Source organism: Herbaspirillum sp. VT-16-41 (genome assembly GCF_001994935.1).
Lineage (GTDB): Bacteria > Pseudomonadota > Gammaproteobacteria > Burkholderiales > Burkholderiaceae_D > Herbaspirillum > Herbaspirillum frisingense.
The window spans coordinates 1-54,512 of the sequence record NZ_MUXB01000151.1; the positions used below are offsets into that span (position 1 = coordinate 1).

General features: G+C 63.2%; 59 protein-coding genes. 21 read left to right on the plus strand and 38 right to left on the minus strand.

The features are described 5' to 3' along the window. Positions 1-158: 158 nt before the first annotated feature. On the minus strand, positions 159-650 hold the full coding sequence (gene ilvN / locus BTM36_RS23675) for an acetolactate synthase small subunit (RefSeq protein ID WP_006712888.1): 492 nt from the start codon (positions 648-650) through the stop codon (positions 159-161). A gap of 2 nt (positions 651-652) precedes the next feature. Further along, the gene (locus BTM36_RS23680; protein ID WP_077238202.1) at positions 653-2,371 is read right to left on the minus strand and encodes an acetolactate synthase 3 catalytic subunit; all 1,719 of its coding nucleotides are present in this window, start codon (positions 2,369-2,371) and stop codon (positions 653-655) included. Between the two features lie 556 nt (positions 2,372-2,927). Between BTM36_RS23680 and BTM36_RS23685 the strand changes: the two genes are divergently transcribed. The 5 genes from BTM36_RS23685 to BTM36_RS23705 all read left to right on the plus strand — a co-directional run bounded on the left by BTM36_RS23685 (position 2,928) and on the right by BTM36_RS23705 (position 6,632). Beyond that, positions 2,928-3,506 carry an RNA polymerase sigma factor gene (locus tag BTM36_RS23685; protein WP_006712884.1) on the plus strand — a complete coding sequence of 193 codons (579 nt, stop codon included), beginning with the start codon at positions 2,928-2,930 and terminating at the stop codon, positions 3,504-3,506. After that, the gene (locus tag BTM36_RS23690; protein ID WP_006712883.1) at positions 3,503-3,910 is read left to right on the plus strand and encodes a DUF3619 family protein; all 408 of its coding nucleotides are present in this window, start codon (positions 3,503-3,505) and stop codon (positions 3,908-3,910) included. Before BTM36_RS23685 ends, BTM36_RS23690 begins: the two co-directional genes overlap by 4 nt. Before the next feature lie 4 nt (positions 3,911-3,914). Continuing rightward, entirely contained in the window at positions 3,915-4,796 is an 882-nt protein-coding gene (locus BTM36_RS23695) for a DUF3106 domain-containing protein (protein WP_077238203.1), read from the plus strand. Positions 4,797-5,081: 285 nt separating this feature from the next. After that, positions 5,082-5,606, plus strand: a complete 525-nt coding sequence (locus BTM36_RS23700) for an RDD family protein (protein WP_077238204.1) — start codon at positions 5,082-5,084, stop codon at positions 5,604-5,606. Between the two features lie 96 nt (positions 5,607-5,702). After that, entirely contained in the window at positions 5,703-6,632 is a 930-nt protein-coding gene (locus BTM36_RS23705) for a triacylglycerol lipase (protein WP_077238205.1), read from the plus strand. A gap of 121 nt (positions 6,633-6,753) precedes the next feature. Here BTM36_RS23705 and BTM36_RS23710 read toward each other — a convergent pair whose 3' ends face one another. Both BTM36_RS23710 and BTM36_RS23715 read right to left on the minus strand, forming a co-directional pair. Next, positions 6,754-7,101, minus strand: a complete 348-nt coding sequence (locus BTM36_RS23710; RefSeq protein ID WP_077238241.1) for a hypothetical protein — start codon at positions 7,099-7,101, stop codon at positions 6,754-6,756. Between the two features lie 124 nt (positions 7,102-7,225). Next, positions 7,226-8,071 carry a ferritin-like domain-containing protein gene (locus BTM36_RS23715; RefSeq protein ID WP_077238206.1) on the minus strand — a complete coding sequence of 282 codons (846 nt, stop codon included), beginning with the start codon at positions 8,069-8,071 and terminating at the stop codon, positions 7,226-7,228. A gap of 128 nt (positions 8,072-8,199) precedes the next feature. Here BTM36_RS23715 and BTM36_RS23720 point away from each other — a divergent pair, with 128 nt between their 5' ends. From BTM36_RS23720 to BTM36_RS23735, 4 genes are all read left to right on the plus strand, one after another. Next, positions 8,200-8,724, plus strand: coding sequence for a gamma carbonic anhydrase family protein (locus BTM36_RS23720; RefSeq protein WP_006712877.1), 525 nt, complete (start codon positions 8,200-8,202; stop codon positions 8,722-8,724). Positions 8,725-8,744: 20 nt separating this feature from the next. Next, positions 8,745-9,674 carry an Hsp33 family molecular chaperone HslO gene (gene hslO, locus BTM36_RS23725; RefSeq protein WP_077238207.1) on the plus strand — a complete coding sequence of 310 codons (930 nt, stop codon included), beginning with the start codon at positions 8,745-8,747 and terminating at the stop codon, positions 9,672-9,674. Between the two features lie 98 nt (positions 9,675-9,772). Beyond that, on the plus strand, positions 9,773-10,009 hold the full coding sequence (locus BTM36_RS23730; RefSeq protein WP_139347264.1) for a hypothetical protein: 237 nt from the start codon (positions 9,773-9,775) through the stop codon (positions 10,007-10,009). Positions 10,010-10,029: 20 nt separating this feature from the next. After that, positions 10,030-10,344, plus strand: a complete 315-nt coding sequence (locus tag BTM36_RS23735; RefSeq protein WP_077238209.1) for a type II toxin-antitoxin system RelE/ParE family toxin — start codon at positions 10,030-10,032, stop codon at positions 10,342-10,344. Between the two features lie 29 nt (positions 10,345-10,373). Here the strand turns inward: BTM36_RS23735 and BTM36_RS23740 are convergent, their stop codons facing one another. Together BTM36_RS23740 and BTM36_RS23745 are read right to left on the minus strand one after the other, a co-directional pair. Beyond that, positions 10,374-11,096, minus strand: a complete 723-nt coding sequence (locus tag BTM36_RS23740; RefSeq protein WP_077238210.1) for a pseudouridine synthase — start codon at positions 11,094-11,096, stop codon at positions 10,374-10,376. A 1-nt stretch (position 11,097) separates the two neighbouring features. Next, positions 11,098-11,925 (minus strand): RNA methyltransferase, encoded by an 828-nt coding sequence (locus tag BTM36_RS23745; RefSeq protein ID WP_077238211.1) that lies wholly within the window; start codon positions 11,923-11,925, stop codon positions 11,098-11,100. Positions 11,926-12,232: 307 nt separating this feature from the next. Here BTM36_RS23745 and BTM36_RS23755 point away from each other — a divergent pair, with 307 nt between their 5' ends. The 5 genes from BTM36_RS23755 to BTM36_RS23775 all read left to right on the plus strand — a co-directional run bounded on the left by BTM36_RS23755 (position 12,233) and on the right by BTM36_RS23775 (position 16,699). Further along, on the plus strand, positions 12,233-13,030 hold the full coding sequence (locus BTM36_RS23755; protein WP_034334500.1) for an inositol monophosphatase family protein: 798 nt from the start codon (positions 12,233-12,235) through the stop codon (positions 13,028-13,030). Positions 13,031-13,129: 99 nt separating this feature from the next. Then, entirely contained in the window at positions 13,130-13,663 is a 534-nt protein-coding gene (locus BTM36_RS23760; RefSeq protein WP_077238212.1) for a VOC family protein, read from the plus strand. Positions 13,664-13,693: 30 nt separating this feature from the next. Further along, positions 13,694-14,449, plus strand: a complete 756-nt coding sequence (locus BTM36_RS23765; RefSeq protein ID WP_077238213.1) for an alpha/beta fold hydrolase — start codon at positions 13,694-13,696, stop codon at positions 14,447-14,449. Positions 14,450-14,620: 171 nt separating this feature from the next. Further along, complete coding sequence (locus BTM36_RS23770; RefSeq protein WP_077238214.1) at positions 14,621-16,171, plus strand: DEAD/DEAH box helicase; 1,551 nt, start codon at positions 14,621-14,623, stop codon at positions 16,169-16,171. A 42-nt stretch (positions 16,172-16,213) separates the two neighbouring features. Further along, the gene (locus tag BTM36_RS23775; protein ID WP_077238215.1) at positions 16,214-16,699 is read left to right on the plus strand and encodes an N-acetyltransferase; all 486 of its coding nucleotides are present in this window, start codon (positions 16,214-16,216) and stop codon (positions 16,697-16,699) included. Between the two features lie 94 nt (positions 16,700-16,793). On the opposite strand, the gene BTM36_RS23780 is transcribed toward BTM36_RS23775, so the two are convergent. The 6 genes from BTM36_RS23780 to speB all read right to left on the minus strand — a co-directional run bounded on the left by BTM36_RS23780 (position 16,794) and on the right by speB (position 22,600). Next, positions 16,794-17,603, minus strand: a complete 810-nt coding sequence (locus tag BTM36_RS23780; RefSeq protein WP_254427081.1) for a class II aldolase/adducin family protein — start codon at positions 17,601-17,603, stop codon at positions 16,794-16,796. 3 nt (positions 17,604-17,606) lie between these two features. Further along, positions 17,607-18,449: an ABC transporter substrate-binding protein gene (locus BTM36_RS23785; protein WP_006464565.1), complete on the minus strand. Its 843-nt coding sequence runs from the start codon at positions 18,447-18,449 to the stop codon at positions 17,607-17,609. 37 nt (positions 18,450-18,486) lie between these two features. Beyond that, a complete protein-coding gene (locus BTM36_RS23790) occupies positions 18,487-19,254 on the minus strand; it encodes an amino acid ABC transporter ATP-binding protein (RefSeq protein ID WP_077238216.1) in 768 nt (255 codons plus the stop codon). Next, complete coding sequence (locus tag BTM36_RS23795; RefSeq protein WP_077238217.1) at positions 19,251-20,126, minus strand: amino acid ABC transporter permease; 876 nt, start codon at positions 20,124-20,126, stop codon at positions 19,251-19,253. The genes BTM36_RS23790 and BTM36_RS23795 overlap by 4 nt, the downstream gene beginning before the upstream one ends. Next, complete coding sequence (argH, locus tag BTM36_RS23800; RefSeq protein WP_077238218.1) at positions 20,123-21,571, minus strand: argininosuccinate lyase; 1,449 nt, start codon at positions 21,569-21,571, stop codon at positions 20,123-20,125. The genes BTM36_RS23795 and argH overlap by 4 nt, the downstream gene beginning before the upstream one ends. Before the next feature lie 75 nt (positions 21,572-21,646). Continuing rightward, entirely contained in the window at positions 21,647-22,600 is a 954-nt protein-coding gene (gene speB, locus BTM36_RS23805; RefSeq protein ID WP_006464558.1) for an agmatinase, read from the minus strand. A gap of 168 nt (positions 22,601-22,768) precedes the next feature. Here speB and BTM36_RS23810 point away from each other — a divergent pair, with 168 nt between their 5' ends. Beyond that, positions 22,769-23,662 carry a LysR family transcriptional regulator gene (locus BTM36_RS23810; protein WP_006464556.1) on the plus strand — a complete coding sequence of 298 codons (894 nt, stop codon included), beginning with the start codon at positions 22,769-22,771 and terminating at the stop codon, positions 23,660-23,662. Positions 23,663-23,991: 329 nt separating this feature from the next. Here the strand turns inward: BTM36_RS23810 and BTM36_RS23815 are convergent, their stop codons facing one another. The 7 genes from BTM36_RS23815 to BTM36_RS23840 form a co-directional block, all read right to left on the minus strand. After that, entirely contained in the window at positions 23,992-25,125 is a 1,134-nt protein-coding gene (locus BTM36_RS23815) for an ABC transporter ATP-binding protein (protein ID WP_006464555.1), read from the minus strand. Next, a complete protein-coding gene (locus BTM36_RS23820) occupies positions 25,122-25,772 on the minus strand; it encodes an ABC transporter permease (RefSeq protein ID WP_006464554.1) in 651 nt (216 codons plus the stop codon). The genes BTM36_RS23815 and BTM36_RS23820 overlap by 4 nt, the downstream gene beginning before the upstream one ends. Positions 25,773-25,782: 10 nt before the next feature. After that, the gene (locus tag BTM36_RS23825; protein WP_077238219.1) at positions 25,783-26,697 is read right to left on the minus strand and encodes a glycine betaine ABC transporter substrate-binding protein; all 915 of its coding nucleotides are present in this window, start codon (positions 26,695-26,697) and stop codon (positions 25,783-25,785) included. 74 nt (positions 26,698-26,771) lie between these two features. Beyond that, complete coding sequence (locus tag BTM36_RS23830; protein ID WP_077238220.1) at positions 26,772-27,485, minus strand: ABC transporter permease; 714 nt, start codon at positions 27,483-27,485, stop codon at positions 26,772-26,774. A 386-nt stretch (positions 27,486-27,871) separates the two neighbouring features. After that, positions 27,872-28,036, minus strand: coding sequence for a hypothetical protein (locus BTM36_RS28450; RefSeq protein ID WP_168189832.1), 165 nt, complete (start codon positions 28,034-28,036; stop codon positions 27,872-27,874). Positions 28,037-28,090: 54 nt separating this feature from the next. Continuing rightward, positions 28,091-28,789 (minus strand): DUF4197 domain-containing protein, encoded by a 699-nt coding sequence (locus BTM36_RS23835; protein WP_077238221.1) that lies wholly within the window; start codon positions 28,787-28,789, stop codon positions 28,091-28,093. A 61-nt stretch (positions 28,790-28,850) separates the two neighbouring features. Then, positions 28,851-30,185, minus strand: a complete 1,335-nt coding sequence (locus BTM36_RS23840) for an MFS transporter (protein ID WP_077238243.1) — start codon at positions 30,183-30,185, stop codon at positions 28,851-28,853. A gap of 288 nt (positions 30,186-30,473) precedes the next feature. Between BTM36_RS23840 and BTM36_RS23845 the strand changes: the two genes are divergently transcribed. Further along, positions 30,474-30,872, plus strand: a complete 399-nt coding sequence (locus tag BTM36_RS23845) for a TM2 domain-containing protein (RefSeq protein ID WP_077238222.1) — start codon at positions 30,474-30,476, stop codon at positions 30,870-30,872. 24 nt (positions 30,873-30,896) lie between these two features. Here BTM36_RS23845 and BTM36_RS23850 read toward each other — a convergent pair whose 3' ends face one another. The 9 genes from BTM36_RS23850 to BTM36_RS23890 all read right to left on the minus strand — a co-directional run bounded on the left by BTM36_RS23850 (position 30,897) and on the right by BTM36_RS23890 (position 40,875). Continuing rightward, the gene (locus tag BTM36_RS23850; protein ID WP_077238244.1) at positions 30,897-31,073 is read right to left on the minus strand and encodes a DUF1289 domain-containing protein; all 177 of its coding nucleotides are present in this window, start codon (positions 31,071-31,073) and stop codon (positions 30,897-30,899) included. A 317-nt stretch (positions 31,074-31,390) separates the two neighbouring features. Continuing rightward, positions 31,391-32,749, minus strand: coding sequence for a hemolysin family protein (locus tag BTM36_RS23855; protein WP_077238223.1), 1,359 nt, complete (start codon positions 32,747-32,749; stop codon positions 31,391-31,393). A gap of 138 nt (positions 32,750-32,887) precedes the next feature. Then, positions 32,888-34,432, minus strand: coding sequence for a sulfite reductase subunit alpha (locus BTM36_RS23860; RefSeq protein ID WP_174616909.1), 1,545 nt, complete (start codon positions 34,430-34,432; stop codon positions 32,888-32,890). A gap of 2 nt (positions 34,433-34,434) precedes the next feature. Next, on the minus strand, positions 34,435-35,442 hold the full coding sequence (locus BTM36_RS23865) for an FAD:protein FMN transferase (RefSeq protein WP_077238225.1): 1,008 nt from the start codon (positions 35,440-35,442) through the stop codon (positions 34,435-34,437). Positions 35,443-35,526: 84 nt separating this feature from the next. Next, on the minus strand, positions 35,527-36,357 hold the full coding sequence (locus BTM36_RS23870; protein WP_006464544.1) for a DUF4198 domain-containing protein: 831 nt from the start codon (positions 36,355-36,357) through the stop codon (positions 35,527-35,529). Between the two features lie 53 nt (positions 36,358-36,410). After that, positions 36,411-36,956, minus strand: coding sequence for a DUF2271 domain-containing protein (locus BTM36_RS23875; protein WP_077238226.1), 546 nt, complete (start codon positions 36,954-36,956; stop codon positions 36,411-36,413). Between the two features lie 76 nt (positions 36,957-37,032). Continuing rightward, positions 37,033-37,710 (minus strand): PepSY-associated TM helix domain-containing protein, encoded by a 678-nt coding sequence (locus BTM36_RS23880; RefSeq protein WP_077238227.1) that lies wholly within the window; start codon positions 37,708-37,710, stop codon positions 37,033-37,035. A gap of 151 nt (positions 37,711-37,861) precedes the next feature. Next, a complete protein-coding gene (locus BTM36_RS23885; protein WP_077238228.1) occupies positions 37,862-38,806 on the minus strand; it encodes an alpha/beta hydrolase in 945 nt (314 codons plus the stop codon). Then, on the minus strand, positions 38,806-40,875 hold the full coding sequence (locus BTM36_RS23890; protein WP_077238229.1) for a TonB-dependent receptor: 2,070 nt from the start codon (positions 40,873-40,875) through the stop codon (positions 38,806-38,808). Before BTM36_RS23890 ends, BTM36_RS23885 begins: the two co-directional genes overlap by 1 nt. A gap of 233 nt (positions 40,876-41,108) precedes the next feature. On the opposite strand from BTM36_RS23890, the gene BTM36_RS23895 reads away from it, so the two are divergent. Together BTM36_RS23895 and BTM36_RS23900 are read left to right on the plus strand one after the other, a co-directional pair. After that, positions 41,109-41,852: a response regulator gene (locus BTM36_RS23895; protein WP_077238230.1), complete on the plus strand. Its 744-nt coding sequence runs from the start codon at positions 41,109-41,111 to the stop codon at positions 41,850-41,852. After that, a complete protein-coding gene (locus BTM36_RS23900) occupies positions 41,849-43,156 on the plus strand; it encodes an ATP-binding protein (protein ID WP_254427082.1) in 1,308 nt (435 codons plus the stop codon). Before BTM36_RS23895 ends, BTM36_RS23900 begins: the two co-directional genes overlap by 4 nt. An 18-nt stretch (positions 43,157-43,174) precedes the next feature. Here the strand turns inward: BTM36_RS23900 and BTM36_RS23905 are convergent, their stop codons facing one another. Beyond that, positions 43,175-43,846 (minus strand): glutathione S-transferase family protein, encoded by a 672-nt coding sequence (locus tag BTM36_RS23905; protein WP_077238232.1) that lies wholly within the window; start codon positions 43,844-43,846, stop codon positions 43,175-43,177. A gap of 69 nt (positions 43,847-43,915) precedes the next feature. On the opposite strand from BTM36_RS23905, the gene BTM36_RS23910 reads away from it, so the two are divergent. Then, positions 43,916-45,355 (plus strand): PLP-dependent aminotransferase family protein, encoded by a 1,440-nt coding sequence (locus BTM36_RS23910; RefSeq protein WP_039876111.1) that lies wholly within the window; start codon positions 43,916-43,918, stop codon positions 45,353-45,355. A gap of 53 nt (positions 45,356-45,408) precedes the next feature. On the opposite strand, the gene BTM36_RS23915 is transcribed toward BTM36_RS23910, so the two are convergent. From BTM36_RS23915 to BTM36_RS23925, 3 genes are all read right to left on the minus strand, one after another. Further along, positions 45,409-45,708, minus strand: a complete 300-nt coding sequence (locus BTM36_RS23915) for a helix-turn-helix domain-containing protein (protein WP_077238233.1) — start codon at positions 45,706-45,708, stop codon at positions 45,409-45,411. Positions 45,709-45,714: 6 nt separating this feature from the next. Beyond that, on the minus strand, positions 45,715-48,042 hold the full coding sequence (locus BTM36_RS23920) for an FdhF/YdeP family oxidoreductase (protein ID WP_077238234.1): 2,328 nt from the start codon (positions 48,040-48,042) through the stop codon (positions 45,715-45,717). A 184-nt stretch (positions 48,043-48,226) separates the two neighbouring features. Then, positions 48,227-48,715, minus strand: coding sequence for an Lrp/AsnC ligand binding domain-containing protein (locus BTM36_RS23925; RefSeq protein WP_006464533.1), 489 nt, complete (start codon positions 48,713-48,715; stop codon positions 48,227-48,229). Positions 48,716-48,867: 152 nt separating this feature from the next. Here BTM36_RS23925 and BTM36_RS23930 point away from each other — a divergent pair, with 152 nt between their 5' ends. Next, on the plus strand, positions 48,868-50,169 hold the full coding sequence (locus BTM36_RS23930) for a D-amino acid dehydrogenase (protein ID WP_077238235.1): 1,302 nt from the start codon (positions 48,868-48,870) through the stop codon (positions 50,167-50,169). Positions 50,170-50,283: 114 nt separating this feature from the next. Here the strand turns inward: BTM36_RS23930 and BTM36_RS23935 are convergent, their stop codons facing one another. After that, a complete protein-coding gene (locus tag BTM36_RS23935) occupies positions 50,284-51,096 on the minus strand; it encodes a helix-turn-helix domain-containing protein (protein ID WP_006464531.1) in 813 nt (270 codons plus the stop codon). A gap of 117 nt (positions 51,097-51,213) precedes the next feature. On the opposite strand from BTM36_RS23935, the gene BTM36_RS23940 reads away from it, so the two are divergent. Next, entirely contained in the window at positions 51,214-52,086 is an 873-nt protein-coding gene (locus BTM36_RS23940) for a DMT family transporter (protein ID WP_077238236.1), read from the plus strand. A gap of 92 nt (positions 52,087-52,178) precedes the next feature. Here the strand turns inward: BTM36_RS23940 and BTM36_RS23945 are convergent, their stop codons facing one another. The 5 genes from BTM36_RS23945 to BTM36_RS29855 all read right to left on the minus strand — a co-directional run bounded on the left by BTM36_RS23945 (position 52,179) and on the right by BTM36_RS29855 (position 54,451). Continuing rightward, the gene (locus BTM36_RS23945) at positions 52,179-52,415 is read right to left on the minus strand and encodes a hypothetical protein (protein ID WP_139347265.1); all 237 of its coding nucleotides are present in this window, start codon (positions 52,413-52,415) and stop codon (positions 52,179-52,181) included. Between the two features lie 322 nt (positions 52,416-52,737). Beyond that, a complete protein-coding gene (locus tag BTM36_RS23950; protein WP_077238238.1) occupies positions 52,738-53,157 on the minus strand; it encodes an SMI1/KNR4 family protein in 420 nt (139 codons plus the stop codon). Positions 53,158-53,221: 64 nt separating this feature from the next. Further along, entirely contained in the window at positions 53,222-53,512 is a 291-nt protein-coding gene (locus BTM36_RS23955) for a hypothetical protein (RefSeq protein ID WP_174616910.1), read from the minus strand. 50 nt (positions 53,513-53,562) lie between these two features. Then, on the minus strand, positions 53,563-53,970 hold the full coding sequence (locus tag BTM36_RS23960) for a hypothetical protein (protein WP_077238239.1): 408 nt from the start codon (positions 53,968-53,970) through the stop codon (positions 53,563-53,565). A gap of 22 nt (positions 53,971-53,992) precedes the next feature. Beyond that, positions 53,993-54,451, minus strand: coding sequence for an EndoU domain-containing protein (locus tag BTM36_RS29855; RefSeq protein ID WP_077238240.1), 459 nt, complete (start codon positions 54,449-54,451; stop codon positions 53,993-53,995). Positions 54,452-54,512 lie beyond the last annotated feature (61 nt).

The window sequence follows — 54,512 nt, forward strand, 5'->3', positions numbered from 1 at the left end:
TGACCTTGCGAACCGTAACCGATGATGGTCACGTTCTTGTTCTTGATCAGGGACAGGTCTGCGTCTTTGTCGTAGAAAACTTTCATGATTTTTCCTATATTCCGAATAGCTCGAATTGAATGTATGTATGTGTGATGGGTACTGCCTGGCGCGGTCGATCAGATCTTCAGGATCCGTTCGCCGCGACCGATGCCGGAGCCGCCGGTACGGACCGTTTCCAGGATCGCAGTGCGGTCCAGGGCGTCGATGAAGGCGTCCAGCTTGCTCTTGGCGCCGGTCAGCTCGATCGTGTAGGTCTTCTCGGTGACATCGATGATGCGGCCACGGAAGATATCCGCAGTACGCTTCATCTCTTCCCGTTCCTTGCCCACTGCGCGCACCTTGATCAGCATCAGTTCGCGCTCGATGTGCGCGCCTTCCGTCAGATCGACGACCTTCACCACCTCGATCAGGCGGTTCAGGTGTTTGGTGATCTGTTCGATCACATCGTCCGAACCGGAGGTCACGATGGTCATGCGTGACAGGGTCGGGTCTTCGGTGGGTGCAACGGTGAGCGTTTCGATGTTGTAGCCGCGTGCGGAGAACAGACCCACGACACGGGACAATGCGCCGGCTTCGTTTTCCAGCAGCACAGAAATGATATGGCGCATGATTAGAGATCCTCCGAACCCAGCAACATTTCAGTCAAACCCTTGCCCGCCTTGACCATGGGCCAGACGTTCTCGGTTTGATCCGTGATGAAGTTCATGAAGACCAGCCTGTCTTTCATGGCGAAGGCTTCGCGCAGCGCACCGTCGACATCGCCCGGTTTCTCGATTTTCATGCCGACGTGGCCGTAGGACTCCGCCAGCTTGTTGAAGTCCGGCAGCGAATCCATGTAGGACTCGGAATAGCGCGAACCGTAGTCGATCTGCTGCCACTGGCGCACCATGCCCAGGAAGCGGTTGTTCAACAGGATGATCTTGGGGGTCAGGTGATACTGCTTGCAGGTCGCCAGCTCCTGGATGCACATCTGGATCGAGGCTTCGCCGGTGATGCAGGCCACGGTCGCATCGGGGTTGGCCATCTGCACGCCCATGGCGTACGGCAGGCCCACGCCCATGGTGCCCAGGCCACCGGAGTTGATCCAGCGACGCGGCTTGTCGAAACCGTAGTATTGCGCGGCCCACATCTGGTGCTGGCCGACGTCGGAGGTGATGAAAGCATCGCCCTTGGTCACTTCCCACACCTTCTGCACCACGGATTGCGGCTTGATGAATTCGTCCGAGGTAGCGAACTTGAGGCAATCACGCTTGCGCCACTCGTTGATCTGCTTCCACCAGTTGTCCAGCGCCGCGCCGTTCTGGCGGGTCTCGGCGGCATCCAGCTGGGCCAGCATTTCCTGCAGCACGTCCTTGACGTTGCCCACGATGGGGATGTCGACCTTGACGCGCTTGGAAATCGACGACGGGTCGATATCGATATGAATGATCTTGCGGGCGTTCGAGGCGAAATGCTTCGGATTGCCGATCACGCGGTCGTCGAAACGGGCACCGATGGCGATGAGCACGTCGCAGTGCTGCATGGCCATGTTGGCTTCATAGGTGCCGTGCATGCCGGGCATGCCCACGAACTTGTCGCTGGACGAACGATAGGCACCCAGGCCCATCAGGGTGTTGGTACAGGGATAGCCCAGGCGATCGACCAGCTTGTTCAACTCGGGCGAGGCATTGGCCAGGATGATGCCGCCACCGGTATAGATCATCGGACGCTCGGCCGACAGCAGCAGCTGCAGTGCCTTGCGGATCTGGCCCGAGTGGCCCTTGTCGACCGGCTTGTAGGAACGCATTTCCACCGCCTTCGGATACTCGTAGGCGCAGGTATGCATGGTGATGTCCTTCGGGATATCGACCAGCACGGGGCCGGGACGGCCGGTGGTGGCGATATAGAAGGCCTTCTTGACGGTTTCCGCCAGGTCCTTCACATCCTTCACGAGGAAGTTGTGCTTCACGCAGGGGCGGGTGATACCGACAGTGTCGCACTCCTGGAACGCATCCTGACCGATGGCAGTCGACGGCACCTGGCCGGAGATCACCACCATGGGGATGGAGTCCATGTAGGCCGTGGCCAGGCCGGTGACGGCATTGGTCACACCGGGGCCGGAGGTGACGATGGCCACGCCGACCCGTTGCGAGCTACGCGAATACGCGTCCGCAGCGTGCACGGCAGCCTGTTCGTGACGAACCAGGATGTGCTGGAATTTGTCTTGCTTGAAGATTGCGTCGTAGATATAGAGGACGGCGCCACCAGGATAGCCGAAGACGTGTTCAACACCCTCTTCAGCCAGGCAACGGACGAGTATATCCGCGCCGGTGAGTTGCTCAGCACTCATGCTGCTTCCTTTCAAGGTCCATTGGAAATTGATCGGATGTTCTCTCCTGACGGAATCGCATTCGTCGTCTTGCCGGCAGCATCCCTTTATTGTGCGGTCACGCCGTTTCTGCGCTCCAACCGTAGTGGAGTTTGAAACGCCGCTCAACGCGACTCGTTCAGCCTTGGTACAAGTTCGACTCTTACTGATTCCTCGCGCTTGTGGCACGGGTTAGAACAAACAAGCTTTAAACCTATAAAGCATTTCCTGCACCGGCACGACCTTATGTGAAGCACCGGCAAGGAACAAAAACGCCCCAGATGTGGGAGGCGGGAAACAGGACAGTAATGCGTTGCATCATTTTGGTCAAGCTAATTCAGATGGAATGGCGGCGAAATGATGGCCAGCACTCGCGTTTGTGGCGCCGCGCGGGGATAAACTTCAGGACAAAGACAGCCAACTTTGCTAGCATTCGCTCTGCTTTTTGACGATTTCTTGCATTTTTCGCATTTCGGCTGGCCAGACATGAACCTCTTTGCCCGTGTTGGCCGGCAACCCATCCGGCACACCGTATTGCATGGCAACTGACAAAGAACTCTCCGATTTTCTTGAAAGTGTCGAACGCCGCGCCTTCAAACAGGCGGTGTATGCCGTGCGCAAGGACGAAGCCGCGTTGGACATCGTTCAGGATGCGATGATCAAGCTGGCCGAGAAATACGGCGACAAACCGGTCGGCGAATTGCCGATGCTGTTCCAGCGCATCCTGCAAAACACCATCCATGACTTCTTCCGCCGCGAAAAGGTGCGCAACACCTGGGTGAGCCTGTTCTCCAGCTTTGGCGGCAACCACAGTGATGGCGACGGCCCGGACGACTTCGACGTCCTGGAAAGCCTGGAATCGGAAGACGGCTCCGAAGCCGCCGAATCCAGCGCCGACAAGGTCGAGCGCGAGCAGACCCTGAACCTGATCGATGCCGAAATACAAAAGCTGCCTACGCGTCAACGGGAAGCATTCCTGATGCGTTATTGGCAGGACATGGACGTGGCGGAAACGGCCGCCGCCATGGGTTGCTCCGAAGGTAGCGTAAAAACCCATTGCTCCCGCGCAACTCACGCGCTGGCTCAAGCTCTAAGAGCCAAAGGAATCTCATTATGAAGAACAAGGAAATGCAATTCGCCTACAAGGTGAAGCTGGCGCTTGACGCCAATCTGGACAACCTGTCCGACGACACCCTGCAAAGCCTGGCTGCTGCACGCCGGGTCGCGCTGGCACGCAAGAAACACACGCCCATGACCGTGCGCGTGGAACAGCCCGTGCTGGCAGGCGCCTTCGGCGGCGGCATGCTGCATCAGGAAAGCCCGTCCTGGTGGAACCGCCTGGGAGTGGCCGCGCCGCTGCTGGTGGGCATCATCCTCTTTGCCGGCATCTATCAGCACGAGAACGCCAAGCGCGTCTCCTACCTGGCCGACATCGATGCGGCCGTGCTCTCCGACGAGCTGCCGCTGTCGGCTTACCTGGACCATGGTTTCAACGCCTTCCTGGCAGAAAAGGGACAATAGAACGATGCGCAAGACCACCGGCACTCCCGTCAACGCCTACGCCCGCCTTTCGCGCATCGCGCTGGCGCTGGCCGTGCTGGCCGGTGGATTGAGCTGCGCCTGGACCGTGGCGCAGAACACGCAGACCGTCGCACCCGCTGCCACCCCGGCATCGCCACCTGTCGCCAGCCCCGCCAACGCTGGCGCCGCAGCAACGCCGGCAGCACCGGCTGCAGCTGCATCAGCTGCGACCACGGCAGGCACCTCCCATCCCGCCAAGTCCGCCACCAAAACCGCCGCCCGCAAGTCCGAGAGCAAGCTGGCCTGGGCCAATCTCTCGCAAGCCCAGCACGAAGCACTGGAACCGCTGACCGGCGAGTGGCCGCGCATGAGCGAGCTGCAGAAGGAAAAATGGCTGGAGATCGGCAAGCGTTACGCCAAAATGAAGCCGGAAGAGCAACAGCGCCTGCATGAACGCATGCGCGACTGGGTCAAGCTGACCCCGGCACAGCGCAGCGCCGCCCGCACCAACTACGCCCGTGCCAAGAAGCTCGATGCGGAAGAAAAGCACGAGCAGTGGACCAAGTACCAACAATTGTCCGAAGAGCAGAAAAAGAAGCTCGCCGAAGCCAAGCTGCCGCGCCGCGTTGCCAAGCTGCCGACCACGCCTTCGGCCGCTGCGCCCACTATCCAGCTTCCAGCCGAGGCACTGGATAGGCCGCTGCCCGTCGTCCCGGCCCCAAGCCCGGCCGCAGCACCTGCTCCGGCCCTGGTGCCAGGCTCGCAAGCCGCGCCGGTACCGGCCCTGACACCCACTGCAGCGGCTCCGACCACGGTAGCCGTCAGTGCCGCAGCGACCTCGCCAGCCGTGACGGCTGCAACGAACACGACGGCTGACAGCAAGTAAGCCCGCCATTCGGCCTGGTCCGATCATCCAGCCAGGTTCACCCCGTTCGTCGCCCCTCTGCTCCCCCGGCGTTTCCAACGCTTTCGCGATCGACGCAAGTCGCTACTCCACCACCTTTCCCACCTTGCGCTGGCTCAAGTCAGCGCATAGGCAAGCCGGCCCGATTGCTTTACCATCTGCGGGCCGTGCCAGCGGCATGCTTGCCCGCGATCTGGAGAGTGACCGAACCCCATCACCACCCCTCCCTGCGGCCACCACACCAACAACCAGGACCGAACCCGGACCATGACGGATTTCACCACGCCCTCCCTGCGCCGCCGCCTCAGCAGCATGCTGTATGAATCGATGCTGCTGTTCGGCGTGCTGTTCATGTCCGGCTGGCTGTTCTCCACCCTGCTGCAACAGCGCCACGCACTCTATCTGCGCCACGCTCTCGAAGCCTGGCTGTTCCTGGTGCTGGCGGTCTATTTCATCTGGTTCTGGACCCACGGCGGGCAAACCCTGGCGATGAAGACCTGGCGCTTCAGGGTCGTCGATCGCCAGGGGCAGCCGGTCGGGCTCTGGCGCGCAATGCTGCGTTTCCTGCTGGCCTGGCTGTGGATACTGCCGGGGCTGGCACTGGCCTCGCTGGCACGCGGACAACACTGGCTGCTGGTCCTGATCCCGGCGGCCAACCTGCTTCTCTGGGCGCTGACCAGCAGAGTCGATCGGCAAGGCCAGTTCCTGCACGACCGCCTCGCCGGCACACGCCTGGTCGACATCACCCCACCGCTGAAAGCGCCCCTGCAGCAAGCCGACGCCAAGTCATGAAGCGGACATGAGCGCAACGCAGCGCTCTGTTATGCTCTCGGGCGACCGCATGCGCCTGCATGCCCGCCCACCCGATCGCCCCGGACGCCAGCCCGCATGATTTCACGCATCTCCAGAACCCTGCTCCTCATCCAGTTCGGCGTTGCGATCCTGTTCTACCTCCTGCTGCGGCATTTCGAGTGGCCTATCGTGGCAGCCGCCGTGAGCGGCCTCCTCATCGTCCTGCTGCTGCGCGCGCAGATCACCGCCAACAGCTTCTTCCTGACCTGGCCGTATCGCGGCCGCACCTCCAACCCGGTGGAAATCAGCTGGCTGCAGGTCGGCACCCTGTTCCTGCGGGAGTTCCGCGCGACCATGCTGTGCTCCTCCTGGGCCATGCCCTTCCTGCGTTTCGACCAGTTCAGCTATCCCGACACGACCTCGCTACCGGTCCTGCTGATCCACGGCTATGGCTGCAACAGCGGCTACTGGCGCTGGATGAGCCTGGAGCTGCGCCAGGCCCACATCACCCACTATGCGCTGGACATGGAGCCGGTCTTCGGCAGCATCGACGAGTACGCGCCGCTGGTGCATGCCGCCGTGCAACGCGTGCTGGCCGAGACCGGCCAGAAGAAGATCGTCATCGTCGCCCACAGCATGGGCGGACTGGCCGCCCGCGCCTACCTGCGCGACCACGGCTGCGACCGCGTGGCCCGCGTGATCACCCTGGGCTCGCCCCACCATGGCACGGCCATCGCCAACTTCGGCATCGGCATCAATTGCGGGGAAATGAACTGGCTGGGCCGCTACGAAGAAGGCCGCAGCAGCGAATGGCTGCAAAAGCTGGCCGCCACCGAAGAAGCGGATGCCCTGTCGCACATCGTCTCGATCTATTCCCATCACGACAACATCATCTCGCCGCAGAGCTCGGCCCACCTGGAAGGGGCCTGGAACATCCCGGTCATCGGCATCGGCCATGTGGCGCTGGCACTGGAGCCGTCCATCCAGGAGATGGTGATCGACCTGATCCACAACGCCCGCGAATAGCATCTGAAAAGGGCCGCCAAAAAGCACAATGCCGTCCAGCAATGGCGGGACGGCATTGTGAGGACCACCGGGCAACGACCCGGCGGCTCAATAGTGCGCAATAGTGAGTGACTGCTTCTTCTTATTTCTTGGTAGCGTCCTGCAGCTTCTGACCGGCCTGCTCCATCTTTTCGCCGGTCTTCTGCGCCAGATCCTTGGCACCTTCCTTGGTCTTTTCGTAGGCTTCCTTGGCCTCTACCTTGGCCTGATCCAGGGCGCCATCGAGCTTGGAGCCGGACTCGCTGGTCTGGTCCTTGGCCTGGCCGGCCACCTCGTCAAGTTTCTTGCCGGCGTCCTGCACGGCGCCATCGATCTTCTTGCCCAGCGCCTCGGCCGGACCCGGCTCTTCCTTCTTCTGGCAGGCCGCCAGCAGGGAAATGGCGGCAACGCTCACGACCACACCGGCCAACAGTTTGGACATCTTGTTCATGTTGTCATCCTTTCCATTCATATAATCGATTCCGAAAGGTCGGAATTCGGGGAAGACGATAGCACAACAGCAAGCCCCGGCCCGCTGTCGCGAAAATTGCTTACATTTCTTGCAAATCCGTCGATCATCGCGAAAGATCGGTGAACATCAGCATTTCCTCGTCCGAAAAGCCGGCTGCCCGCCTGGCCTCCAGATTGAACGGCCCACGCAGGGGCGGCGCCTTGTGACGCAGGCACAACTGGGCGAAGGTGGCCACCGGGTCCAGCTGGCGCTGTTCGCACAACCAGTTGAACCAGCGATTGCCAATCAGCACATGGCCCACCTCGTCGCGCATGATGATGTCCAGGATCTCCGCCGCCGCCAGGTCGCCGGCCTGCGCCAGCTTGGCACGCACCGGCGGCGCCGCGTCCAGCCCGCGCGCTTCCAGCGTGCGCGGCACCAGCGCGATGCGCGCCAGGACATCGCCCTTGGTCGATTCCGCCATGTCCCACAAGGCATTGTGGGCAGTGAAATCACCATAGGAATAGCCAAGCGTCTTCAGATGGTCGGCCAGCAAACTGAAGTGATAGGCCTCTTCATCGGCGACCTGCATCCAGTCTGCGTAGAAATCACGAGGCATGCCGGGAAAGCGCCAGACCGCGTCCAGCGCCAGGTTGATGGCATTGAACTCGATATGCGCCAGGGCATGGATCAGCGCCGCCCGGCCTTCGGGCGTACCCATGGAACGATGCTTCACCTCCAGCGGCGATACCAGTTCCGGCCGCGCCGGACGGCCCGGGATGCCGCTGCCCTCGTCCAGCGCTGCCAGATCCTCCTGCTCCAGGGGCAGTTCGCCCGCCGACCACGCGGCCCGCAGGCTGCGCACTGCGCCGCACTTCATATCCGGACGGGTTTCCTTCAGGCAAGACAGGGCGGCACCACGCAGGCCGGTGAATGAAAAGACTTCATCTGGGGAAGAGGACTGATCCAAGGAACTGACTTTCAGGGAAGGTAAAATACGCGGTTGAGGACGCCGGACTTGTCTCCATATGAAGACAAGTTCACCGCAAGACAAGGCACCACATACCGACCAGCAGGTAACGAGGAGACAATTTTATTATGGCGATCTACCAATTGGAGCAGGACACCCCCGAAATCCACGATACCGCCTACGTGGCCGAGTCGTCCACCGTGGTGGGCAAGGTGAAGATGGAGGCGCACTCCAGCGTCTGGTTCAACGTGGCCATCCGTGGCGACAATGAACTCATCACCATCGGCGAGAACAGCAACGTCCAGGAAGGGGCTGTGCTGCATACCGACGTAGGCTATCCAATGGTGATCGGCAAGAATGTCACCATCGGCCACCAGGCCATGCTGCACGGCTGCACCATCGGCGAAGGCGCGCTGATCGGCATCCAGGCGGTGGTGCTCAATGGCGCCAGGATCGGCAAGAACTGCCTGGTCGGCGCCGGCGCGCTGGTGACCGAGGGCAAGGAGTTCCCCGACAACTCGCTGATCATCGGCACCCCCGCCAAGGCGGTTCGCCAGTTGAGTGAAGAAGATATCGCGCGCATGCACGCCGGCACGGACAGCTATGTCCAGCGCGCGCAACAGTTCAAGGCCAAGCTCAAGCGCATCGCCTGAGCCGCCAAGCAAAGGAAACAATGAAAGACACGCTGCAAAAATTCCTGGTCGACAACGCCCCCGTGCGGGGCGAGCTGGTCGAAATCTCCGACACCTGGCGCCAGGTCCAGGCCCGCCGCGACTATCCGGTCGCGGTACGCACGCTGCTGGGCGAGATGCTGGCGGCGTCCGCCCTGCTCTCGGCCAACCTGAAGTTCAATGGCATGATCGTCATGCAGATCCACGGCGATGGTCCGGTCAAGCTGCTGGTGGTGGAGTGCGACTCCGAACTGCAGCTGCGCGCCACCGCCAAGCTGGCCGACGATGCACAGATCGCCGACGACGCCACCCTCACCGACCTGGTCAACGCCAATGGGGATGGCCGCTTCGTCATCACCCTCGACCCCAAGGACAAGCTGCCGGGTCAGCAGGCCTACCAGGGCGTGGTGCCGCTGGATGGCGACAGCGTGGCTACCGTGATCGAAAACTACATGCTGCGTTCCGAGCAACTGGACACCAAGCTCTGGCTGGCCGCCGACGAACACGTCTCACGCGGCCTGCTGCTGCAGAAGCTGCCCACCATCGGCGGTACCGCCGCCCCCACCGCCAAGCCTGAAGGCGAGCTGGAAGCCTGGAACCACATGGTCATGCTGGGCGACACCTTGCGGCGCGAGGAATTGCTCTCCACCGACATCGCCACGCTGATGCACCGCCTGTTCTGGGAACAGAACATCCGCGTCTTCGACCCGGTACATCCGCAATTCCACTGCTCCTGCTCGCGCGAGAAGGTCGGCAACATGCTGAAGATGCTGGGCCAGGAGGAAATCGCCGAAGCACTGACGCAGATGGAGAAGCTGGCCATCGACTGCGACTTCTGCGGGCAGCACTATGAGTTCGATGCGGTGGATTGCGCGCAACTGTTCGTGGCTGATGTAAGTGGCGCGAGCGAGGCGGGAGAGGTTCGCCATTAAGGAGGCAGGCTACCCGGGAAAGGGCCGAATTTATTCGGGAATGTTCAGCAAATCGGCACGGGTAGCCACTTCAGCTGACCGGCACGGCACTGTCGCTGATGGAACGCGCTTATAATCGCCGGATGCCTTCCCCTATCCGCCCTTTCCCTGAATATTCTCGTCTGGCCCGCGACCGCGCCCCGGAGGCGATGGGTCCTCAAGACGAGAATGAACAGCGCTTGCAGGCCTTGATCCATGAAGGTCTGCAAGCCGGCCCCGCGATCAATGTTGGTATCGACGACCTCGCGGACCAGCTTCGCGCTCGTATCCACGCACGCTCCGCCAAAGCTCGTTGACGACTCGCTGACGATTTCGCGTGCGCATCAGCCTGACTCTAAGTCCCGTCGCGAAACGCGACATTCTGGATATCTCCGACTATTACGCTGACGTTTCCCTCGCCTTGGCGGAACGCTTTGTCGAAGAACTTCAACGCAGCCTGCATGGCCTCACCCAGCACCCCGACAAGGGCTCCCGACGATACGCACACCTCTTGCCAGATCGCTCGCTGCGCACGTGGCCGCTCGATCGCTTCCCCTATCTGCTGTTCTATCGTTCACACGATGAAACACTCAAGCTGCTGCGGGTACTGCATGAAAGGCGAGCGCTCACCCGCAAGCTGATGAAGCATTAGGGCCTGCCGGAAGCAAACGCCGAACGGGATCACTCCTGATCCGGCACCAGCAGCGCCATCTGCTGCGCATCCAGGTAGGTCCACTCCCCCTCCTCCAGTCCCAGCGCCTCCAGTTGCAAGCCACCGATGGCGACCCGGGACAGGGCGCTGCAATGATTGCCGGCGGCAGCCAGCATGCGCTTGACCTGATGGTATTTGCCCTGCTCCAGCACGATCTCCAGCAGGTTCTCGTCCAGTTGGCGGCAGCGGGTGGCGGCCAGCGGGGCCGGTTCGTCGTGCAGCTGCACGCCGGCCTTCAGCTGGTCGATCAGCGCCTGGGTCACCGGCTCGGCGGTGGTGGCCGCATACACCTTGGGAACATGGCGCTTGGGCGAGGATTGGGCGTGGATGAAGGCGCCATCGTCGGACATGAGCAACAGCCCGGTGGTGTCGTGATCCAGCCGCCCCACCGGTTGCACATCGCGCCAGGTGAACTGCTCCGGCAGCAAGGTCAGCACGCCCGGATGATGGCTGGGCTTGCGCGAGCACTCGATGTTGGGCGGCTTGTTGATGGCGATGTAGACGTGCTCGCGGTATTCCCACTCTTCCTCGAAGATGGTCAGCACCAGCCCGGTGGTATCTGGCGTGGCCCGGTAATCGTCCACCACTTCACCACCGATCGAGACTTCACCATCCTCGATCAGTTCACGACAATACTTGCGCGAACCGAAACCCTGCGATTGCAGGATGCGGTCCAGGGTCAGCTTGGCCATGTCAGCCTTCTCCTTGTTCGTTCTGTCCGGACTTGCCGGCCTTGGCCTGCTTGGGTTCCAGGATCTGGCGGGCGATGCCACGCAGGATGTTGACCTCTTCGGTCTCCAGCTGGGCGCGCGAGAACATGCGCTTCAAGCGCGGCATCAATTTCTTGGGATTGTCGGGATTGAGGAAATCGATGGACACCAGCGCCTGTTCCAGGTGGGCAAACATCCCCTCGATCTCGGCCACGCTGGCACTCTGGCCATGGAACCCGACCTCGCCCGGCGCGCGCGCATCGCCGCTGGTCTGCATCGGCCCGCCCTGCACTTCCAGCTCCGTCATGCGGCACTCGTAGGCCAGCACCTGCACCGCCTGCGCCAGGTTCAGCGAGGAATAATCGGGGTTGGCCGGGATGTTCAACAGCGCCTGGCACTTCTGCACCACCTCGTTGGGCAGGCCAAAGCGCTCGTTGCCGAACAGCAGCGCAGCATTGAGCCCGGTATCGCGTGACAGCTGGCCGGCCAGCTCGCGGGGGGAGACCACCGGTGGCGAAAACTCGCGCAAACGGGCGCTGACGGCGGCGGCGAAGTTGCAGCCTTGCAACGCTTCTTCGACACTGCCGACGATGCGTGCATTTTGCAACACATCCAGGGCGCCACTGGCGAAGGCAATGGCTTCATCTTCCTTGACCGCGTCCGGAAAGCGCGGATTGACCAGCACCAGCTCCGAAAAGCCCATGGTCTTGATGGCCCGCGCCGCCGAGCCGATATTGCCCGGACTGCTGGTATTGACCAGAACGAAACGCAAACGGCTGAAAAGAGATTGTCCTGACACTTGCTTGTTCATTTAAAATAGCGGGATTCGCGCCCCAGGATAGGATATTGGCAAAACGTCAATATTGCAGCAACAGATCAAACCCAGGTTGGCTCAGGTTGATCGATTTGCGCCCCGGACTGCATGGCAAACCCGCAAGCATAACAGCCGCGGGTGGCGCAACGCTCATTAATTTCATCGTCGCACTGGTTTGACTGCCGGGTTTCGCCTGGCCAGCTGTTCCGCAAGCTTGACGCGGGAGGCCGGCCCGTCGGCCATGGCGACGATGAGCAACGCAGCCATCGTCAACGATGGCCGCAATTTTAACGGAACCATCGGAATGATCATCCCACCCATGCTCAACACGGCGATCAAGGCAGCTCGCCGCGCCGCCACCATCATCAACCGCGCGTCCTTCGACGTGTCGCTGCTGAAAGTCTCCAAGAAGTCGCACAACGACTTCGTCACCGAAGTGGACAAGGCCGCCGAGGATGCCATCATCGACGTGCTCAAGAACGCCTACCCCGACCACGCCATCCTGGCCGAGGAATCCGGTGCTTCCGACAACCTGCACGATGAAAACGAAAACGTCTGGATCATCGATCCGCTGGACGGCACCACCAACTTCATCCACGGCTTCCCGCAATACTGCGTTTCGATCGCCCTGCAACAGCGCGGCATCATCACCCAGGCGGTGGTCTACGACCCCACCCGCAACGACCTGTTCACCGCATCCAAGGGCGCGGGTGCCTACCTGAACGAAAAGCGTATCCGCGTGGGCAAGCGCGACAAGATCGCCGACGCCCTGATCGGCACCGGCTTCCCCTTCCGCGACCTGGACGGCCTGAACGAATACGTCAAGATGTTCAAGGTCATGACCGAGCACAGCGCCGGCCTGCGCCGCCCGGGCGCTGCCGCCCTGGACCTGGCCTATGTCGCCGCCGGCCGCCTGGACGGCTTCTTCGAGAAGGGCCTCAAGCCCTGGGACATCGCCGCCGGCTCCCTGCTGGTGACCGAAGCGGGCGGTATCGTGGGCACCTTCAAGGGCGACTCCGACTACCTCTACAAGGGTGACGTCATCGCCGGCAGCCCGAAGATCTTCGCGCAACAGGTCAACCTGCTGTCCGAATTTGCCTGATCCTTCACTTTTGCTTAAGCTCGTCTCGTGATCACACCCCGGTAGCCGCACTGGCATTACTGCTATAGTGCCGCTACCGGCGATGACCGAGGAGACGACATGACCACCCCGCCTGACGCAGCCACGCTGCCCCAGTCCAGTCCTTCCGCCTGCGCCTTGCCGGCGGGCTACCACAGCGTCACTCCCTACCTGATCGTGCAGGCTTCCTCCGAGGCCATCGCGTTCTACGGCCGTGCCTTCGGCGCCGTGGAAGTCATGCGCCTGGACGGTCCACATGGCAAGGTCTGGCACGCCGAAATCCAGATCGGCGATGCCCGCGTGATGCTGGCCGACGAACATCCCGAACTAGGCTTCCTGAGCCCGCAGACGCTGGGCGGTGCGGGCGTGAGCCTGCTGGTCTACGTGGCCGACGTCGATGCCGTCTTCAGCCAGGCGATTGCCGCCGGTGCCGTGCAATTGCGACCGGTGCAGAACCAGTTCTACGGCGACCGCTCCGGCACCCTGCGTGATCCCTTCGGTCACGTCTGGTCGATTGCCACCCACATCGAAGACCTCAGCAACGAAGAAATCTGCGCGCGCTCGCGTGAACTGCTGGCGCGCCGCTGCAAGAAGCTGGTCGATCACAACAACTGAACCCTGCCGCACATCTCCACCCTCCCCACCATGCCCTTTGCCCTGAGCGACAGCCGCAAGATCCACTACCAGGTCGAGGGTGAAGGCCCGCCCCTGCTGTTGCACCACGGCTTTACCAGCAGCCTGGAAGCCTGGCGCTTCTTCGGCTTCACCGCCGTGCTGCGCCAGCATTACCAGGTCATCATGTTCGATGCCCTGGGCCATGGCCAGAGCGACAAGCCGCACGAAACCGCCGCTTACACCCAGCTGCAGCGCTGCCGCGACGCCGTGGCCGTGCTGGACGCCCTGCAGATCGAGCGAGCTCATTTCTTCGGCTACTCGCTGGGCGGCTGGGTCGGCTACGGGCTGGCACGCCATGCGCCACAGCGCCTGCGCAGCCTCATCCTGGGTGCCGCCCATCCGTATGAAGACCGCAGCTGGGAGGGCTTCCATGGTATCGACGGCCGCGACCCCGAGGCCTTCATCGCCACCTTCGAAGCCCTGCTGGACGAACAGATTTCGCCCCAGGTGAAGATGCTCATCCGCGCCAACGACCTGGTGGCCCTGGCCGCCGCCGCCCAGCAACCCCGTCCCTCGCAGCAAGACCTGCTGGCACGGATGGACCTGCCCTGCCTGCTCTTCTGTGGCGACGCCGATGCGCGCCATGCCGCCGTCGAGCGCACTGCGGCCTTGTTGCCACAGGCAGAATTTGTCAGCCTGCCCGGCGTCACGCATTTCGGTGGATTGATGCAAAGCGCGCTGGTACTGCCTCCCGTGCAATCCTTCCTGGCCCGGCAGCACGGATGAGCTGCCCGCATCCGCATGCAAAATAAATCACGTCGCCCGCAGACTGCGCTGTTATACTGCGGCCTGCGCGGCGTATAGCCAGTCAAGTCCGCGCCCTCCTCAAGTTCCAACCCGTTTGCCTGCGACTGGCGCCCGTACGGGGCCACAGGCCAAACCCATTTTCAGAGTCTCATGTCATTTTCCGCGCTCGGCTTGTCCGACGAAATCGTTCGTGCCGTTTCCGAACAAGGCTATACCTCCCCCACCCCGATCCAGGCCCAAGCCGTCCCCGCCGTGCTCTCCGGTGGCGATCTGCTGGCCGGCGCCCAGACCGGCACCGGCAAGACCGCCGGCTTCACCCTGCCGCTGCTGCAACGCCTCTCGGCCATGCCGCGCAACAAGATCAACGGTCATCTGCCGATCCGCGCCCTGATCCTGGCCCCCACCCGCGAACTGGCGGCCCAGGTCGAGGAAAGCGTGCGCCAGTACGGCAAGTACCTGCCGCTGACCTCGGCCTGCATCTTCGGTGGTGTCGGCATCAATCCGCAGATCACGCTGTTGAAGCGTGGCGTCGATATCCTGGTCGCCACGCCCGGCCGCCTGCTGGACCACATGCAGCAAGGCACCGTGAACCTGCAGCACATCCAGATCCTGGTGCTGGACGAAGCTGACCGCATGCTGGACATGGGCTTCATCCGCGACATCCGCAAGGTGCTCGCCGCCCTGCCGCCCAAGCGCCAGAACCTGCTGTTCTCGGCCACCTTCGCCGACGAGATCAAGAAGCTGGCCGACAGCCTGCTGAACAATCCGGCCCTGATCGAAGTGGCCCGCCGCAACTCCACCGTGGAAGTGATCGCGCAAAAGCTGCACCCGGTCGACCGCGACAAGAAGCACCCCATGCTGGCGCACCTGATCAAGACCCACCAGTGGAAGCAGGTGCTGGTCTTCACCCGCACCAAGCACGGCGCCAACAAGCTGGTCGAGCAACTGGCCCGCGACGGTATCACCGCCATGGCGATCCACGGCAACAAGAGCCAGTCGGCCCGCACCAAGGCCCTGGCCGAGTTCAAGGACGGCAAGCTGACCGCCCTGATCGCCACCGACATCGCTGCCCGCGGCATCGACATCGACCAGCTGCCGCACGTGGTCAACTATGACCTGCCCAACGTGCCGGAAGACTACGTCCACCGCATCGGCCGTACCGGCCGCGCCGGCGCCACCGGCGAAGCCGTGTCGCTGGTCTGCGTGGACGAGCGCGACCTGCTGCACGACATCGAGCGCTTCATCAAGCGCGAAATCCCGGTGGAAGTGATCGCCGGTTTCGAACCGGACCCGACCGCCAAGCCGCAACCGATCCAGCTGCGCAGCGGCCAGGGTCGTCACCAGAACGCTGGTGGCGGACGTGGCGGTCAACGCAATGCACCGCGCAAGCCGGCTGCAGCCGGTAATGGTCATGGCAATGGCGGCGCCAAGCCGGCCAATGCCGGTGGCGGCGCAGCGCAGCAGGCCAAGCCGCGTAATCCTGGCAATGGCAATGCGGCGCGTGGCCAGGGCCGTCCCCAGGGCGGCCAGGCTGGCAACGTCGGCGGCAATGGGGGTGGCAACGCTGGCAATGGCGGCAACAACGCCAATCGCGCCCCCCGCCCGGCCAATGCGCAACCGCGCAGCCAGGGTCAGCAACGCCAGAATGGCCCGCGTCCGTCCGCGCTCACGCACGGCGGCCAACGCGCCAGCGGCAAGTAATCCGGTCGCGGCACATCGATTCGATCAGAGGAAAGGGAAGACATGGCAGTTTCCGTCGTCAAGGCCGATCTCGACAATGCAGCCCACGCGGTCGCACTGTTCGAGACCCTCAACGCCTATGCCAGCGACGCCATGGGCGGCGGACAGGCCTTGTCGGACTATGTACGCCAGAACCTGGCGGCAGAACTGAAGAAACGTTCCACCGCCCATGTCTTCCTGGCCTTCGACGGCGACATCCCCGCTGGCCTGGCAACCTGCATCGAAGGGTTCTCGACCTTTTCCTGCAAGCCGCTGCTGAACCTGCATGACCTGGCCGTGATGCCGGCCTATCGCGGCCAGGGCGTGGCCCGGCAGTTGCTGGCCAGCGTGGAACAGCAGGCCCGCGCACTGGGCTGCTGCAAGCTCACGCTGGAAGTCCTGGAAGGCAATACGGTGGCCCGTTCGCTGTATCGCGCCAGCGGCTTCGAAGGCTATGAATTGAAGGCCGAGACCGGCAAGGCGATGTTCATGCAGAAACTGCTGGACTGAACCTGCCCGTTACGCCCGCCCGCACATGACAACGCCCGCATCATCGATGCGGGCGTTTTCTTTTGGGGTGGCGATAGATAACGATAACGCACGCTCAGCAGCGATACCCCGGCCCCGCCTCCTGCACCAGCCGCAAGGCCGCCTCCCAGGCCAGGTCGATGATGCCGCTGGCCTGGTCGTTGTCGAACTGGCGTGCGGCACGCAGGCGCACTTCCTCCGCCGGCAGGTGTAAGGCTGCCCCGCCCGCTTGCGCCGCCACCTGCGCCTGGCAGGCCCGTTCCAGGAAATAGATTTCATGGAAGGCCGCCGCCACCGATTCCCCCGCCGCCAGCAAACCATGGTTGCGCAGGATCATGGCCTTGTGCGACCCCAGCGCTGCCACCAGCCGCTCCCGCTCTGCGGTATCGAGGGCGATGCCTTCGTACTCGTGATAGGCCAGCTTGCCGTAGAACTTGAGCGCATGCTGGCTGATCGGCAGCAGCCCGTCACACTGGGCCGAGACTGCAATCCCGGCCGTGGTATGCGTGTGGATCACGCAATGCAGGTCCGGCCGCGCCTGATGCACCGCCGAATGGATCACGAAGCCGGCGCGATTGACCCGCTGCGCCGGCGCAGCGGTGCTGCCCATCTGCACCGCCTGCCCCTGGGCATCCACCTTCACCAGATCGGAAGCGCGCATCTCGTGGAACAGCACGCCATAGCGATTGATCAGGAAGTGACCAGACTGCCCCGGCACCCGCGCCGAGATGTGCGTATCGATCAGGTCGGTCATGCGGAAATGCGCCAGCAGCCGGTACAGCGCCGCCAGTTCGCAGCGCGCCTGCCACTCCACATCCTCGGCCCCCGTCAGGCCCAGCCGGCGCGCGGCGGCCTGCTCGGCTTCATCAAACTCGACGCCGGCCATGACTCACTTGCCCTGGTTGAGCGCGGCCGGCATGGCGCTGCCCTGCAGCTTGTACTTGGCCAGCAGCTTGTCGTAGGTCCCGTTGGCCTGCAGGCGCTTCAGGGCCTCCAGCACCGCGTCGCGCAGGCCCGGTTCGCTCTTGGAGACCGGAATGCCGGTCTCCTGCGCAAACAGCGGCTGCCCCAGCAGGACATAGGTATTGGGTTCCATGCCCTGGAAGTAAGGCAGGGTCTCGCTGCCCTGCACCGCCACGTCGATGCGGCCGGTCTTCAACTGGGTGCGCGCATCCACCGAGCCTTCAGTACCGATCACGGTGATGGCCGGCTTGCCCTTGGCTTCACAGTTATCCTTGCTCCAGCCGGCGATCTGGCCCGGCCAGTTGGTATTGCGGCTGGCACCGACCTTGGTGCCGCAGACGTCGGCGATGCCCTTGATGCGGGCCGCATTGGCCTGCAGCGTGAAGAATTGCGGGCCGGTCTTCATATAGTCGATGAAGTCGGCCACCTTCTGGCGTTCGGCCGTGTCGCTGATGGCCACCATGGCGATGTCGGCGCGGCCGGTGGTGAGCGAACTGAAGACCTGGGCGAAGGCGGTTTCCTGGTACTCCACCTTCAGGCCCAGTTCCTTGGCGATGGCCGCCCCGAGGTCGATGTCCAGCCCCATCAGCTCGCCGGTGGCCGGGTCCTTGTAGGCGATGGGCGGGTAGTTGGCCTGCGAGGCGATGACCAGCTTGCCGGCCTTCTTGATGCGATCCGGCAGATCGGCCGCGTGCGCGCCGCTGGCGGCCAGGGTGACGGTGGCGGCCAACGTAGCCAGGCCCAACATGGTCTTGTGTTTCAGCTTCACGGGATTCCCCTTTCTGGTTGAGTTCTGCAATGCCGCATCAGGCCAGGATGGCCGCGATGAATTCCTGGGTACGTCGGTGCTGCGGGCGCGCCAGCACTTCACCGGGGGTGCCGGCCTCGATCACCTGGCCGCCATCCATGAACACCACCCGGTTGGAGACTTCACGTGCAAAGCCCAGCTCATGGGTGACCACGATCATGGTCATGCCGCTCCTGGCGAGATCCTTCATCACCGCCAGCACTTCGCCGACCAGCTCCGGGTCCAGCGCCGAGGTCGGCTCGTCGAACAGCATCAGCTTGGGCCGCATGGCCAGTGCGCGGGCGATCGCCACGCGCTGCTGCTGGCCACCGGAAAGTTCAGAGGGATAGGCATCGGCCTTGCCCGCCAGGCCCACCCGGGCCAGCAGGGCCAGCGCCTCTTCCTTCACTTCGGCACGACGGCGCTTCTGCACCACCACCGGGCCTTCCATGATGTTCTGCAGCGCCGTCATATGGGCGAACAGGTTGAAGCGCTGGAACACCATGCCGCTGGCCAGACGCTGGCGGGCGATCTCACCGTCGGACAGCTCGATCAACTGCTCGCCACGGCGGCGATAGCCCAGCAATTCGCCGCCGACCCAGATGGCCCCGCCATCGATGCTTTCCAGCTGGTTGATGCAACGCAGGAAGGTACTCTTGCCCGACCCCGAGGGACCGACGATGCAGGTCACGGCACCGGCCTCGACTTCCAGGTTCACGCCCTTGAGCGCGTGGAAGCCACCGTAGTATTTCTGGACCTCATGGGCCACGATCATGGGCGTGCTCATCCTGTGGCCCCCTGTGCGCCCACCGCACGGGTACGTGCCCGGGCACGGCGCTCGCGGGCAAATACCTGTTCCAGGAAATGCTGTCCGATGGAAAACACCGTCACCACCGCCAGGTACCAGACGGTTGCCACGATCAGCAGTTCGATCACGCGGGCATTGGCGAAATAGATGGTCTGGGCGTTGTGCAGGATTTCGGAAAACTGGATCACGCTGGCCACCGAGGTCAGCTTGATCATGCTGATCACCTCATTGCCCACCGGCGGGATGATCACCCGCATGGCCTGCGGCAGCACGATGCGGCGCAAGGCGGTCAGGCGCGTCATGCCGATGGCCTTGGCGGCCTCGGTCTGGCCATTGTCCACCGCCAGGATGCCGCCGCGCACCACCTCGGCGGTATAGGCACCCTGCCCGATGCCCAGTCCCAGCAGGCTGGCCACAAAGGGCGTGATGATGTCCACCGTGCGCGCCTCGAACCAGCCGGGAATGCCCATGGTCGGGAACACCAGCGCCAGGTTGAACCACAGCAGCATCTGCAGCAGCAAGGGCGTGCCCCGGAAGAACCAGATGTAGAAGGTCGCCACCGCCTTGAGCAGCTTGTTGGGCGACATCACCATCACCGCGAAGACTACGCCCAGCACGATGCCCACCACCATCGCATAGATGGTCATGAGGATGGTGTTCAAGAGGCCCTGCAGGATCACCTTGGCCGTCATGAACTTGGCCACCACCGCCCACTCGATCTGGCCGTGGGCGAAGGCGTGTACCACGAAGCCCAGCGCCAGCAGGATCAGCGCGGCCGACAGCCAGCGTCCGTAGTAGCGGCGCGGTACCACCTTGAGGTGGTCGATGGCATAGGGAGAGATGGTGCTCATGCTGTCGCTCCCGCTGTTGTTCCCGCTGCTGATGGCAACACCGCCTGCTGCGTCCACTGGCGCTGCGCGGCCACGGTAGCCTGCAATCTTTCCAGTTGAACCTGCACCTGCAGCGGTGCGGTACCGCCATCGCCGCTACGCGCCGCCACAGCGGCCTCGGGCGTGAGAACCGTTCGTACTTCTGGCAACAGATGTGAACTAATGACTTTCAACTCTGCATCGCTCAACTGGTGCAGCTCCACTCCGCGCTCTTCGCAGGCGCGCACCATGGCACCCGTGATCTCGTGCGCCTGGGCGAACGGCACACCGCGCCGCGACAGCCAGTCCGCCACTTCGGTGGCGAGGGTGAAGCCCTGGGCGGCATCGGCACGCATGCGCTCCTTGTTCACCTGCAGCGTGCGCATCATGCCGGCCATGGCGGGCAAGACCATGTGCAGCACATCGATGGCCTCGAAGGCCGAATACTTGTCTTCGGACAGGTCGCGATTGTAGGAAAACGGCAGCCCCTTCAAGGCCACCAGCATGTCCATCAGCAGCGAGATCAGACGGGCCGAACGGCCGCGGGTGAGTTCGGCGATATCGGGGTTCTTCTTCTGCGGCATGATGGAACTGCCGGTGGAGAAGGCATCGTCCAGTTCCACCCAGCGGAACTGGCGCGACACCCACAGCGTGACTTCTTCCGACAGGCGCGAGAGATGCGTCCCCAGCATGGCGCAGACGAACAGGAATTCGGCCACGTGATCGCGGCTGCCGACGGCATCGATGGAGTTTTCACAGGGGCCGTCATAGCCCAGCTCGGCGGCCGAGATCGCCGGATGCAGGGCAATGGCCGACCCCGCCATGGCCGCCGCGCCCAGCGGCGAATACGCTGCGCGCCGATCCCAGTCGATCAGGCGCGAGATGTCGCGACTGAAGGTCTGCGCATGGGCCAGCAACTGGTGCGCAAACACCACCGGCTGCGCCGCCTGCAGATGGGTGAAGCCAGGCACCAGCGTATCGAGATGCTGGCCGGCCTGGTGCGTCAGGGCGTCCTGCAGGTCCAGCAGCAAGGCGCCGATGGCGCGTGCCTGCTCGCGCAGGTAGAGCTTGAGGTTGTTGGCGGCCTGGTCATTGCGCGAGCGGCCGGCCCGCAGCTTGGCGCCGGTCGGGCCGAGCGCTTCCACCAGCACGCGCTCCATGAAGGTATGCACGTCTTCGTCGCCTGCGGTGGGCCGCACGGCACCACTGGCGATGGCGGCATCAAGTTCGCCGAGCTTGGCGACGATGGCATTGCATTCGGCCTCGGTCAGCAGCCCGGCCAGGCGCAACTGGCGCGCATGGGCCTGGGACGAGACGATGTCGAAACGGGTCAGCCGGAAATGATCCAGGCCGCCCCGCGAGAGTGTCATCAGGGCCGGGTCGGGTGGCGAACGGAAACGCGCGCCCCAGAGGCGGGTATCAGTCATGCTGCTTCCTTCTCATGCGGTAGTGGCGGGGTGATGCAATGGGTTGCGGTATCGGGCGCGCAATCAGGCACGATATCAGGCACGATATTTCACACCCGGGAAGACACAGAGCATTTCGTATGCCAGGTTGGCCGCCACCAGCGCCGTGGTGCCGGCCTGGTCATAGGGTGGCGAGACCTCGACCACATCGGCCGAGACGATGTCCAACCCCTTGCAACCACGGATGATTTCCATCCCCTGCTGCACCGTGAGTCCGCCGATTTCCGGCGTGCCGGTGCCGGGCGCGAAGGCCGGATCGAGGCCATCGATATCGAAGGTGAGATAGACCGGCCCGTCGCCCATCTGCGCGCGCACCTCTTCCATCAGCGGCGCCAGCGAGCGATGCCAGCACTCCTCGGCCTGCACCACCCGGAAACCCTGGGCGCGGCACCAGTCGAAGTCGTCGGCGTGGTAGCCCGTGCCGCGCAGGCCGATCTGCACCACCCGCCTGGGGTCCAGCAGGCCCTCTTCGAAGGCGCGCCGGAAGGGTGTGCCGTGGGCGATCTTCTCGCCGTTCATGGTGTCGTTGACGTCGGCATGGGCGTCCACATGGATCAGCCCGACCGGTCCCCGGTGACGCGCCATGGCCCGCAGGATGGGCAGCGTCAGCGTATGGTCGCCGCCCAGACTGATGGTCTTGCAGCCGGTGGCATAGATGGCGTCATAGGCCTCCTCGATCATGCGCACCGAATCCAGCAGGCTGTAGGGATTCAAGGCCACGTCGCCGAGATCGGCCACCTTCAGCGAATCGAAGGGCGCAGCCCGGGTGGCCATGTTGTAGGGGCGCAGCAGCACCGATTCGGTGCGGATCTGGCGCGGACCGAAACGCGTGCCGGAGCGGTTGGAAGTGCCGATATCCAGCGGCACACCGACGAATCCGACGTCCAGGCCAGCGGGATTTTCCACATGCGGCAGCCGCATCATGGTGGCAATCCCCCCAAAACGGGGCATCACATTACCCCCGAGGGGCTGATATAGTGCATGTTCCATCGATGCTTATCCTTGTATCGCCAATGAGCTTGAATGCATTCTAGCGAGGCAGGATTAGCGAAAATATATCGATGTGGCGACGTTTACATCGATTTCCATCAATGTAAGAATGCGGTCTTCCCCCGGCCTCGCCGCCCTCCCCGCCCAACCCAGCCCCGCCCACTCATCATGCTCAACAATGTCTTCGATCTGGACCTGCGCCTGATCCGCGTCTTCCTGGCGGTGGTGGATTCGCACGGGGTGTCGGCGGCACAGGCCAAGCTCAATGTGGGCCAGTCCACCATCAGCGCCCAGTTGAACACGCTGGAGACGCGCCTGGGCTTTCGCCTCTGCGAGCGCGGCCGGGCCGGTTTCAAGCTCACCGCCAAGGGCGAGAAGTTTGCCGATTCGGCGCGCCGCATGATGGATGCGCTCTCCGAGTTCGGCATGGAAGCCCGCAATCTCGACAAGCGCCTGGTCGGCACCCTCTCCATCGGCTTGATCGGCCACACCCCGGCCCACCACAACACCCGGCTCTCGGACGTGATTCGCCAGTTTCGCCAGCGTGATGAGGCGGTGCGCATCGAACTGCTGGTGCGCACGCCCAGCGAGCTGGAAGAGATGCTCCTGAACGGCAGCATCCAGATCGCCATCGGCTACTTCTGGCGCCGCGTCACCGCCCTGCAGTACACGCAGCTGATGCTGGAGCGCCAGGTGGCCTACTGCGCCCCGCCCCACCCGCTGTTCGACCAGCCCGGCGAGATAGCCCCGGAACAGGCCGCGCAACACGCCTGGGCCTGGCGCGACTACCCGGTGCCACCCGGCCATGTGCCCATCCACCGACGCAACATCATGGCCGTGACCGGCAATATGGAAGCCATGTCCATCCTCATCCTCTCCGGCCAGCACCTGGGCTACCTGCCCGAGGAGATGGGGCGCGAGTATGTCGCCCGCGGGCAGATGCGGGCTTTGAACCGGACCGAGCTGTCCTATGAGGTTGGCATCAGCGTGGTCACCAATCGCAGCAGCGTGAACGAACCCATCGTGGCGGCCTTCCTGGAAGACCTGAAGGCGGCACAATAAGCCACGGCGAAGCGCAGCAGGACGCAAAAAAAGGGCAATGCCTGCGCATTGCCCTTGAGCGATGTTGATACGGAATCTCTCCGAACCGGCCCTTCGATACGACGCTATCGCGTCTACTCAGGGCGAACGGAGCCTATGCACTGCCGTCCCGCCACCACCGGCCGTTCGACCTGAGTAGCGCCGCAGGCGCATATCGAAGGCTCACCGGCGGCCCAGGTCGGAGTCGATGTGCAGCCGCTCCTCTACCACCGACCGTTCGACCTGAGTAGCGCCGCAGGCGCGTATCGAAGGCGCAGCGGCGCTTCCGTTCTTGGCGCGCCACACCACGATCAAGCCGCCATCGCCATCCCGCGCGACTTGCCCGAGCTGAGATAGCTGGCGATCGAATCCTGGGTCACTTCGCCCAGGTAGCTGCCATCGTTGGCGATCACCGGCATCCAGCTGGTGCTGTGCTTGTACATCTTGGAGAGCACCACGCGCAGGTTTTCATCCGGGGCGGCGTTCATGGTGAAGGGACGGACCATGTCCTCGGCCACGCCGGTATTGCCGCGCACATCACGGCGGGTCAGGTAGCCCAGGGCGCGGTTGTCGGCATCGATGATGGTCAGATAGCGCGAATCCTGGTCATCCATCAGCGCCAGGGCCTGGTCGCAGGACACATCCGGCTGCGCCGTGGCCGGGGTGGTGGCGGCCTCGCCGGCACGCACCAGCAGCAGGCGCTTCAAGGTGTGATCCTGGCCGACGAAGGCGCCCACGAAATCATCCTTGGGACGGGCCAGCAAGGTATCGGGATTGTCGAACTGCACCAGCTTGCCGGCGCGGAACACGGCCACCTTGTCGCCCAGCTTGATGGCTTCGTCGATGTCGTGGCTGACCATGATGACGGTCTTGTTCAACTGCCGCTGCATCTGGAAGAACTCGTTCTGGATCGATTCGCGGTTGATCGGATCGACCGCGCCGAAGGGTTCATCCATCAGCAGCACCGGGGCGTCCGCCGCCAGGGCGCGGATGACGCCGATGCGCTGCTGCTGGCCGCCGGACAATTCGCGCGGGTAGCGCTTGAGGAATTTCTTCGGATCCAGCGCCACCATGGCCATCAGCTCGGTAGCGCGCTCGTGGCAGCGCTTCTTGTCCCAGCCCAGGAGGCGCGGAACGATGGTGATGTTTTCCTCGATGGTCATGTTGGGGAACAGGCCGATCTGCTGGATCACATAGCCGATATGGCGGCGCAGTTCGACTTCATCGATGCCGGAGGTGTCCTGCCCGTTCAACAGCACGCGGCCCGAGGTTGGATTGATGAGGCGGTTGATCATCTTCAGGGTGGTGGTCTTGCCGCATCCCGAGGGGCCGAGGAAGACGCAGATTTCGCCTTCGGCCACCTTCAGGCTGACGGCATCCACCGCCTTGACCTGGGTGCCATCCTTTTGGGTGTAGGTCTTGCTCAGTTGGTCCAGTTCGATCATTTTTGAACTCCTTTCGGTGTCAGGATTTTCTGCAGTCGTTGCAGCAGGGTGTCGGCGATGATCGCAAGGACGCTGATCATCACGGCGCCGACCACGAGTTTTTGCATATTGCTCTGGCTGATGGCATGCAGGATCAGCACGCCCAGGCCGCCGGCGCCGATGACGGCGGCAATGGCCATCACGCCGATATTCATCACCACGGCGGTACGCACGCCGCCCAGGATCACCGGTACCGCCAGCGGCAGGTCCACCATGCGCAGGCGCTGCCAGAAGGTCATGCCGATGCCGATGCCGGCCTCCTTGACGCCGGCCTCGATGTTTTCCAGCGCGAGGTAGGTGTTGCGCATGATCGGCAACAGCGAATACAGGAACACGGCGGTGATGGCCGGCAAGGGGCCGATGCCCGCGCCGAATTTGGAGAACACCGGGATCATCAGCCCGAACAGGGCGATCGAGGGCAGCGTCAGCACGATGGTTGCCAGGCCCATCAGCGGGCCGGCCAGCCAGCGCACGCGCACCACCAGGATGCCCAGCGGCACACCGAAGAGGATCGCCAGGCTGACCGCGATACCCACCAGCTTCAGGTGTTGCAGGGTCAGTTCAAGGATGTTGGGCCAGTCCGATTGCAGGTATTGGAAGATGTTCATGGTGTCCTCCTCAGATCAGGCCGGCTTGCTTGAGGAAGTCGGCGGCCACCTTGGCCACCGGTTCCTGGTCGATGTCGACGCGCTTGTTCAGTTCGGTCATGGTCGCCGTGTCGATCTTGGCGGCCAGTTCGTTCAATTGCGCTGCCAGCTCGGGGTTCTTCTCCAGGATGTCCTGGCGCACCACCGGGGTCGCCTTGTAGGCGGCGAAGTAGCCCTTGTCATCCTCCAGCAGCTGCAGGTCGAAGCCCTTGATGCGGCCGTCCGAGGCATAGGTCAGGCCGACGAAGAGCTGTTCGTTCTTCAGGGCCGTATAGACCAGCCCCGGGTCCATCTGCTTGACCTCGCTGCGATCGAGCTTGAAGCCATAGAGCGCCTGCATCGGGCCCAGGCCATCGGGACGGGAGGCGAACTCGTAGTCCACACCCATGAGGTGGGGCTTGTTGCCTTCGCTGTCATCCTCGTTGATGCGCTTGGCCAGGTCCTGCAGTGAATGAATCTGATATTTCTCGGCCAGCTCGCGCGGCATGGCGAAGGCGTAGGTATTGTTCAACTCGGACTGGTTCAGCCAGGTCAGGCCACGCGGGGCGTCCAGCTCCTTGACCTTCTGGTAGATCTGGTCGGGATCGAGCTTGTCCTCTATGTGGTTGTAGACGATCAGGGCAGTGCCGGTGTAGTCCCAGACGATGTCGAGCTGTCCGCTTTCCAGGGCCGAACGCATCAGGGTGGTACCCAGGCCGTTCTTCAATTCGGTGTCATAGCCCTTGGCGCGCAAGTATTGCGCGGTCATGTCCGAGAGCAGCAATTGCTCGGTGAAATTCTTGCCGCCGATGACCAGGTTCTGCGCCTGCGCACGGGCCGCGCCGAACATGGCCAGGCCCATGGCGAGGGCACACAGGGCGTATTTTGCGATGGTCTTGATTGTCATGCTTTCCTCTCTACCGCTCTGCCGATGCGACGGCGTGCGGTCGTTCTTGTGATGGAAGTCTGCGCTGCGCGGCTTCAGGTACGCAGCCCGCGTCGGGCCAGGTAGAGGCCGGAGAGCGTCGTCACCAGGGCATCGAGCACCAGTGCCAGCAAGGCCGTGGCCGCCGCGCCCAGCAGCAGCTGGCCGTGGTTGTTCAGGTAGATGCCGGGGAAGATCAGGCCGCCCAGGCTCTCGCCGCCGATCAGCATCGACAGCGGCGCGGTCCCGACGTTGATCGCCAGCGCCGTGCGCACGCCACCGACGATGATGGGCAGCGCATTGGGCAATTCCACCCGCAGCAGGATCTGGTGCGGCTTCATGCCGATGCCGCGCGCCGCTTCCTTCATGGCAGCCGGCACGTTCTTCAAGCCCTCGTAGGTATTGCGCACGATGGGCAGCAGCGAAGCCAACCACAGCGCCAGGATGGTGGGACCATTGCCGATGCCGAAGAAAGCCAGTGCCAGCGCCAGCACGGCGATGGACGGGATGGTGTTACCGATGTTGAAGATCTGGATGAATTTTTCTGCACTGCGCTGCATCGAGGGACGCGAGAGCGCAATACCGGCCGGAATACCGGCCGCCAGGGCCAGCGCCATGGAAAAGAAGACCAGTTCCAGGTGCTTGCCGGTGTAGTAGATCAGGTCACCGCGATACTTCTGGATGACCTCCGGGCCGATCCACCAGACCAGTCCTGCAAGGACCAGCGCAATACCGCATGCGCCGGCGAAGACGTGACGAACACGTGTCATGTTACCCCCGTTGGTATAGCCGGCACGACATGACGCCGCGACGACGGGTTATAGAGTCAATTTTTAAGGGGTTCGCTGCCCATCAGGGCGTATCGTTTGGATGCGAACCGAAAGCTGCAAGGGCAGCGATGAAACCGAAGCGATGAAGCCAGCCTCGGCATGATGCACACCGGACAGGGATGGGAACGGTTCACCGTGGAGAACGGGAGGGCGTTCGCGCTGCCAGCCGGAAATTTGGACAACCCGCACAAGCGCGGATCGGACACTGCTGAGAGTCGTAGTTGAACAAGTTATGTCGCGAAGACAAACGATAGTTTAAACCAATCGCTTAATGCTGTCCAGCAATGTAGCAATATGAATCCATAACTTGCAGATCTGAAGCACTTTTAAAAGTTCCCAACAGCGGTCAATATGCTGTCAAAAGAGTGCAACCTGAAAACCGCCCTTCCGGCGCTATCCCTTGCCCCAAGCGGCATCCTGCCGAGCTTGGCGACGATGTAAAGCGTCAAAAAAAATCGCCAGTCACGGCTGTGACTGGCGATCTTTTCCATGCAACCTGCTGGCGACGGCCAGCGTCGGAAATCAGGAATCGGCCTGGAACGTATTCAGCGGATAGCCCCAAACACCTTGCCGATGATGGCACTGCCACTGCCCACCGGGTCCTTGCGGATCGCCTTTTCCTCTTCGCCGATCATCAGGAACAGGCCATCCAGCGCGCGCTGCGTGACGTAGCCCTCCACCGTGCTCTGGTCGGCGCTGACCAGTCCGGACTTGGCGACCTGCCCCATCACAGCGTTATAACGGCCGGAGAGCCCGTTGCGGTCGGTGATCTGCTTGACCAGAGGCAGGAACTTCACGGCCAGCTCACCCGAGGTCTTCTGGCGGAAGAAGTCGGTCACCGAGGTGTCGCCACCGGTCAGGATGTTCTTGGCATCGCTCACCGACATGGCCTTGACCGCGTTGATCAGCAGCGGCTTGGCCAACGGCACGGCGGCTTCGGCCGCGTGGTTCATGTCGGCCACCAGGCCATCGACCTGGCCACCCATGCCGGTCATGCGCAGGATGGGCATGGCCTGCTCCAGGGCGCCTGGCAGGTGGATCTTGACCTTGTCGTTATTGAAGAAGCCATTGGGACGCCCGAGGTTGGCGACCGCCGTGCTGGCGCCCTTTTCCAGCGCGGCCTTCAAGCCGGCGCTGGCGTCCTGGTTGCTCAGGTCGGAGAGGGAAAATGCGAAGGCGCTGCAGGAGGCGAGGATCAGGCTGGCCGCAACCAGGCGGCGCAGGGGGGAGGAAGGAAGGGACATGCGGAACTCCATCGTGACGGTGCGGCGATGATACCAGCCCTGCCCCGTCTCCCCTATCGGCTCATTTGCCGCGCGACAGCTCCAGGCCCGCGTTGTGCGGCAGCCTGCCGCTGATCGGCACCGAGGCCACCGAGAACAGGCCGATCACCACGAAGGCCGGCCAGAAGTCGGCAGCGACGATGCTGGAATGGCCTTGCAGGTGGTTCGACAGCTGCAGCACGATACCGGCCACGGTCACGCCCAGTCCCAGCGACAGCTGCTGGATCACGCTGGCCAGGCTGGTGACGCGACCGGCATCGCGGTTGTCGATGTCGGCATAGGCAATCGAATTGAGACAGGTGAACTGCAGCGCCGGGAACACGCCGCCCATCAACACGATGGTGACAATGAGCAGATAAGGCGTATGGATGCTGAAGATACCGTACGCCGCCAGGGCAATACCGGCGAACACGGCATTGACCATCAGCACCGTGCGGAAGCCATAGCGGCGCAGCACGCGGCTGGCCAGCAGGCGGATGAACAGCGAGCCGAAGGCCGAGGCACAGGTGATGCTGCCGGCCTGGAAGGCGGTCATCCCCAACCCTTCCTGCAAGGCCAGCGGCAACAGGAAAGGCACGGCGCCCAGGCCGATGCGAAACAGCGAACCACCCACCACGCTGGCATGCAGGGTGGGAATGCGCAGCAGCCGGAAGTCCAGCAGCGGGAAGGCGATCTGGGTGGAATGGCGGTAGTACATCACCAGCGCGATGGCGCCGATGGAGCACATCGCCACCGGCGTGGCGCCATCCACCAGATGGCTGCCGAACAGCGACAGGCCCAGCATGATCATGGCCGCGCCGACCGAGGTCAGTACAAAACCCTTCACATCCAGCGGTGCCGGGTCGTCTTCCTTGAAGTTCTGGATGAAGCGCTTGGCCAGGTACAGGCCGAGGAAGCAGAAGGGAATATTGATCAGGAATACCCAGCGCCAGTGGAAGTAGGTGGTGATGAAACCACCCAGCAGCGGCCCCACCACCGGCCCCAGCAGCGCCGGCAGGGTGAGGTAGCTGACCGCCTTGACCAGTTCGGACTTGTCCACCGAACGGGCGATGATGACCCGCCCCACCGGCACCATCATGGCCCCGCCGATGCCTTGCAGGAAACGCGCTGCCACGAAGGTCACCAGCGACCCGGAGACCGCGCACAGGATGGAACCGGTCATGAACACGATCATGGCCGCGCTGAACACCTTGCGCGCGCCCAGCTTGTCAGCCATCCAGCCCGAGATCGGGATGAACACGCCCAGCGCCGCGACATAGGCGGTCATGGCCAGCTTGAGGGTGATCGGGTCCTGGTTGAGATCGCGCGCCAGCGCGGGGAGCGAGGTGGCCAGCACGGTGGCGTCCATGTTTTCCATGAACAGCGCACAGCCGACGATAAGCGGGATGAGCAGCGAAGGTCGCACGATGGGCAACAGATGGCGGAATGAAGGTGGCGGAGGTTCTGTGCCTCCTGAAGCTTCACAGTTTATACCAGTTGAGCTTTTCTTGCGGGCAAGCCCCGCGGGCCTTTGCTGACCGGTGCCTGTTGCTGAACTTCACTTCTGTTTGTAGCTCTACCGTAAGGCAACGCACCGTCCGCGCACTACAATGTGCCGGGCCGCCTGCTTTTTACGGTTTTGAACTGCACTTTTTCTGGAGCCTGCATGAACAACGACACCCACAGCAAAACCCTGGGCTACCTGCTCTGGATCTTCGGATTCACCGGCGCTCACCGCTTCTACTACGGCAAGCCGGTGACGGGCACGATCTGGTTCTTCACGCTGGGCTTGCTGGGCATCGGCTGGATCATCGACCTGTTCCTGATCCCTTCGATGGATCGCCAGGCCGATGCGCGCTTCGTCGGTGGCGAGGTCAATTACTCGGTGGCGTGGCTGCTGCTGACCTTCCTGGGCCTGTTTGGCGTACACCGCATGTATATCGGCAAGTGGATTTCGGGCATCGTCTACCTGTTCACGGGAGGCTTCTTCCTGCTGGGCGTGCTCTACGATTTCTGGACGCTCAACGCGCAGATTTCGGAACGCAACCACGGTGCCAGGACGTAAGCTCGCGGCGGCACACGGCCGCCGCTATTTCTTCTTCAGGGCCTTCAGGCGCTTGGCGGCGAGATGGACGGTGTCCAGCTGCGCCTTGCGCTTCATCGATTTCCAGTCCTTGATTTCATCCCGGGTGCGCCCGCAGCCGGTACAGACTTCGTGCTTGAGCTTGCACAAGGAGACGCAAGGGCTCTTGACCTCTTTTCCCAATTTCACTTCCCGCTTGAATACACCAAAGGCCTGACTGTACTTCAATGCGGCAGGCGCTGCAGGCCGGGCATCGTCGATGGCAGCATCGATACGGAAATCGACCGACGAAAAAAAGCCCGCATCCTTGCGGATGCGGGCTGCCCACGACTACCTCTGCTACGGTTACTTCAGTTACTGCGTCACTGCATTTGCTGCGTTTGCTACTTTTTGAAACGGCCGTCTGCTTTCCCCGAGTACCAGTCTTTCAAGCAAACGACCGAGGGGAAGTATCCCGATTCGGGCAGGTCGTGAGGATAGGAAAAATCTGAAAAATCGTATTAATTCGTACCGGCTTCCTTGTCGGTCTTGTCCGCGTTATCCGCCTTGTCCGCCTTGTCCGTCCGCTCCAGCTTGAAGCGGGTCACCAGCAACTGGTTGATGCGATTGCCCTCGATGTCGACCACCTCGAACTTGAAGTCCGAGAACAGCACGAAATCGGTCTTCTTGGGAATCTTGCGCAGCATGTACATGATGAAGCCGGCCAGGGTCTCGTAGCCGACCGGGTTGGGATATTCGTCGATGTCCAGTTCGTTCATCACGTCGTTGAGCGGCGTAAGACCATCCATCAGCCAGGAGTTTTCATCGCGGCGCACGATCTGCTGCTCTTCCTCGGCCATGGCCAGCAGGTTGCCCATCAACACCCCGGTGACATCGGTGATGCTGATGATGCCCACCACCAGCGCATATTCGTTGACCACGATGGCCAGGTCCTCGTCCATGGCCTTCATGCGCTCCAGCACTTCCCACAGGTTCAGGCTGTCGGGGATGGACAGCGGGGTATGCACCAGCCCCTTGTCGGCCAGGGAAAACTGCTCGCCCTTGAGCAGGCGCTTCAAGACGTCCTTGCTGTCGATATAGCCCAGCACGGCATCGATATGGCCTTCGCAGACCAGGAAGCGCGAATGCGGATGCTCGATGATCTTCTGGCGTATCGTGTCTTCACTATCGGTAAGCAGGAAGTAGACGATGCTGTCGCGCGGCGTCATGGCCGAGGGCACGTAGCGGCTTTCCAGCTCGAACACGTTTTCGATCAGGTGATGCTCCTGCGTGAGCAGCACGCCGGCCTGGGCGCCGGCATCGACCATGGCGTGGATCTCGTTGGGGGTGATGACTTCGGTGCGCACCTGGGGCAGGCCGAAGAGCGTGAAAATCCACTTCGACAGGCTGTTGAAGAACCACACCAGCGGCTTGAAGAGCTTCTCCAGCAACAGCATCGGCTTGACCAGCGCCACCGCCGCCCGCTCCGGCGCCACCATGGCCAGGCGCTTGGGCATCAGATCGGCGAAAAGGATGAAGAAGGCCGTCACCACCAGGAAGGACATGGCGAAGCTGACATTCTCCAGCAACGGGCCGACATAGAAGGTGCTGATGATCTCGCGCATATGCGGCGTCAGCGCCGGCTCGCCGACCACACCACCGAGGATGGCCACGGCATTCAGACCGATTTGCACCACCGTGAAGAAATTGCCCGGCTGCGCCTGCAGCGAGAGCACGCGGTCGGCATTTTGCACGCCCTCCTTGGACATCATCTCCAGGCGGATCTTGCGGGAGGCTGCAATGGAAATCTCGGCGCAGGAAAGAAAGGCGCTGACCACCACCAGGAGCAGGATCAGCAGCAGGCTGGCGAATAGGCTCATGTTGTTCTTATCTCATTGATTTGATGTGACATTCTCTCGCGCAACGGGGATAAAAAGCAAATAAAGCAAATGCCGGCAAATCGATGGGATTTCCCGGCATTGTCAGCCAACTTCACCTGTGAGGCCCGACGTCTGCCCTCAATAGACGTCGCGCCGGTAACGCCCCTGCTCGGCCAGCGCCTGCAGGGCCGCCTCGCCCAGAATCTCCTGCAGCGCCAGCGTGACGCCGGCCGCCATGCCCTGCAGGCTGCCGCACACGTACAGGCTGGCGCCCTGCTCTACCCACTGCGACAGTTCAGCGGCGGCCTCGCGCAGCTTGTCCTGCACGTAGATGCGCTGCGGCTGGTCGCGCGAAAAGGCCAGGTCCAGCCGCTGCAGATGGCCCTTGGCCAGCCAGTCCTGCAGCTCGTCGCCATGGAAGAAGTCGTGCCGATGCGAACGCTCGCCGAAGACCAGCCAGTTGCGGCGCTGCCCGGCGGCGATGCGCTGGCGCAGATGCGCACGCAGTCCGGCCAGCCCGGTGCCGTTGCCGATCAGGATCAGCGGACCGTCGTCCTGCGGGCCATGGAAGGCGGTATTGACCCGCACCCGCAGGTCGATCTCCTGGCCCGGCGCGGCATGCAGGCCCAGCCAGCCGGAACCGATGCCAGCCCGGCCATCGGGCTGGTGCATCAGCCGCACCATCAGCTCCAGGCCACCATCGGCCGGCAGCGAGGCAATCGAATAGGCACGGTGCGGCAAGGGTTTCAGGCGGGCGAGCAGGTCAGCGCCGGACAAGCCGCGCAAGGCCTGCAGCGCCGCGGCCTCGTGCGGCAGCAAGCGGCTGGCGAGCACCGGAGCCAGCGTTGTCGTTTCATTCTGCAAACCCAGCGCCTGTATGAAGCTCTGTACTGCCTGGTCGCTGTTGCGCGGGCCGATCTCGGCGATGTCGCCGGCCTGCCAGCTCGGCGCGGGCAGGTCCAGCGGCGTGAGTTGCAGGTGGTACACCGCTCCACCGGCGCTACCCGGATTGAGCAGCCGACGCTGCGCCAGCCGCCAGCGCCCGTAGGCCGGCGCACTCCAGTCGGCCTCGTCGCTATGCCCGCTGAGCACGCCCAGCTGATGTTGCCAGTGGCGCAGGGCACCGTCGTCGCCGTTGTCGACGTCGATCACATCGAACAGCGGCTGCGCGTGGCGGCGCCCCAGCCAGGCATGCAGCGCATAGCCGAAGGCGCAATATTGCTGGTAGCTGCGGTCGCCCAGCGCCAGCACCCCGAACTGCAGTTGCGGCAGCGGCGCGCCCGGGGACGGCTGCGCCATGCGTTGCGCCAGGGTGGCGGCCATGTCGGGCGCATCGCCCTCGCCGGTGGTGCTGACCACGAACAGGATCAGCCGCCTGCGCAGCAGGTCATCCTCGTGCAGCAGGTCATCCTCCTGCAACTGGTCCAGCGGCAGCACGCGTACCGCCATGCCGCCGGCCCGCAAGCTCTGCGCGCTCTGCAGGGCCAGGCGCTCGGCCGTGCCGGTCTGGCTGGCAAAGGCCAGCAGCACGGTGGCGGCATCGCTGTTGCCTGCGGCCGCGCCCGCCCATTGCGCCTGCTGCCGGCGCTGCGCGCGGCGGTAGGTGAGCGCCGTCATGACGCAGAACACCAGATAGGTCAGCGCGACGAGCGCCGCCAACAGATAACGGGTCTGCAGTGCCATGCTCACTCCAGCATGGCGGCCAGGGCCGGGGTCATGGTTTCGCGGTAGCCCTGCGGCTGCGCGCTGATGAACAGCGCCGCAATACCGCGCTGGCGGGCGAAGGCCATGCCGGCCTCCTCGCCCAGCACGGTCAGCACGGTGGCCAGTGCATCGGCCACCATGCACTGCCGGTGCAGTACCGTCACCGAGGCCAGCGCCTGCCGTACCGGTGCGCCAGTACGCGGATCGATGGTGTGGGCATAGCGCTGGCCCTGATGATCGACATAGCGGCGATAGTCGCCCGAGGTCGCCACCGACAGGCCGTGCAGTGCCACCACCATGCCCGGGCCGGTATCGTGCGGGGGCCGTTCCAGCGCCACCCACCAGGGCTGGCCGTCGGCCTTGAGGCCCTGCCCGGCCAGCTCGCCACCGATTTCCACCAACCAGCTTGCACAGCCAAGTTCATGCAGGGCCTGCGCCACCAGATCGACCGCGTAACCCTTGGCGATACCTGAAAAATCCAGAGAAACGCCACCGGCCTGCAGCACCCGGCGCTGCTCGCGGTCCAGTACGATGCGCTGCCAGCCGCAGCGCTGGCGCACGGCCGCAAGGCGCTCCGGATCGGGCAGGCTCAGACGGTCGGTGACCACGCTACCGGCGCCAAAACCCCACAGATCGACCAGCGGCCCGACCGTGGGATCGAAGGCGCCTTCGCTGTCGGCCGCCATCGTCAGCGCGGCATCGAGCACGGTAAAGAACGCCGGCGGCAATGCATGCCAGCTACCGGCCTCGGCCTGGTTGAAGCGGCTGATGATGGACTGCGGCGACCAGGTGCTCATCTCGTCGATCACGCGCTGCAACTGCGCCTGGATGGCATCGGCAATGGCCGCCGTGGTCAGCGCCGGCGGGGCCAGCACTTGCACGCTCCAGGTCGTGCCCATGGTGTCGCCGGCCAGGCGATGGGCCACTACCCCGGCGGGCAGCGCGGCCGGGGCCTCCAGGTCGATGGGGATCAACACGCGATGGGACATCGTCACCGCTCACACTCCAAACAGGTATCCAAAATGAAAACGGCGCCCGCATCGCAGGCGCCAACAAGGTCGGTCAGGCCGTGCTCAGGGCAGCACTTCGATGGTGGCAATGTAGGTGGCGCGGCGTTGGGTGGCCTGCGGCAGCGTGGTCTTCTGGTCGGCGACGCTGGCTTCCATCCAGTACATGCCCGGGCCCGCCCACTTCACGCTGAACTTGCCATCAGCCGCGGTCTTGAGCTTGGTATCGAGCAGCTTGTCGCGATAGCGGATGCCGCCGGGCACCAGTTCCACTTCGATGTCGGGGGCCGGCTTGCCGTCCAGCAGCAGCTGGAAGGTCGCGGTGTCACCCGCCACCAGGTCGGTGGGATGGGTCACGGGGACCAGCTCCAGACCGGTGCCGGTCGGCGCCAGGGCAGCCGTGGTCGGCTTGCCGGCGGTGACGAAGGTCTCCACCCGGCTATTCATCTGGGTCACCTTCAGTTCGGTGGCGTTGGCCGGGATCTCCTTGGCCAGGGCCTCGGCGCTACCGCGCCAGCGCTTCTGCTGGCCATCGATCTTGTAGCTGGCGAAGACGCCGTTGTTGACCACGGCGATCTTGTAGGTGCCGGGCTGGCTCAGTTGCACATCGAAGGTGCTGCGATACTTGCCGGTGGCGGCATTGACCGCCTGCAGCGGCTTGCCGTCGGGGCCGGTCACCACCAGCCCGTCCAGGCGCAGTGGGAAGTGTTCGAAGTAGAACAGGTCGTTGGAGACCGCCGCATCCACCGTCACCCAGGCCTCGCTGCCGGAGAGCACGGTGGCCGAGGGCAGCAGCCACTGGCGGTGGGCATGGGCCGACAGCGGCAGGCTGATGGCCAGGGCCAGCGCGGCGATCTTCATGGAACGGGCGGTGAAATGCTTCAGGGAAAACGTCATGACAGGTTCCTCTTTCTTGATGGTTTTATGGTGTGATGCTGCGCTTCTGTGCCTCAGGGCTTCAGTTCCAGCGCTACCGCCCCCAGTTCACTGCTGCCCTGGCCCTTGGCGCTCTGGACCGACTTGGGCGGCCACTGGAACGGCAGCTTGACCAGTTCGCGACCGCCGACTTCGCGGGCGGCTTCCACCATCAGCACATAGTCACCCGGGGCCAGATTGGCCAGCGGCCCCTTGGCAGAACCGAAATTGAGCTTCTGCTCACCCGGCGCGCGGGTGGCACCGCTGACGCCGTCGATCGGCATCTGCTGCTCGCGGCCAGTACGACGCCACCACTGCCGCATATCCTTGAGCCACTTCTCGCCTTCCTTGTCCTTTTTCTTGACGTCGTACCAGACCGCCAGATTGGCCGCCACGCTCTGGTCGGCGCGTTCGATCCAGGCCGCCAGGTAGGGCCGGTGGTATTCGGCCACGTTCAGGGTGGGGACCTCGATCTTCAGGTTCATCTCCGCCGCACCGGCCGGGGCGGCCGTGGCGAACAGTGCCGCCATGGCCAGCGCCAGGGCGGTCGGTTTGAGCAGCATGGAATGACTACGCTTCATGTGACCTCGCAAAATAAGACAGGATGGCTGGCTGCAAGCCCACCGGGCTCGTCTGGCTGGGAGAAAAACGCAAGCTTCAATGCATGAACAGCAGCGCCAGCAACAGTGGCGCCACCAGGCCCAGCGCGACCAGCGGCCAGGTGGCCGGGCGCTTGCCGGCATGCATCTGCAACAGGAACAGCCCGGTGATGCAGAACACCAGGCAGGCTACGGCGAAAATATCGATGAACCAGCTCCAGGCGGCGCCGGTATTGCGGCCCTTGTGGAGGTCGTTGAAATAGGAGATCCAGCCGCGATCGGTCTTTTCGTATTCCACCTGCCCGTCTTCCAGCGCCACCCGCAGCCAGGCATCGCCGCCGGGACGTGGCAGCGCCACATAGACTTCGTCGGTCGACCACTCCGCCGCCTGCGTGCCCACCGCCACCGACCACTGCTGGGCGACCCAGTCCCGCACCGGCGCGGGCAAGGGGTCCTTGCTGCCGCCTTTGGTATCGACGGCGGACGCCGCCTCGGCCTGCTGGCGCAGCGGGGTCAGCAGCGCGGGCGGCAGCACGGCGGTGCGATGCACCACCTGCGGCTTTGCTTCGATCTGTGCGGCGTGGTTCAGCGTCAGGCCGGTGACGGCGAAAGCCAGCATCGCCACCAGGCAGATGCCGGAACTGATCCAGTGCCACTGGTGCAGGTGCTTGAGCCAGAAGGCCCGACGCTTCTGGTCCGCAACGGCATTGACAGGGATGAGCGAAGAATCCTTCATGAAATCGACAACCGAAATGAAGCAGGTTGCAAATAATAACAATTCTCAATTATAGCTTCACTGCTGCGCTGTGCCAGCCCCATCGCGGGTCTTTTACTTTGCGATACATGACGATACAAACCCGCCCACGCAGCTCCCGCAGCCGTCCGTCTCAAGGCGCCAGCCCGGCAGCGATACGCAGCGCCAGGGCCAGTGAGGCCGGCAGCATCGGTCCGTGCGCCAGCCCCGGGAAGCTGCGCATCTGCACCTCCAGCCCCTGGCGCTGACGCAGCCGCACCGCCATTTCCTGCAGTGCCTGGGGCGGTAACCAGGCGCGCGCGGCCAGCATGGCGCGGCTACGTTCATCGAGCTCCCGGGCGGGCTTGCGCTCGCGCTGTTCGGCCTCCCCCACCATCAGCCACAGCCGGGCGCCGGGCGCCTCCGTGAAACGCCGTTCTTCTTCCAGGATCAGGCCGCGCTGCCACCACAGCGACGGGCTGGCGGCGATATAGCGGGAGAACAGCCCCGGCCGGGTGAACAGCGTATGCAAGACGAACAAGCCACCGTAGGAATGCCCCCACAGGCTCAGGCGCCCACTGTCCAATGGCGCCAGCCGACGCACCTGCGGCAGGATGCGATCCTGCAACAGGTCCAGGAACACATCGGCCCCACCGCCCCGGCGTCCGCGCAGGGCTTCGTCATCGGCCTGCCCGGCAGGAATGGGCGGCGTGTAGTCATAGGCGCGGGCCGCGACATCGAAGCGCAGGTCAGTGTCGTAGCCAATGGCCACGATCAACGGCGGTCCGACCGCGTCCAGCGCCTGCAACTGCGCTTCGTCGATGGCCGCCAGCGCGGCATTGCCGTCCAGCAGGACGATGGCCGGATAACCGTCCGCCGGCGCGGCACGGCGTGGCAGGCACACGGTCACCCGGTAGCTGCGCTGGCCGTCCTGCGAGCGCAGCGCAAAGCGCTCGAAGCGATACCAGGCCGAACCGTGCTCGGCAATCGTCGGCCCCAGCCGCTGCGACAGGTCAGGCTGCGCTACCGCCATTGCCGGCAGGCTGGCCAGCATGGCGGCCACCAGCAGGCGCCGCCGGTGCAGATCGACGCCGGCCATCAGAAGCGCTGCGTCAGGCTGACCCACAGGCGGCGCCCATCGCCGACGGTGTTGAAGCTCTGCTCATCCAGACGCTTGTCGGTAAGGTTGTAGATCGCCGCGCTGACCGAGGTGAGCTTGTTGATGTCATGCGTCACACCCAGGTCGGCCAGGGTATAGCCCTGGTACTCCTTGACCCCCGACGAGGAAATGGTGGTGCCGGCAGTCCCCACGCGCGCAGCTGCATTGACCTCCTTGCCGTGGTAGGCCAGCGCACTCCAGACGGTCCAGGCATCGGCCGGGGTCCAGTCGGCACGCAGGTTGAACATGTGCTTTGGCGTGCGGGCCAGCGCATAGCCATCGTAGGCGCCTCCCTTCTGGCGTGAATCGGTATAGGTGTAGTTGGACTTGAACGCCACGCTGCGGGTGGCCTGCCAGCGCCCGCTCAACTCGATGCCCTTGATCGTGGCGCGATCGACGTTGTAGCTGGTCCAGAGACGATAGTTGCTGTTGGCCGACCAGCGCGCAATGCTGCCATCGGCGTTATAGACCAGGGCATTGCTGACCTTGTCCTTGAAGTCGGTGTAGAACAGCGTGGCACCGGCGGCCAGGCCGGCGTGGTTATCCCACTGTGCGCCCATTTCCCAGCTGGTGCTGGTCTCGGGCTTGAGGTTGGGGTCGCCGATGATGACCCCGCAGGTGCCGGTGGGGCCGACAGTGCAGCCAGCGCCCCCGGTGGTATAGGCGTAGCCCGGTGCGATGGTGCGAATGTCCGGCGCCCGGAAACCACGCGAGACACCACCCTTGAGCACCAGTTGCTCGCTGCCATGCCAGACCGCATACAGGCGTGGGCTCCAGTGGTTGCCATAGACCTGGTGGTGGTCCAGGCGCAGGCCGCCGGTGAGGGCCAGGCGTTCGGTCAGCTTCCACTCGTCCTCGACGAACAGCGCCTTCTGGGTGATCTTGAACTGCTGCACCAGGGTACTGCTCACGCCCGGGTTGACGTCGGTCAGGGTGGCCCCGTTCCACTGGCCGCCCAGTACCAGCCAGTGCGCGCCCAGCGGCAGGGACAGCTTGCCGTCCATCACCAGGTTCTCGATCTTGGGGGCGCGCGCGGCCTGGGTGTAGCTGTCGCTGCCGACCGGGCTTTCGGTGTAGCTCTTGCGCTGCGCCTTCTCGTAGGAGATGGACACATCCGAGGTGGCCCAGCCATAGCGACCGGTATGCGACAGCGACATGTGGTCGCGCGGGTTTTCGTTGTAGGTATCGGCCGTGGTACGCGTGGCCGCCAGGGTGTGATAGCTGGAGGCATCGCGCCGCACCTGGGTGGTACCGATCTCGGCCAGGATGTCGTGGTCCTTGTTGGGCGTCAGCGCCAGGCGGGCGGTAAAGTCGGTGTCCAGCGCCTTGGTATTACCGTTGAGGATGCGGTCTTCCTGGCGCTTGTAGACCTTGCCCCACATCTGCAGTCCCAGCACATCGCTGGCGATGGGACCGTTGACGTAGAACTGGCCCTGGTAGGCATCTCCCGAGTCGGCATGCTGCTGCAAGGTGGTATCGACGCTGACCGAGCCGCCCCACTGGCGCGCCACCTTCTTGGTGATGATGTTGATCACGCCGCCCATCGCATCTGAGCCGTAGAGCGAGGACATCGGCCCACGCACCACCTCGATGCGTTCGATGGCCGCCAGCGGGGGAATGAAGGATTGCTCGAAGCCGGAATTGCCGTTGGTGCGCGCATCGCGCGTGCTCTGCCGCTTGCCGTCCACCAGGATCAGGGTATAGGCACCGGGCAGGCCACGAATGAAGATGTCCTTTTCGCTGGCGGTGCCGGTGACAGTCACGCCCTCGACATCCTTCAAGGCATCGGTAAGGTCGCGAAAGGGTTTCTTCTTCAATTCATCCTGGCCGATGACGGTGATGCTGGCCGGTGCATCGATGACTTCCTGCTCGAAACCGGTGGCGGTGACCACCACCTGGCTGAGGCCGGCTTCGGCCTGCTGTGCCTGCGCCAGACCGGCCGACAAGGCCAGTGCGGCAGCCACCGCGAGCGTCATGCGATTGGGTGTGAAAAGACGGTATGCGTACATGTGATTGCTTCCCCTGTTGGATGCCAGCGTGCCGACGTCCGGGCGCACACGCTCCCCTGCTGGCCACGGTCATGGCCTGCAACGTCGCTGGGGAAATGGATTTGCGCCAGACCGGACGGGTCCTGGTCGATTGCCGTTGATTTGCAAATGAGAATTATATTCATTTAAAATCGGCAAAAGTTTGTCAAAGTGTGGCAAGCCAGACAGCCAAAGCCACCGGAGAAGGAACAACCATGCAAGTGCAACGCCACATCCTGGTGGTGGACGATCATCCCGATATCTGTGAACCGCTGGCCGCCTACCTGCGCCGCCAGGACCTGCTGGTGAGCATGGCCCTGGATGCCGCGCAGGCGCGCACGCTGCTGGGCAGGCAGCGCTTCGACCTGGTGGTGCTGGATGTGATGATGCCGGGCGAGGACGGCCTCTCGCTGTGCCGCTACATCGACCAGCAACTGGGTACGCCGGTGATCCTGCTGACGGCCATGGCCTCCAGCGACGACCGCATCCGCGGCCTGGACACTGGTGCGGACGACTACCTGATCAAGCCCTTCGAACCCGGCGAATTGCTGGCCCGCATCCGCAGCGTGCTGCGCCGCATCGCCCGCCAACTGCCGGGCGCGGCGCTGCCCGCTGCGCCGCTGGCGGTGCGGCGCTACCTCTTCGATACGTGGACCCTGGATGTGGACAAGCGCGAACTGCGCGACCGCGACGGCGCCAGCGTGACCCTCTCCAGCGTCGAATACCGCCTGTTGCGCGTCCTGGTGGAACATCCCAACACCGTGCTCTCGCGCGACCGCCTGCTGGACCTCACCGCTGGCACCGAAGCCCAGGCCTTCGATCGCAGCATCGACAGCCAGGTCAGCCGCCTGCGCAAGAAACTCGAACCCGACCCGCGCCGCCCCAGCCTGCTCAAGACGGTATGGGGCAACGGCTATCTGCTGGCGGCCCAGGTCAGCGCAGAGCCCGCCGTCTCATGAGACTGTGGCCGCGCACCATGACCGGCCAGTTGCTGGCCCTGCTGCTGGTCGGTCTGGTAGCGGCCCATGCCATCGGCCTGATGTTGGTATTGGGCAATGGCGAACGTATCCACGTGATCTCGCGCGAGCAGATGGCCGAACACGCCGCCATCGCCTGGCGCCTGGCCCTGCTGCCCAAGCCCCAGGCCCGGGCGGCGCTGCACCAGGCCAGCCTGGACAGCCGACGCTATACGCTGGACCCGCAACCGCACATCGATGCCCAGCACCAGCGAGGACGCGACCAAGACATCCTGCGCCAGCGCCTGCAGGACCTGCTGGCGCTGCCCGCCGATGCCCTGCGGGTGAGCCTGTACGAATCCCCGGAAGGCCCGGCCACGCTGCGCATGGCGTTGCGCACGCCAGATGGGCATTGGGTCAACACCGTGCAGTTCCCGGTGATCACCCAGGGCTGGCAGCGCCCGCTACGCTTCTCGGTGCCGGTCTCGACGCTGCCGGTGCTGGTCATCGTGGCGCTGTTCCTGCGCCGCATCCTGCGCCCGATCAAGGCCCTGGCACAGGCCGCCGAACGGGTCAGCCGGGGTGAGCAGATCGACGCCCTGCCGGTCACCGGCCCGCAGGAAGCGCGCGACGTCACCAGCGCCTTCAACCTGATGCAACAACGGCTGCGCCGCTTCGTGGAAGACCGCACCCGCATGCTGGCCGCCATCAGTCATGATCTGCGCACGCCGATCACCTCCCTGAGACTAAGGGCCGAACTGGTGGACGATGCCGCGCTGCGCACGGCGATGATCCGCACCCTCGAGGAGATGCGGGTCATGGTGGAAGAAACGATGCACTTTGCACGCGACGACGCCCACGCCGAAGCCACTCAACAGATCGATCTGCAGGCACTATTGCGCGAGATCGCCGAGGAACAGTCGGCCCAGGGGCACCAGGTGCTGCTGGAAGAGGCGACTTCCCAGCCCTATCGCTGCCGCCCGATCCACCTGCGCCGCGCCCTGGGCAACCTGGTGGACAACGCAGTGCGCTATGGCCAGTGCGCGCGCCTGTCGCTGAGGGCGCAGTCAGATGGCGCGCTCACGATCCTGGTCGATGATGACGGCCCCGGCATCGCCGAGGCGCAATTGGAGGAAGTCTTCAAGCCCTTCGTGCGCCTTGACCCGGCCCGCCATCGGGGCCGCGACAGCCATGTCGGCCTCGGGCTGGCCATCGCCCGCTCCAGCGTGGAGGCCCATGGCGGGCGCCTGCTGCTGTGCAATCGCAGCGGCGGTGGCCTGCGCGCCCAGGTGAGCTTGCCGGCCTGAAATCTCCCGCGCCGAAGGCTAGCGCAACAGCTCGTAAGGCCCGCCCTTTTCCAGCGCCCGCTGGTAGGCCGGCCGGGCGTGGATGGCTTCCAGGTAGTGGAGCAGCCTGGGATAACGCGCATCCAGTCCACCTCGCGCCCGCAGGCCCTCGACCGGGAAACTCATCTGGATGTCCGCCCCCGTGAACTGCGCGCCGGCGAACCACCCGTCCTTGCCCAGTTCGGCTTCCATGAACTTGAGCTGCCGCTCCTGCTGCGGCGCGACCACGCGGCTGCGCATGCCCTGCGCCAGCATCTTGGCGATCGGACGGATCAGCACCGGCACGGCCCCGGGCATCTTGGCGAAGATCAGGCCCAGCAACAGCCAGGGCATGGCCGAGCCCTCGGCGAAGTGCAGCCAGTAGCGATAGCGCAGGCGCTCGGCGGTACCGGCGGCCGGTAGCAGGCCACTGTCGGCACCGTAGCGTTCCAGCAGGTATTCGATGATGTTGCCCGACTCGGCCACCGTCAGGTCGCCATCGGTGATGACGGGCGACTTGCCCAGGGGATGGACCGCCAGCAGTTCCGGCGGGGCCAGCATGGTCTTGGGATTGCGCTGGTAGAACTTGATCTGGTAATCCAGCCCCAGCTCTTCCAGCAGCCACAGCACGCGCTGGGAGCGGGAGTTGTTCAGGTGATGCACGGTGATCATGGCGGCGTCCTTGTACCTTGTAGAATGCGGGCTTAGCACTCTAACACCACTCTCCCACATCCCTCTTCCATGGCCGCCATGCCTCTCTACAAACAATTTGCCGACCAGCTGGCGGCCTCGATCCGCGCCGGCGTGCTGCGCCCGGGCGAGCGCATCGCCTCGGTACGCATTGCCAGTCAGCAACACAAGGTCAGCGTCACGACCGTGGTACGCGCCTACGAACTGCTGGAAAGCCAGGGCATCATCGAAAGCCAGCCGCAATCCGGCTACTTCGTGCGGGCGCAGGCCGAGACCGTGGCCATGCCCGTGGCCAAGACCTCGCGCGAGGATCACCCGGCCTGGCAGGAATCGACCGAGGTCGACGTCAGCCGGCTGGTCCTGGCTACGCTCAGGACCATCCAGCAGGACGGCACCGTGCCGCTGGGGTCGCCCTACCCCAACCCGGCGCTCTTCCCCTCGCACCGGCTGGCGCAGTACGCCGGCAAGATCGCCCGCCATGCCAGCCAGTCCAGCGTGTTCGACGACCTGCCGCCGGGCCATCCGGAACTGCTGCGCCAGATCGCCCGGCGCTACCTGGAAAACGGTCTCAAGGTCGCCCCCGAGGAAATCGTCATCACCGTCGGCGCGACCGAGGCCATCAACCTCTGCCTGCAAGCCGTGGCCAAGCCGGGCGACACCATCGCGGTCGAGACCCCGACCTTCTACGCCATGCTGCACGCCATCGAGCGACTGGGCATGCGGGCGCTGGAAATTCCCACCGATCCCGAGCGCGGGATGGACGTCGGGGCCCTGGAAGAATGTCTGAAGACGCAGGCCGTGGCGGCCTGCATGGTGATGCCCAACTTCCAGAATCCACTCGGATTCCAGATGCCGGACAGCGAAAAGGAAAGGCTGGTACGCCTGGCCGAACAGCACCAGATGCCGCTGATCGAAAACGCCGTCTACAGCGAACTCTATTACGGCAATGCCCATCCTTCCTCGCTGAAGAACTACGACCGCGACGGCCTGGTGCTGCACTGCTCGTCCTTTTCCAAGAGCCTGACCTCGGCCTACCGCATCGGCTGGGCCATGCCCGGCCGCTACCGCGATCAGGTGGAAAAGCTCAAGTTCCTCAACACCCTGGCCACGCCTACCGCCCCGCAACGGGCCATCGCCGAATACCTGACCCAGGGCGGCTACGAGCGCCACCTGCGTCGGGTACGCCGCGCCTTTGCCCAGCAGCGGGAATTGATGCGGCACTTCGTGCTGCGCTTCTTCCCCGAAGGCACGCGGGTCTCCGCGCCCGAAGGCGGTTATGTGCTGTGGGTGGAGTTGCCGCCGCAGGTGGATGCGATGGAGCTGTATCGCCGCAGTCTGGCACTGGGCATCACGGTGGCGCCGGGGCGCATCTTTGCGGCCACCAATCGCTACAGCCATTTCATCCGGCTCAACTACAGCTATGACTGGTCGAGGGAGATCGAACAGGCCCTCAAACTGATGGGCAAGCTGGTGCAGGAACTGGCGGATTGAGTTGTCTGCGGCTGCTCACGGCGGCGGTGGCGCCTAGGTCGCTCAGGTAGCGCCTACTGAGGCGGCGGCACCAGCAAGCTGACGCTGCCGGTCCCGTCCTCGTTCATCGCTACCTGCACCACGCCGGCCTCTTCCAGCGCCGACAGCAGACGCCGCAAGGTACTCATGCGCAGTTGCGTGCGCTTGGACAGGCGCGCCAGTGACAGCGCGCCGCCCTCCTTCTCTTCGGCGTCGGCCTGCAAGGTTTCGACGATGAGCAGTACCTCGGGCGGCACCCCAAGTTGCCGCGCCCGCTCCTGCAGGTCGCCGCTGTCCGGGTCCGCCGAGTCCGCCATGTCTGCCACGTCCACCATCTCTGCTTACGCCGCCGTGCGCTGCACCGCCGAACGCGACAGCAGCACCGGAATCGACTTCGAGGTTGGGGTGCGAGCCTGGTCGGCAAAGCTCTCCAGCGGCACCAGCGGATTGGTCTCGGGATAGTAGCTGCCGATGCAACCGCGAGGAATGTCGTAGGCCACCAGCAGGAAACCATCGGCGCGACGTTCCACGCCATCGTCCCAGACGCTGGTGATATCGACCCACTCGCCATCCTTCAAGCCCAGCATCTGCAGATCGGCCGGGTTGATGAACACCACCCGGCGCTGGCCGAACACACCGCGATAACGGTCATCCATGCCATAGATGGTGGTGTTGTACTGGTCGTGCGAACGGGTGGTCATCAGGGTCAGCAGCTTCTCGCCGTGAATCGCCCGGGCACGATGGATGGGCGTGTCCTTGGGGATGTCGAGGACCATGAAGTTGGCCTTGCCGGTGCTGGTCTTCCAGACCCGGTCACGCGAGGCCACGCCCAGGTGGAAGCCACCCGGATTGGCGATGCGTTCGTTGTAACCCTTGAAGGCGTCGTAGACCTTTTCGATCGCATCGCGGATGCGCGAATAATCCTCGGCGTACCACAGCCAGTCGATCTGCGGACCGTTGCTGCGCGACTGCATGGTGGCCTGCGCGATATGCGCCACGATGGAGGTTTCCGACATCAGCTGCTCGGAAGCCGGCTTGTTGATGCCATAGGAGACGTGCACCATGCTCATCGAATCCTCCACCGTCACACCCTGCGGACCGGACTTCTGCATGTCGATCTCGGTGCGGCCCATGGTCGGCAGGATCAGCGCGTCACGGCCATGTACCAGGTGACTGCGATTGAGCTTGGTGGTGATATGCACCGTCAGGTTGCAGGAGCGCATGGCCTCGAAGGTGCGCGGGGTGTCGGGCGTGGCCATGGCGAAGTTGCCGCCCAGGCCGATGAAGACCTTGGTGCGCCCTTCCAGCATGGCCATGACCGAGCCGACGGTGTCATTGCCGTGGTGACGCGGCGCCTTGAAGCCGAACACCTGTTCCAGGCGATCCAGGAAGGCCGGGGTCGGCTTTTCGTCGATACCCACGGTGCGGTCGCCCTGCACGTTGGAGTGACCACGCACCGGGCACAGGCCAGCGCCCTGGCGGCCGATGTTCCCGCGCAGCATCATCATGTTCGACAGCAGCTGGATGGTGGCCACTGCATGCTTGTGCTGGGTCAGGCCCATACCCCAGGTGGCGATGACGGCCTTACCCTTGACGTAGACCTGGGCCAGCTTTTCGATGTCGTCACGGGAGACGCCGGATTCCTCGACGATGTCGTCCCAGCTTTCGCCACGCGCCTGGGCGGCGAACGCCTCGAAGCCGGCGGTATGTTGCTCGATGAAGGCCACATCGATCACACGCTCGGTGCCTGCGGCCAGGGCAGCGTCGTCCAGCTCGATGGTGCGCTTGATGACGCCCTTGATCAGTGCCAGGTCACCGCCCAGCTTGGGATGGATGAACATGGAGCTGATCCGGGTGCTGCCCATGGTCAGCATCTCGACCTTGCTTTGCGGATCGGCAAAGCGCTCCAGGCCGCGCTCCTTCAGCGGATTGATGGCCACGATGGTGGCGCCGCGCTTGGAGGCGTGACGCAGCTCGCCCATCATGCGCGGGTGGTTGGTGGCCGGGTTCTGGCCGAACAGCAGCAGCGTGTCGCAGTGGTCGAAGTCTTCCAGCAGCACGGTGCCCTTGCCGACCCCGACAGTCACCGGCAGGCCCACGCTGGTGGGCTCGTGGCACATGTTGGAGCAGTCGGGGAAATTGTTGGTGCCGTACTGGCGCACGAACAACTGGAACAGGAAAGCCGCCTCGTTGCTGGCGCGGCCGGAGACATAGAAGTCGGCCATGTTCGGATCGGGCAAGGCATTGAGATGCTGGCCGATCAGTTCGAAGGCGGCACTCCACTCGATCTTGCGGTACTTGTCGGTGGTGGCGTCGTAGACCATGGGATGGGTCAGGCGGCCGTGTTCTTCCAGTTCATAGTCCGACTGCTGCATCAGCTCGGCCACGGTGTGCTGGGCGAAGAAATCGGGCGTCACCCGCTTCTTGGTCGCCTCGGCGGCCACCGCCTTGACGCCGTTCTCGCAGAATTCGAAGGTGGAGGTATGCTCCCGGTCCGGCCATGCACAGCCGGGGCAATCGAAACCGTCCGGCTGGTTCTGCGACAACAGGGTGCGCAGCCCCTTGCCATCGGCCACGTGTTCCTTGACCAGGTTCAGCGCCACGTATTTCAGTGCGCCCCAGCCGCCTGCGGGTTGATTGTATTGCTCGATTCTTGGTTTGGAAGGCATGATGTCTCGGGTCGGAGTGGAGTCCAGTGTAGGTGAAGTCTAGGTCACACCAAACCAAACAGGAATGCACAGGAACGCACGCCGGATTCAAGTACAGTGCAGGTCAAGCAAGCTGCTCAACCATCCCTCGCGCCCCCGCCCCACCCCCGCCCCTTTATCTGGCGACGCCATGCGCCCGATCATCTCAGTCGTCCAGCGGCAAGGCCAGGGTTTCCTTGATTTCCTCCATCACCACATAGCTCTTGGACTGCGCCGCCCCCGGCAGCTGCAGCAGGATATCGCCCAGCAGCTTGCGGTATTCGGCCATGCCCCGGATGCGGGCCTTGATCAGGTAGTCGAAATCGCCCGAGACCAGGTGGCATTCCTGCACCTCGGGAATGCGCAGCACCTCGCGCCGGAACTGCTCGAACATGTTGCCCGACTTGTGGTTCAGCGTGATCTCCACGAACACCAGCAAGGTCGCCCCCAGTGACTCCGGATTGACGCGCGCGTAATAGCCGGTGATGACCCCATCGCGCTCCATGCGCCTGACCCGTTCAATGCAGGGCGTGACCGACAGCCCGACCTGCTCCCCCAGCTCCTTCATGGAAATGCGCCCATCCTTCTGCAGCACCGCCAGGATGCGGTGATCAAGCTTGTCGAGGGTACGGACGGACTGCTGCTGGGTTCTCATGGGATTTTTCCTGTTTCAGCGCGATTTAAATTATTTCTTCCTGAAATCGTCAATAAATACGCGAACAAACACTATTTATTCGCCCATATCATAGCTGAATCTTCTAATCCAGCAGCCTTTTGTAGCGGCATCATTGAAAACGGGGAATCAACATGCGCGTCGTCATTCTTGGAAGCGGTGTCATCGGGGTCACCAGCGCCTGGTATCTGGCCAGGGCCGGCCATGACGTGACCGTACTGGACCGCCAGCCCGGCGCCGCGCTGGAAACCTCCTTCGGCAATGCCGGCCAGATCTCCCCCGGCTACGCCTCGCCCTGGGCTGCACCCGGTATTCCGCTGAAGGCCATCAAGTGGATGTTCCAGGAACACGCCCCGCTGGCCATCCGCCCGGACGGCACACTGAACCAGCTGCGCTGGATGTGGCAGATGCTGCGCAACTGCAATGCCGAGAGCTATGCCGTCAACAAGGAACGCATGGTGCGCCTGGCCGAATACAGCCGCGACTGCCTGCGCGCGCTGCGCGCCGATGTCGGCATCCCCTACGAAGGCCGCGAGCAAGGCACGCTGCAGCTGTTCCGCACCCAGGAACAACTGGATGGCGCCGCCAAGGACATCGCCGTGCTCAAGGAAGCCGGTGTTCCCTTCGAACTGCTGCGCCCGGACCAGCTGGGCGGCGCCGAACCGGCGCTGGACAAGGTACGTGGCAAGCTCACCGGCGGCCTGCGCCTGCCCAATGACGAAACCGGCGATTGCCAGCTCTTCACCACCCGCCTGGCCAAGATGGCCGAACAGCTGGGCGTGAAATTCCGCTACGACGTCTCCATCGATGCGCTGGCCATGGCCGGCGGCAAGATCGCCGGCGTCGTCTGCGGCAAGGAACTGGTACAGGCCGACAGCTACGTGGTCGCCCTGGGTTCCTACTCCCCGCAGTTGCTCGCCGATGTGCCGGGCCTGCCCGCCATTCCGGTCTATCCGCTCAAGGGTTACTCGATCACCGTGCCCATCACCGACGCCAGCGCCGCCCCGGTCTCGACCATCCTGGACGAAACCTACAAGATCGCCGTCACCCGCTTTGACGACCGCATCCGCGTGGGCGGCATGGCCGAGATCGTCGGCTATGACACTACCCTCAAGGCCAAGCGCCGCGCCACGCTGGAACTGGTGGTCAACGACCTCTTCCCCGGCGCCGGCGACACCCGCCAGGCCAGCTTCTGGACCGGCCTGCGCCCGATGACCCCGGACGGCACGCCGGTGGTCGGCGCCACCCCGGTCTCGAACCTGTTCATCAACACCGGCCACGGTACCCTGGGCTGGACCATGTCCTGCGGCTCGGGACAACTGCTGGCCGACCTGATCTCCGGCCGCCGTCCCGCCATCGCCCATGAAGACCTCTCGGTCGAGCGCTACATGCAAACGGGCGGCCGGGCGCAGGCCCCGCGCCTGGCAGGTGCCTGATCCGGGCTAAGGACAGGGCGCACGCCCTGCGTCCTCACCCAGATAGTCTCTTCTGCATCCCTCGCAGAATGGTTGGCCGGAGCGAAATGCCCCGGCCTTTTTTATGGCCGCCGCTCAGCGGCTGCGACGCACCGCCCCCAGCGCTGCCGGATGGGCCGACGGCACATGCCCAGTCATCTTCCTGAACATCGTGGAAAACGCCGCCGGCCGTTCATAGCCCAGGTCATAGGCGATCACCGTCACCGAATGCCCCAGCGCCAGCCGCGAGATCGCATTGACGATGCAGGCCCGCAGACGCCACTGCTGGAAACCCATCCCCGTCTGCGCCAGGAAACGGCGATTGAAACTGCGTTCGCTCGTGTGCAGTTGCTCCGCCCACTCCCCCGGACGCGAGCGGATCGACGGCGCCATCATGAAGCTGCGGCACAGCGCGCCCAGTTTTTCTTCCTGCGGCAGCGGCACGTGGACCGGAATCTCGCGGGCACGACCGATCTCCGCCAGGAGCAGGCGCATCAGGTCTTCTTCCCGGCTATTGGGCGCGTAGAGCGGATCGATGCGGGTCGCCTCGATCAGCAATTCACGCAACAGGGGCGGCACCTCCAGCACCTGGCAGGTCTGCGCCTGACGCGGCGCGTGCTCGGGCTCCACGAAGGCACTGCAGGTCGTCACCGGCAACAGCATGCGGCTCAGGTGCTCACGCCCGGACGGAATCCACACCGCGTGCTGCGGCGGCACCACCCAGGCCCCATCCTGCGTGACCACCTGCATCATGCCCGCCAGACCGAACAATAACTGCGCCCGCCGATGACTGTGCAGGGGCTGCAGCGAACCGCTGGGATAATCGGCACCCGCCACCACCACCGGTCGCGCAATGTCCCCCACGCGGTCGATGGGCAGGGTCGGCGGAGCTGGCGTGGGCTTGGGCATGTGTCAACCGGTGATGGCGCAGATTCAAACATTATTGACCAATGATCGAAAGTCAGTCAAAGCCCCTTTGCTCTACTGTGCTCACTTCTGCAGGGCTTTAACCAACCGGCTTTCGACATGAACCCACCCATTCTTTCCGGCATCCTGGTCGCGCTGATCTGGGGCATCCAACCCGTGATCTCGCGCTACGGCTACCAGCAAGGGCTGACACCCTATGACGCCACCCTGGTGCGCTACCTCACCAGCGGCCTGCTGATGCTGCCCTATGCCTGGCGCCGCGGGCTCATCGGCGCCTGTGGCGTGGGCTGGCGGCGCGGATCGGTGCTATTCCTGCTCTCCGGCCCCTTGTTCAGCCTGGTGCTGGTCGGCGGCGTGAACTACGCCCCCGCCTCGCATGGCGCGCTGATCCATCCGGCGCTCACCCCGCTGTTCGGCATGGCGATCAGCCGCTTCGTCTTCCGGCAGCACGAGCGCATCTCGCCCTGGGGCGTGCTCATGCTCCTGGTCGGGCTGGTGCTGGTCGGCCTCAATGGCATCCTGGCCAGCGGCCTGGCCCCGGCAGGCGCCTGGCGCGGCGACCTGATGTTCGTCCTATCGGCCCTGATGTGGGCCTGGTACCTGGTCCTGAACCGCAACTGGCGGATCGCCCCGCTGGATGCGGTGGCGCTGACGCAGGTACTGTCGCTGGCCTGCACGCTGGTGGCCTTGCCCTGGCTGGGCGAAACCACCTTCAGCAAGCCCCTGCCCGCCCTGGCGCTGCAGAGCGCCTATCACGGCCTGCTGGTGAGCATCCTCAGCGTGGCCTTGTTCAACTGGGTGGTAGCGCGGCTTGGGGTGCGGGCGCTGATGCTCAATGCACTCTCCCCACTCTTCGGCGTCGCAGCCTCGGCCTGGGTGCTGCAGGAGCCGCTGTCAGTGTCGATGATGGTGGGGGCGGTGGCGATCGTGGCGGGGTTGGGGATGGCGTTGCGGGGGGAGAGAAGGAGCTAGAACCGTTGATGGGCGGGAACGAGACTTTGGGAGTGTTGGTGCGATTGAGTAGAGTTTTTGCCGTTTGGGGTGAGCTGGCTTTTAGTGGGTAGTTACAGCGAAGCCTTAGCCCATTTATCTGGCCATTCAGTAAAATTGAGTACTTCTTTACCTTCCACGATGAGCGTATACATCGGTTCTTCCGGGAAGTCGTTCAGCCGAATCTCCCAAGCGGAATTCGATGCCAAAACGAACCGAATCAGCCTCACGTCGGTCGGATTTTCGATCCACCTTAATGGCTTCTCGGCCAAACCAGGAAAATCGTTCCAATTATCTTCATTTGAAATCAAGCCTATTTTTCTCTCGCTGGAAGTATCACATTCAAGTTCTTATTTATTTCCGGATTGAATCTCTGAACAGCATTAATTATTTTCTTCCATAGTTCATCCCCCGAATACTGAGAAGAGTATTTAGCAATGGTCTCTGGCCAAGTCAGATGTGCGCGCACTTATCTCGCGTTGCCCGACCAGTGTCATGTTGTCAGCCGAGGTTCCGCCAGCCCTGATGTTGATATAGCAGGAGACCGTCACCACCAAGATATCGTGTGCATCGACGGCACCCCCGCTTCGCCGATTTACCGCGCCATCTATCAGTTATAAATCAAAGGCTTTATTAATTGGCACCTAACCATACGTCAATGATCCACTCAGCAAGCGTTTCCCAAGCTTCTAAACTTACGCCATTTCCACTCCAGAATCTGACCCGACCAGCTTGGTCAAGACAGTAATAATCTCCGTTGTCCTCACATATTGGCAACCAATCCAAAGGAACTCCCAACTGTTGGGCGGCGCGGATTTCCTGCAATAACTCTCCTCTTACATTAAGCTCCTTCGTTAAAATCAATGGCTCAATGTTTCCATAAAAAATGATGCTGGCTTTCTTTAAGAAGTACCGATAATCGTCGTTAAACTTAAATCCAGTTTTTTTCTCATACTCATCAATCAATCGATCATCGGGCGCAGGCACTTTAATCACCTCGCCCGCTGACACTTTTTCTAAATCCGCTATTGCCTTTACCAAGTTTCGGTCCATTTTTCACCTAAAGTCACTTGCTCTATTTTTCCAGTAGTTACTTCGCCAAGTATTAAATTCGCTTCTATTTATTCCGGTCAGGGCCACGCCCAGTGTGTGAACCGCCCACGGCGCTATCGACCGACATCAGCGCACTGGCTGCGGCCAGCGCCTTCATGCGGCCGTCCTTGGTCTTGCCGGCCGCGTCCGCCATCTGGTCCACCGACTGCATCGCCGAGATCGCGGGGCCGGTCACGGCCACCGTCAGGCCGCGTTGTTTGTACTTGTCTTCGGTGGTGGTCTTGCTGACCTGCTCTGCGGCTTTGATTTCCACCGACTTGGCCGCAATGTCGATATCGCCTTTGGGCGCCATCACATCACTACCCACCTGTGTATAGCGATTACGCCGCCGATACAGAAAAGGATTTAGATATCAACCTCAACGACTGTCTCCAATGACTCCGGCAACGTCAAAAATTGACGCCAAGCCTTTAAAGCCACTTTCCACTCATGTAGTTGGAAATGCCCCTCGAGTTGACCACACCAATCATCATTAATGAGAATATCAACTTGCACACCAGTTTTACTAAACGTCAGTTCAACATCATTTCCACCACCTACGATTTTTGATTCGATGCCGACCTCAATATCATCGATATATTTGAGCAGCCGATCACACTGCGAAGGAACCTGCGCAACTGCGCTTAATACTCCAGAAAGATAGCGAACATAGCGCTCGTAGCCCACCTCTGGAAGGACCTCGGGCCACCAATAATATACCTGCCCCAACTTAGGATGAACTCCGCCGTCAACATAAGAAAATCTAAGTTTCATTTTTTGGCTTACTCAATTTTTCCTAGTTCTTAAATACTGGATAGACCGTCGTACGAGGCGACACATATCCTTCGACTTGCACTCCTGATGGCGTCCGCGCACTCCATTTCCCATCAGGAAGGATTTTCCGTTCAGCAGAACTCCAGGCTGCATTAACTTCATCCCGAATTCTCGCAGCATCCCAGTTTTTTGGGAACATTGAATTCTCAGAACCATTGCTAGTCTTTGTAATCCATTGCCCCGGATTTTGCGGATCAGGCACTTGAATAGTTGCCTTGTACACTCCCGACGCATCAGGAGCAGACTCTGTTCCCGGAACGATTCTCACGTCCCCATTAACCAAACTGTGCCCCCCAGTTGGCTTTCCTGCCTTACTGTAATCGGCACCGATCGCGTGATCAATATCAATTGGCGATTCTTTAGCACTGTTTTCTCCATCGCTCTGTGAACTTCCGGCACTGCCACTGACCTGCTCCCCAATTTAGTACGAGAACGACTTGGAGTCTGCGGTTAAAAAAGTCTCTGCAAACTGTTGCGGCGTC

Excerpts from the sequence above, each read along its gene's own strand:
- ilvN (WP_006712888.1), bottom strand. The coding sequence starts at position 650 with ATGCGCCATATCATTTCTGTGCTGCTGGAAAACGAAGCCGGCGCATTG.
- BTM36_RS23680 (WP_077238202.1), bottom strand. The coding sequence starts at position 2,371 with ATGAGTGCTGAGCAACTCACCGGCGCGGATATACTCGTCCGTTGCCTG.
- BTM36_RS23685 (WP_006712884.1), top strand. The coding sequence starts at position 2,928 with ATGGCAACTGACAAAGAACTCTCCGATTTTCTTGAAAGTGTCGAACGC.
- BTM36_RS23690 (WP_006712883.1), top strand. The coding sequence starts at position 3,503 with ATGAAGAACAAGGAAATGCAATTCGCCTACAAGGTGAAGCTGGCGCTT.
- BTM36_RS23695 (WP_077238203.1), top strand. The coding sequence starts at position 3,915 with ATGCGCAAGACCACCGGCACTCCCGTCAACGCCTACGCCCGCCTTTCG.
- BTM36_RS23700 (WP_077238204.1), top strand. The coding sequence starts at position 5,082 with ATGACGGATTTCACCACGCCCTCCCTGCGCCGCCGCCTCAGCAGCATG.
- BTM36_RS23705 (WP_077238205.1), top strand. The coding sequence starts at position 5,703 with ATGATTTCACGCATCTCCAGAACCCTGCTCCTCATCCAGTTCGGCGTT.
- BTM36_RS23710 (WP_077238241.1), bottom strand. The coding sequence starts at position 7,101 with ATGAACAAGATGTCCAAACTGTTGGCCGGTGTGGTCGTGAGCGTTGCC.
- BTM36_RS23720 (WP_006712877.1), top strand. The coding sequence starts at position 8,200 with ATGGCGATCTACCAATTGGAGCAGGACACCCCCGAAATCCACGATACC.
- hslO (WP_077238207.1), top strand. The coding sequence starts at position 8,745 with ATGAAAGACACGCTGCAAAAATTCCTGGTCGACAACGCCCCCGTGCGG.
- BTM36_RS23730 (WP_139347264.1), top strand. The coding sequence starts at position 9,773 with ATGGAACGCGCTTATAATCGCCGGATGCCTTCCCCTATCCGCCCTTTC.
- BTM36_RS23740 (WP_077238210.1), bottom strand. The coding sequence starts at position 11,096 with ATGGCCAAGCTGACCCTGGACCGCATCCTGCAATCGCAGGGTTTCGGT.
- BTM36_RS23745 (WP_077238211.1), bottom strand. The coding sequence starts at position 11,925 with ATGAACAAGCAAGTGTCAGGACAATCTCTTTTCAGCCGTTTGCGTTTC.
- BTM36_RS23755 (WP_034334500.1), top strand. The coding sequence starts at position 12,233 with ATGATCATCCCACCCATGCTCAACACGGCGATCAAGGCAGCTCGCCGC.
- BTM36_RS23760 (WP_077238212.1), top strand. The coding sequence starts at position 13,130 with ATGACCACCCCGCCTGACGCAGCCACGCTGCCCCAGTCCAGTCCTTCC.
- BTM36_RS23765 (WP_077238213.1), top strand. The coding sequence starts at position 13,694 with ATGCCCTTTGCCCTGAGCGACAGCCGCAAGATCCACTACCAGGTCGAG.
- BTM36_RS23770 (WP_077238214.1), top strand. The coding sequence starts at position 14,621 with ATGTCATTTTCCGCGCTCGGCTTGTCCGACGAAATCGTTCGTGCCGTT.
- BTM36_RS23775 (WP_077238215.1), top strand. The coding sequence starts at position 16,214 with ATGGCAGTTTCCGTCGTCAAGGCCGATCTCGACAATGCAGCCCACGCG.
- BTM36_RS23780 (WP_254427081.1), bottom strand. The coding sequence starts at position 17,603 with ATGGCCGGCGTCGAGTTTGATGAAGCCGAGCAGGCCGCCGCGCGCCGG.
- BTM36_RS23790 (WP_077238216.1), bottom strand. The coding sequence starts at position 19,254 with ATGAGCACGCCCATGATCGTGGCCCATGAGGTCCAGAAATACTACGGT.
- BTM36_RS23795 (WP_077238217.1), bottom strand. The coding sequence starts at position 20,126 with ATGAGCACCATCTCTCCCTATGCCATCGACCACCTCAAGGTGGTACCG.
- argH (WP_077238218.1), bottom strand. The coding sequence starts at position 21,571 with ATGACTGATACCCGCCTCTGGGGCGCGCGTTTCCGTTCGCCACCCGAC.
- speB (WP_006464558.1), bottom strand. The coding sequence starts at position 22,600 with ATGGAACATGCACTATATCAGCCCCTCGGGGGTAATGTGATGCCCCGT.
- BTM36_RS23810 (WP_006464556.1), top strand. The coding sequence starts at position 22,769 with ATGCTCAACAATGTCTTCGATCTGGACCTGCGCCTGATCCGCGTCTTC.
- BTM36_RS23815 (WP_006464555.1), bottom strand. The coding sequence starts at position 25,125 with ATGATCGAACTGGACCAACTGAGCAAGACCTACACCCAAAAGGATGGC.
- BTM36_RS23820 (WP_006464554.1), bottom strand. The coding sequence starts at position 25,772 with ATGAACATCTTCCAATACCTGCAATCGGACTGGCCCAACATCCTTGAA.
- BTM36_RS23825 (WP_077238219.1), bottom strand. The coding sequence starts at position 26,697 with ATGACAATCAAGACCATCGCAAAATACGCCCTGTGTGCCCTCGCCATG.
- BTM36_RS23830 (WP_077238220.1), bottom strand. The coding sequence starts at position 27,485 with ATGACACGTGTTCGTCACGTCTTCGCCGGCGCATGCGGTATTGCGCTG.
- BTM36_RS28450 (WP_168189832.1), bottom strand. The coding sequence starts at position 28,036 with ATGGAAAAGATCGCCAGTCACAGCCGTGACTGGCGATTTTTTTTGACG.
- BTM36_RS23835 (WP_077238221.1), bottom strand. The coding sequence starts at position 28,789 with ATGTCCCTTCCTTCCTCCCCCCTGCGCCGCCTGGTTGCGGCCAGCCTG.
- BTM36_RS23840 (WP_077238243.1), bottom strand. The coding sequence starts at position 30,185 with ATGGAAAACATGGACGCCACCGTGCTGGCCACCTCGCTCCCCGCGCTG.
- BTM36_RS23845 (WP_077238222.1), top strand. The coding sequence starts at position 30,474 with ATGAACAACGACACCCACAGCAAAACCCTGGGCTACCTGCTCTGGATC.
- BTM36_RS23855 (WP_077238223.1), bottom strand. The coding sequence starts at position 32,749 with ATGAGCCTATTCGCCAGCCTGCTGCTGATCCTGCTCCTGGTGGTGGTC.
- BTM36_RS23860 (WP_174616909.1), bottom strand. The coding sequence starts at position 34,432 with ATGGCACTGCAGACCCGTTATCTGTTGGCGGCGCTCGTCGCGCTGACC.
- BTM36_RS23865 (WP_077238225.1), bottom strand. The coding sequence starts at position 35,442 with ATGTCCCATCGCGTGTTGATCCCCATCGACCTGGAGGCCCCGGCCGCG.
- BTM36_RS23870 (WP_006464544.1), bottom strand. The coding sequence starts at position 36,357 with ATGACGTTTTCCCTGAAGCATTTCACCGCCCGTTCCATGAAGATCGCC.
- BTM36_RS23875 (WP_077238226.1), bottom strand. The coding sequence starts at position 36,956 with ATGAAGCGTAGTCATTCCATGCTGCTCAAACCGACCGCCCTGGCGCTG.
- BTM36_RS23880 (WP_077238227.1), bottom strand. The coding sequence starts at position 37,710 with ATGAAGGATTCTTCGCTCATCCCTGTCAATGCCGTTGCGGACCAGAAG.
- BTM36_RS23885 (WP_077238228.1), bottom strand. The coding sequence starts at position 38,806 with ATGGCCGGCGTCGATCTGCACCGGCGGCGCCTGCTGGTGGCCGCCATG.
- BTM36_RS23890 (WP_077238229.1), bottom strand. The coding sequence starts at position 40,875 with ATGTACGCATACCGTCTTTTCACACCCAATCGCATGACGCTCGCGGTG.
- BTM36_RS23895 (WP_077238230.1), top strand. The coding sequence starts at position 41,109 with ATGCAAGTGCAACGCCACATCCTGGTGGTGGACGATCATCCCGATATC.
- BTM36_RS23900 (WP_254427082.1), top strand. The coding sequence starts at position 41,849 with ATGAGACTGTGGCCGCGCACCATGACCGGCCAGTTGCTGGCCCTGCTG.
- BTM36_RS23905 (WP_077238232.1), bottom strand. The coding sequence starts at position 43,846 with ATGATCACCGTGCATCACCTGAACAACTCCCGCTCCCAGCGCGTGCTG.
- BTM36_RS23910 (WP_039876111.1), top strand. The coding sequence starts at position 43,916 with ATGGCCGCCATGCCTCTCTACAAACAATTTGCCGACCAGCTGGCGGCC.
- BTM36_RS23915 (WP_077238233.1), bottom strand. The coding sequence starts at position 45,708 with ATGGTGGACGTGGCAGACATGGCGGACTCGGCGGACCCGGACAGCGGC.
- BTM36_RS23920 (WP_077238234.1), bottom strand. The coding sequence starts at position 48,042 with ATGCCTTCCAAACCAAGAATCGAGCAATACAATCAACCCGCAGGCGGC.
- BTM36_RS23925 (WP_006464533.1), bottom strand. The coding sequence starts at position 48,715 with ATGAGAACCCAGCAGCAGTCCGTCCGTACCCTCGACAAGCTTGATCAC.
- BTM36_RS23930 (WP_077238235.1), top strand. The coding sequence starts at position 48,868 with ATGCGCGTCGTCATTCTTGGAAGCGGTGTCATCGGGGTCACCAGCGCC.
- BTM36_RS23935 (WP_006464531.1), bottom strand. The coding sequence starts at position 51,096 with ATGCCCAAGCCCACGCCAGCTCCGCCGACCCTGCCCATCGACCGCGTG.
- BTM36_RS23940 (WP_077238236.1), top strand. The coding sequence starts at position 51,214 with ATGAACCCACCCATTCTTTCCGGCATCCTGGTCGCGCTGATCTGGGGC.
- BTM36_RS23950 (WP_077238238.1), bottom strand. The coding sequence starts at position 53,157 with ATGGACCGAAACTTGGTAAAGGCAATAGCGGATTTAGAAAAAGTGTCA.
- BTM36_RS23960 (WP_077238239.1), bottom strand. The coding sequence starts at position 53,970 with ATGAAACTTAGATTTTCTTATGTTGACGGCGGAGTTCATCCTAAGTTG.